Annotated in this window: 45 protein-coding genes (2 of these 45 running past the window's edge); 17 read left to right on the top strand and 28 right to left on the bottom strand. The window is 48.3% G+C overall.

Annotated elements, in window-relative coordinates:
• The 6 genes from aroB to T497_RS0103940 form a co-directional block, all read left to right on the top strand.
• Nucleotides 1–741: the 3' portion of a 3-dehydroquinate synthase gene (gene aroB / locus T497_RS0103965; protein WP_028514498.1), read on the top strand. It extends 300 nt beyond the left edge of the window; 741 of the gene's 1,041 nt are visible here — the last part of the coding sequence; its start codon lies off the left edge, out of view; it ends in the stop codon at nt 739–741.
• 2 nt (nt 742–743) lie between these two features.
• On the top strand, nt 744–1,976 hold the full coding sequence (gene aroA, locus T497_RS0103960; protein WP_028514497.1) for a 3-phosphoshikimate 1-carboxyvinyltransferase: 1,233 nt from the start codon (nt 744–746) through the stop codon (nt 1,974–1,976).
• On the top strand, nt 1,957–3,036 hold the full coding sequence (aroC, locus tag T497_RS0103955) for a chorismate synthase (protein WP_028514496.1): 1,080 nt from the start codon (nt 1,957–1,959) through the stop codon (nt 3,034–3,036). The genes aroA and aroC overlap by 20 nt, the downstream gene beginning before the upstream one ends.
• 10 nt (nt 3,037–3,046) lie before the next feature.
• Complete coding sequence (locus T497_RS0103950) at nt 3,047–3,640, top strand: DUF4364 family protein (protein ID WP_028514495.1); 594 nt, start codon at nt 3,047–3,049, stop codon at nt 3,638–3,640.
• A 134-nt stretch (nt 3,641–3,774) separates the two neighbouring features.
• On the top strand, nt 3,775–4,251 hold the full coding sequence (locus T497_RS0103945; protein WP_028514494.1) for a GNAT family N-acetyltransferase: 477 nt from the start codon (nt 3,775–3,777) through the stop codon (nt 4,249–4,251).
• Nucleotides 4,252–4,324: 73 nt separating this feature from the next.
• Nucleotides 4,325–5,173: a patatin-like phospholipase family protein gene (locus T497_RS0103940; protein ID WP_028514493.1), complete on the top strand. Its 849-nt coding sequence runs from the start codon at nt 4,325–4,327 to the stop codon at nt 5,171–5,173.
• A gap of 151 nt (nt 5,174–5,324) precedes the next feature.
• Here the strand turns inward: T497_RS0103940 and T497_RS0103935 are convergent, their stop codons facing one another.
• Nucleotides 5,325–5,897: a biotin transporter BioY gene (locus T497_RS0103935; RefSeq protein WP_028514492.1), complete on the bottom strand. Its 573-nt coding sequence runs from the start codon at nt 5,895–5,897 to the stop codon at nt 5,325–5,327.
• Between the two features lie 174 nt (nt 5,898–6,071).
• Between T497_RS0103935 and T497_RS15740 the strand changes: the two genes are divergently transcribed.
• Nucleotides 6,072–8,459, top strand: a complete 2,388-nt coding sequence (locus T497_RS15740) for a cation-translocating P-type ATPase (protein WP_037324396.1) — start codon at nt 6,072–6,074, stop codon at nt 8,457–8,459.
• Between the two features lie 297 nt (nt 8,460–8,756).
• Here the strand turns inward: T497_RS15740 and T497_RS0103920 are convergent, their stop codons facing one another.
• Nucleotides 8,757–9,008, bottom strand: a complete 252-nt coding sequence (locus tag T497_RS0103920; RefSeq protein WP_028514490.1) for a heavy-metal-associated domain-containing protein — start codon at nt 9,006–9,008, stop codon at nt 8,757–8,759.
• A 195-nt stretch (nt 9,009–9,203) separates the two neighbouring features.
• Between T497_RS0103920 and T497_RS18905 the strand changes: the two genes are divergently transcribed.
• The gene (locus T497_RS18905; RefSeq protein WP_028514489.1) at nt 9,204–10,520 is read left to right on the top strand and encodes a peptidoglycan DD-metalloendopeptidase family protein; all 1,317 of its coding nucleotides are present in this window, start codon (nt 9,204–9,206) and stop codon (nt 10,518–10,520) included.
• 390 nt (nt 10,521–10,910) lie between these two features.
• Here T497_RS18905 and T497_RS0103910 read toward each other — a convergent pair whose 3' ends face one another.
• The gene (locus T497_RS0103910; protein WP_028514488.1) at nt 10,911–11,345 is read right to left on the bottom strand and encodes an acyl-CoA thioesterase; all 435 of its coding nucleotides are present in this window, start codon (nt 11,343–11,345) and stop codon (nt 10,911–10,913) included.
• Nucleotides 11,346–11,479: 134 nt separating this feature from the next.
• On the opposite strand from T497_RS0103910, the gene cls reads away from it, so the two are divergent.
• The gene (gene cls, locus T497_RS0103905; protein ID WP_028514487.1) at nt 11,480–13,012 is read left to right on the top strand and encodes a cardiolipin synthase; all 1,533 of its coding nucleotides are present in this window, start codon (nt 11,480–11,482) and stop codon (nt 13,010–13,012) included.
• A gap of 90 nt (nt 13,013–13,102) precedes the next feature.
• Here the strand turns inward: cls and T497_RS0103900 are convergent, their stop codons facing one another.
• The 9 genes from T497_RS0103900 to T497_RS0103860 form a co-directional block, all read right to left on the bottom strand.
• On the bottom strand, nt 13,103–13,654 hold the full coding sequence (locus T497_RS0103900; protein WP_028514486.1) for a GNAT family N-acetyltransferase: 552 nt from the start codon (nt 13,652–13,654) through the stop codon (nt 13,103–13,105).
• Nucleotides 13,626–15,599: a substrate-binding and GGDEF domain-containing protein gene (locus T497_RS15730; protein ID WP_051530511.1), complete on the bottom strand. Its 1,974-nt coding sequence runs from the start codon at nt 15,597–15,599 to the stop codon at nt 13,626–13,628. The genes T497_RS0103900 and T497_RS15730 overlap by 29 nt, the downstream gene beginning before the upstream one ends.
• A 572-nt stretch (nt 15,600–16,171) precedes the next feature.
• Complete coding sequence (locus T497_RS0103890; RefSeq protein WP_028514485.1) at nt 16,172–17,581, bottom strand: family 16 glycosylhydrolase; 1,410 nt, start codon at nt 17,579–17,581, stop codon at nt 16,172–16,174.
• A gap of 142 nt (nt 17,582–17,723) precedes the next feature.
• Nucleotides 17,724–18,182, bottom strand: a complete 459-nt coding sequence (locus T497_RS0103885) for a hypothetical protein (RefSeq protein WP_028514484.1) — start codon at nt 18,180–18,182, stop codon at nt 17,724–17,726.
• 90 nt (nt 18,183–18,272) lie between these two features.
• Nucleotides 18,273–19,754, bottom strand: a complete 1,482-nt coding sequence (locus T497_RS15725; RefSeq protein WP_051530510.1) for a glycoside hydrolase family 3 protein — start codon at nt 19,752–19,754, stop codon at nt 18,273–18,275.
• A 111-nt stretch (nt 19,755–19,865) separates the two neighbouring features.
• Complete coding sequence (locus tag T497_RS0103875; RefSeq protein ID WP_028514483.1) at nt 19,866–20,498, bottom strand: hypothetical protein; 633 nt, start codon at nt 20,496–20,498, stop codon at nt 19,866–19,868.
• 150 nt (nt 20,499–20,648) lie between these two features.
• Complete coding sequence (gene radA / locus T497_RS0103870) at nt 20,649–22,022, bottom strand: DNA repair protein RadA (protein ID WP_028514482.1); 1,374 nt, start codon at nt 22,020–22,022, stop codon at nt 20,649–20,651.
• 11 nt (nt 22,023–22,033) lie between these two features.
• The gene (locus T497_RS0103865; RefSeq protein ID WP_028514481.1) at nt 22,034–23,095 is read right to left on the bottom strand and encodes a hypothetical protein; all 1,062 of its coding nucleotides are present in this window, start codon (nt 23,093–23,095) and stop codon (nt 22,034–22,036) included.
• A gap of 129 nt (nt 23,096–23,224) precedes the next feature.
• Complete coding sequence (locus T497_RS0103860) at nt 23,225–23,584, bottom strand: hypothetical protein (protein WP_028514480.1); 360 nt, start codon at nt 23,582–23,584, stop codon at nt 23,225–23,227.
• A 219-nt stretch (nt 23,585–23,803) separates the two neighbouring features.
• Here T497_RS0103860 and T497_RS0103855 point away from each other — a divergent pair, with 219 nt between their 5' ends.
• Complete coding sequence (locus T497_RS0103855) at nt 23,804–27,172, top strand: glycoside hydrolase family 97 catalytic domain-containing protein (RefSeq protein ID WP_028514479.1); 3,369 nt, start codon at nt 23,804–23,806, stop codon at nt 27,170–27,172.
• 136 nt (nt 27,173–27,308) lie between these two features.
• On the opposite strand, the gene T497_RS0103850 is transcribed toward T497_RS0103855, so the two are convergent.
• Together T497_RS0103850 and T497_RS0103845 are read right to left on the bottom strand one after the other, a co-directional pair.
• Nucleotides 27,309–31,616: a glycoside hydrolase family 2 TIM barrel-domain containing protein gene (locus T497_RS0103850; protein WP_028514478.1), complete on the bottom strand. Its 4,308-nt coding sequence runs from the start codon at nt 31,614–31,616 to the stop codon at nt 27,309–27,311.
• A gap of 218 nt (nt 31,617–31,834) precedes the next feature.
• Nucleotides 31,835–32,530: a GTP pyrophosphokinase gene (locus T497_RS0103845; protein ID WP_028514477.1), complete on the bottom strand. Its 696-nt coding sequence runs from the start codon at nt 32,528–32,530 to the stop codon at nt 31,835–31,837.
• A gap of 141 nt (nt 32,531–32,671) precedes the next feature.
• Here T497_RS0103845 and T497_RS0103840 point away from each other — a divergent pair, with 141 nt between their 5' ends.
• Together T497_RS0103840 and T497_RS0103835 are read left to right on the top strand one after the other, a co-directional pair.
• Entirely contained in the window at nt 32,672–33,301 is a 630-nt protein-coding gene (locus T497_RS0103840) for a GyrI-like domain-containing protein (RefSeq protein WP_028514476.1), read from the top strand.
• 125 nt (nt 33,302–33,426) lie between these two features.
• The gene (locus tag T497_RS0103835) at nt 33,427–34,155 is read left to right on the top strand and encodes a MerR family transcriptional regulator (protein ID WP_028514475.1); all 729 of its coding nucleotides are present in this window, start codon (nt 33,427–33,429) and stop codon (nt 34,153–34,155) included.
• A gap of 124 nt (nt 34,156–34,279) precedes the next feature.
• On the opposite strand, the gene ligA is transcribed toward T497_RS0103835, so the two are convergent.
• Nucleotides 34,280–36,238, bottom strand: coding sequence for an NAD-dependent DNA ligase LigA (gene ligA, locus T497_RS0103830; protein WP_028514474.1), 1,959 nt, complete (start codon nt 36,236–36,238; stop codon nt 34,280–34,282).
• A gap of 463 nt (nt 36,239–36,701) precedes the next feature.
• Between ligA and T497_RS0103825 the strand changes: the two genes are divergently transcribed.
• The 3 genes from T497_RS0103825 to T497_RS0103815 are packed head-to-tail and all read left to right on the top strand — an operon-like array spanning nt 36,702 to nt 39,011.
• Nucleotides 36,702–37,514, top strand: coding sequence for a TrmH family RNA methyltransferase (locus T497_RS0103825; protein WP_028514473.1), 813 nt, complete (start codon nt 36,702–36,704; stop codon nt 37,512–37,514).
• 29 nt (nt 37,515–37,543) lie between these two features.
• On the top strand, nt 37,544–38,017 hold the full coding sequence (locus T497_RS0103820) for an LURP-one-related/scramblase family protein (RefSeq protein WP_028514472.1): 474 nt from the start codon (nt 37,544–37,546) through the stop codon (nt 38,015–38,017).
• A 13-nt stretch (nt 38,018–38,030) separates the two neighbouring features.
• On the top strand, nt 38,031–39,011 hold the full coding sequence (locus T497_RS0103815; RefSeq protein WP_028514471.1) for a Gfo/Idh/MocA family protein: 981 nt from the start codon (nt 38,031–38,033) through the stop codon (nt 39,009–39,011).
• A gap of 311 nt (nt 39,012–39,322) precedes the next feature.
• Here the strand turns inward: T497_RS0103815 and T497_RS15720 are convergent, their stop codons facing one another.
• Entirely contained in the window at nt 39,323–42,109 is a 2,787-nt protein-coding gene (locus T497_RS15720; RefSeq protein ID WP_242839967.1) for a cellulose 1,4-beta-cellobiosidase, read from the bottom strand.
• Between the two features lie 351 nt (nt 42,110–42,460).
• Between T497_RS15720 and T497_RS0103805 the strand changes: the two genes are divergently transcribed.
• Together T497_RS0103805 and T497_RS17320 are read left to right on the top strand one after the other, a co-directional pair.
• On the top strand, nt 42,461–42,961 hold the full coding sequence (locus tag T497_RS0103805; protein ID WP_028514470.1) for an RNA polymerase sigma factor: 501 nt from the start codon (nt 42,461–42,463) through the stop codon (nt 42,959–42,961).
• Entirely contained in the window at nt 42,958–43,773 is an 816-nt protein-coding gene (locus T497_RS17320) for a zf-HC2 domain-containing protein (RefSeq protein WP_051530509.1), read from the top strand. The genes T497_RS0103805 and T497_RS17320 overlap by 4 nt, the downstream gene beginning before the upstream one ends.
• A 33-nt stretch (nt 43,774–43,806) precedes the next feature.
• Here the strand turns inward: T497_RS17320 and T497_RS0103795 are convergent, their stop codons facing one another.
• From T497_RS0103795 to T497_RS0103740, 12 genes are all read right to left on the bottom strand, one after another.
• A complete protein-coding gene (locus T497_RS0103795) occupies nt 43,807–44,796 on the bottom strand; it encodes a GGDEF domain-containing protein (protein WP_028514469.1) in 990 nt (329 codons plus the stop codon).
• Between the two features lie 231 nt (nt 44,797–45,027).
• On the bottom strand, nt 45,028–45,681 hold the full coding sequence (locus tag T497_RS0103790; RefSeq protein WP_028514468.1) for a CpXC domain-containing protein: 654 nt from the start codon (nt 45,679–45,681) through the stop codon (nt 45,028–45,030).
• Between the two features lie 39 nt (nt 45,682–45,720).
• On the bottom strand, nt 45,721–46,002 hold the full coding sequence (locus T497_RS0103785) for a DUF4298 domain-containing protein (RefSeq protein WP_028514467.1): 282 nt from the start codon (nt 46,000–46,002) through the stop codon (nt 45,721–45,723).
• Between the two features lie 18 nt (nt 46,003–46,020).
• On the bottom strand, nt 46,021–47,151 hold the full coding sequence (locus tag T497_RS0103780) for an acyltransferase family protein (RefSeq protein WP_028514466.1): 1,131 nt from the start codon (nt 47,149–47,151) through the stop codon (nt 46,021–46,023).
• Nucleotides 47,152–47,191: 40 nt separating this feature from the next.
• The gene (locus tag T497_RS0103775; protein ID WP_028514465.1) at nt 47,192–47,809 is read right to left on the bottom strand and encodes a nitroreductase family protein; all 618 of its coding nucleotides are present in this window, start codon (nt 47,807–47,809) and stop codon (nt 47,192–47,194) included.
• A gap of 50 nt (nt 47,810–47,859) precedes the next feature.
• Nucleotides 47,860–48,348, bottom strand: a complete 489-nt coding sequence (locus T497_RS0103770) for a CDP-alcohol phosphatidyltransferase family protein (RefSeq protein WP_028514464.1) — start codon at nt 48,346–48,348, stop codon at nt 47,860–47,862.
• A 1-nt stretch (nt 48,349) separates the two neighbouring features.
• Nucleotides 48,350–49,705 (bottom strand): 23S rRNA (uracil(1939)-C(5))-methyltransferase RlmD, encoded by a 1,356-nt coding sequence (gene rlmD, locus T497_RS0103765; RefSeq protein WP_028514463.1) that lies wholly within the window; start codon nt 49,703–49,705, stop codon nt 48,350–48,352.
• Nucleotides 49,669–51,147, bottom strand: coding sequence for a coproporphyrinogen dehydrogenase HemZ (gene hemZ / locus T497_RS0103760; RefSeq protein WP_028514462.1), 1,479 nt, complete (start codon nt 51,145–51,147; stop codon nt 49,669–49,671). The genes rlmD and hemZ overlap by 37 nt, the downstream gene beginning before the upstream one ends.
• Nucleotides 51,134–51,778 carry an MBL fold metallo-hydrolase gene (locus T497_RS0103755; RefSeq protein WP_028514461.1) on the bottom strand — a complete coding sequence of 215 codons (645 nt, stop codon included), beginning with the start codon at nt 51,776–51,778 and terminating at the stop codon, nt 51,134–51,136. The genes hemZ and T497_RS0103755 overlap by 14 nt, the downstream gene beginning before the upstream one ends.
• Before the next feature lie 11 nt (nt 51,779–51,789).
• Entirely contained in the window at nt 51,790–54,087 is a 2,298-nt protein-coding gene (locus tag T497_RS0103750; RefSeq protein ID WP_196243010.1) for a RelA/SpoT family protein, read from the bottom strand.
• 26 nt (nt 54,088–54,113) lie between these two features.
• The gene (gene recJ / locus T497_RS0103745; RefSeq protein ID WP_037324394.1) at nt 54,114–56,138 is read right to left on the bottom strand and encodes a single-stranded-DNA-specific exonuclease RecJ; all 2,025 of its coding nucleotides are present in this window, start codon (nt 56,136–56,138) and stop codon (nt 54,114–54,116) included.
• 241 nt (nt 56,139–56,379) lie between these two features.
• Nucleotides 56,380–57,671 carry the 3' portion of a substrate-binding and GGDEF domain-containing protein gene (locus T497_RS0103740; protein WP_080693286.1) on the bottom strand. Its footprint extends 631 nt past the window's final position, so only the last 1,292 of its 1,923 coding nucleotides appear in the window; the start codon falls outside the window, past its right edge; its stop codon occupies nt 56,380–56,382.

Raw genomic sequence — 57,671 nt, 5'->3', positions numbered from 1 at the left:
GCTCTCGGCGGCGGAGTTGTAGGCGATATCACAGGCTTTGCGGCTGCTTCTTATCTCCGCGGAGTCGATTTCGTACAGATACCCACTACTCTCCTTGCACAGGTGGATTCGTCTGTTGGCGGCAAGACAGCTATTGATATAAAGGGCGGCAAGAACCTTGTGGGGGCTTTCAAGCAGCCTGCTCTGGTCATCTGCGACAGCGACACCCTGAAAACTCTCCCCGAGGAGGTCCTTTCCGAGGGCATGGGCGAGTGCATAAAGTATGGCATGATACGCGACGAGAAGCTCTTTGAGCTCATGGAGTCCCATGATATTGCCACAGTTGACGATATCATGGACGAAATGGTATACAAGTGCGTGGATATCAAGCGTCAGGTAGTTGAAAACGACGAGTTTGACAGGGGAGAGCGCATGATCCTCAACTTCGGTCATACTCTCGGTCACGCATTGGAGGGCTGGCATAAATATACGGGGATATCTCACGGCGCAGGAGTTGCCGCAGGTATGTGCATGATAACGGACAAGCTTGCACCTCAGCTTTCTGACAGGCTCAAGAAGTGCTGTGCTGCATATAAGCTCCCCACAGGCAGCGATATCCCTATGAGCGAGCTTCTGCCATTCTGCTCAAAGGACAAGAAAAACGAGAAAAAGGACATAAATTACATAATCTGCAAGGAGATCGGCAAGTGCGAGATAGTTAAGGTGCCTTTCACCGAATTCTGCCGACTTATGGAGGGCTGAGCATGGATATAAGGATAAGCCCGTCAAAGCTTCGCGGCGACCTCAGCGTGCCTGCCTCAAAAAGCTGCGCTCACCGCTCCATTATCTGCGCCGCTTTAGCTGAGGGAGTTTCACACCTCAGCGGCGTTACAATGTCAAAGGACATCGAGGCTACAATAGGCGCAATGACGGCTCTCGGAGCTGAATTTACCGTGAACGGCGGCGATATCACCGTAAAGGGAGCAGGCGGCAGAAAGGCTAATGACTGCGTTATCGACTGCAACGAGAGCGGCTCTACTCTGCGCTTCATAATCCCCATAGCTGCGGCTCTTGGCACCAATACGGAGTTTCGCGGCAGAGGAAGACTGCCACAGCGACCTATCGACATATTTATCCGTGAGCTGGGCAAAAACGGTGTTAGCTTCGGTTATCAGAATACTATGCCCTTTACCGTTTCGGGCGGACTTAAAAGCGGCAGGTTCGAGATAGAGGGAGATGTTTCCTCACAGTTCATCACGGGACTTCTCTTTGCACTTCCGCTTCTTGACGGAGATTCGGACATAGTTCTCACATCTCACCTTGAATCCCGTCCATACGTTGATATAACCATTGATACTCTGCGAAGATTCGGCGTTTCCGTTACCGAGACAGATGAGGGCTTCCGCGTAAAGGGCGGTCAGAGATACATCGCAAGAGACGAGCATATCGAGGGCGATTATTCTCAGGCGGCGTTCTTCTGTGTGGCAAATGCTCTCGGCTCTGAGGTAGAGCTCCATAATCTTGTGGAAAACAGCGTTCAGGGCGACAAGAAAATCCTTGAAATTATCAGCGATATGTGTTATAATGGCAATATCGGACACTACAGAGCCGACTGCTCGGATATTCCCGACCTTGTACCAATTCTGGCAGTTCTGGGAGCCTTCGGCAGCGGCGATTCGGTAATATATAATGCAAAACGACTTAAAATTAAGGAAAGTGACCGTCTGCAAACAACAGCTGCTCTGCTGAATAACCTCGGCGGCAGTGTTGATATAACAGACGACGGACTTATTATCCATCCCACAGGAGCTATGCACGGCGGTACTGTTGACAGCTTCGGCGACCACAGGATAGTCATGGCAGCTGCAATCGCGGCTACCGCTATTGACGGCGAGGTAGTAATAAAGGGCGCTGAGGCGGCGGAAAAGTCCTATCCTGCTTTCTTTGACGACTACAGAAAACTCGGAGGTAAGGCAAATGTCATCATTCTGGAATAATAGGATATCTGTGTCCATGTTCGGCGAAGCTCACGGACCTGCTATAGGCGTTACTGTGGATAATCTCCCCTCGGGAGAGTATATCGACGCCGAGGAGCTCGCTCGTTTCATGGCAAGAAGATATCTTGGCGGCAGCGTACCTGCTGTAAATTCCATGCCCCACATCATGTCGGGCATATTCAAGGACCGTACTACAGGTACTCCGCTGTGCGCTTTTCTCCAGAATCCCGATACATCTGCGCCTCAGCACGATAACCTCGACAGCCTTGCCCGTCCGGGACACGCCGACTATACGGGCACTATGCGCTACAGAGGCTTCAACGACGTCCGTGACGGCGGACATTTTTCCGACAGACTTACAGCTCCGCTGTGCTTTGCGGGAGCTGTCTGCGCCCAGATACTTGAAAGGCGCGGAATATACACAGGAGCTCATATACTCCAGATACACAATATCAAGGACAACCCCTTTGACCCCGTGAATATCACACGTGACGGCGTTCTCAGCGTCAGAGAAAAGGAGTTTCCCGTTATCAATGACCGCAAGGGCTGGGCTATGATAGAGGATATCAACAAGGCTCACGAGGGCGGAGAGTCCCTCGGCGGCGTCATCGAGTGTGCGGCTGTCAATGTTCCTGCGGGTATAGGTTCTCCTATATTCGACGGACTTGAAAACAACATCGCTCAGCTGGTATTCGGTATACCCAATGTCCGCGGACTTGAGTTCGGAGCAGGCTTCCTTTCCGCAAAAATGGTGGGCAGCCAGAACAACGACGAATTCTATGTCAACGACCACGGTCACGTTCTCACAAAGACCAACAACCACGGCGGCATACTTGGCGGTATATCCTCGGGAATGCCTATAACTCTCAGAGTCGCCTTCAAGCCTTCGGAGTACGTTGCAGGTCAGCAGGCGGCTGTGAATTACCGCAATATGGCCAGCGAGACCGTTGAGAGCGTAAAGCATATCCCGTGCAATGTGCCCTCGGCAGTACCCTGCGTAGAAGCGGCAGTGAATATAGCGCTTCTCTCGCATATGCTGGACTATCCAAATTTCTGTTAAGGTGACGTTTATGCAGGACGAAAACATCATGAAAATGGCAGAGCGTGCCGATACCGAGATAAAGGATATCCCCACGCTGAATATACTGCTGTGCTATCTGCTATATAAAATAGACCGTCCCGTCAGTCCCGACCAGCTCTATGACATAGCTATCGGAACGGGGATAATCAATTATTTCTACTATCAGGACTCTATCGGCTATCTGCTGAAAAACGGGCTCATAGTTCTTGAAAAGGACGAAAATGATACTGAGAAGTACGTTCTCCAGCCCAAGGGCAGGGAGTGCGCAAAGCAGCTGAAAAACTACGCTCCAAAGTCCTACAGGGACAAGCTGGTGCTTGCGGCGCTTCGCTATTTTGCCCGTATCAAGTACGAAAAGGAGCTGAAGATAGAGTACGAGCCTGTAGGCAACGGCTACTACGTCCGTGTAAGGTGTATCGACAATACCTTTGACCTTATGGACCTGAGACTGTATGCTCCCGATATGACACAGGCGAAGCTCATAGGCGAGAAGATACTTCTCAATCCTGCGGGCTTTTACGGAAAGGTCATCGAGGTGGCTCTTTCAAATGAGGAGCAGCCCTACGACCTCAGCGACAATTGACAACATAAGGAGCTGTTTTCCGCAGCTCCTTTCTAATTAGTTTTTAGTGATTAGTTATTAGTGTATAGTTTGGCTGCTATTTTTCTAATCACTAAGCACTGATTACTAATAACTGGTAAAAAAGGGAGAAAGAGATGAAATACAGCATCAGACCTGTTCGTGAAAGCGAATATCCTCTCCTTGAAGATTTCCTCTTTGAGGCGATATTCATTCCAGAGGGAGCAGCTCCGCCGTCCCGTGAGATAATAAAGCAGCCCGAGTTACAGGTCTATGTTGAGAATTTCGGCAAAAAGCAGGGAGATTTAGCTCTTTGCGCAGTTTCGGGCGAAAAAATAGTCGGAGCTGTATGGGGCAGGATAATGAATGATTACGGTCATATTGACGACGAAACGCCGTCGCTTGCCATATCTCTGTACAAGGACTACAGGGGACATGGCATAGGTACGGCGCTTATGAGGGCTGTTATCGAAGAATACAGAAAAAATGGCTATAAAAGGCTGTCTTTGGCAGTTCAAAAGGCGAATCACGCCGTGAAGCTATACGAAAAAGTGGGTTTTAAAATAGTTTCGGAAAACGATGAAGAATATATCATGATAGTGAATAGTGATTAGTGTTATAGTTTGGCTGTTTTTTCTGATCACTAAGCACTAATCGCTAACAACTTGTAAAAAAAGGGAGAAAGAGATGAAATACGGACTTGTACTTGAGGGCGGCGCCATGCGCGGACTTTTTACCGCAGGCGTTATTGACGTCTTCATGGAAAACGGGATAACATTTGACGCGGCTGTGGGAGTCTCCGCAGGAGCGGCTTTCGGCTGCAACTATAAATCGGGACAGATACGCCGTGCTATCCGCTATAATACGCGATTCTGCAAGGACAAGCGCTATTGCAGCGTGAACTCTCTCATAAAGACGGGAGATATGTTCGGCGGCGAGTTCTGCTACCACACTGTTCCCGACAAGCTGGACTTAGTGGACGTTGAGACCTTCAACAACTCGCCTATGGACTTCTGGGTGGTTTGCACCGACATCACCACAGGCAAGGCAGTCTATCACAAGAGCGGACACATCAGCTACGACGAGCTTGAATGGTTCCGCGCCTCGGCTTCAATGCCGCTGGCAGCCCGTATAGTTGAGGTGGGCGGCTACAGAATGCTTGACGGCGGCATTGCCGACTCTATACCGCTGAAATTCATGGAGAGCCGCGGCTGTGAGCGTAACGTTGTGGTGCTTACTCAGCCCCGTGACTATGTCAAGAAGCCGGCAGGCGCTCAGAAGCTCATAAAGCTGAGATACCGCAAGTATCCCGAGCTTATTAAGTCCATACAGAACCGCCACAAGATGTACAACGGTGAGCTGAAATATATCCGCTCCGCCGAGGAAGCAGGCAGGGCATTTGTCATAGCTCCGCCCGAGGCACTTCCCATAGGACATATCGAGCACGATCCTGAGGTAATGCTGGAGGTCTACCGCATAGGCAGACGTATCGCCAACGAAAATCTTGAAGCGGTGAAAGAATTCCTTATTAGTTGAGAGTTCAGAGTTGAGAGTTGACAGTTGCGGTGTCGCCTGCGGCGACATTATTTAAATCATGTGAACGAAGCAAACTCATAAACTCTCAACTCTCCACTTTCAACTCTTAACTGAAAAAAGCCATAAGAAGCATTGCTTCTTATGGCTTTTTTTACAGATTCAGCTGTTTTTTCACGCGGCTTGATATCACCGCTGCAAGCACAAGCTTGATAATGTCGAATGGCACGAATGGTATTACGCAGAGCTTCAGAGCCTTGTAGAAGCTCATGGTGTTTTCGCCCTTTGAATAGCCGAAAACGAACCATATCGTTCCGAACAGATAACATACAGCAAGTCCTGCTGTAAGAAGTCCGATGCTTACGGGGAGCTTGCTGCCGAAAAGCTTGGTGCCAGCCCAGTAAAGCAGAGCCATGAGAATAAATCCCAGTATATAGCCGCCTGTAGGTCCCGTAAGAGCTGCGAGACCGCCCTTGAAGCCTGTAAATACGGGGAGTCCGATAGCTCCGAGGAGGATATACACCGCGATAGAGAATGAGCCGTTTCGTCCGCCCAGCAGGCTCAGTGCGCAGAAAACGCCGAAGGTCTGCAAGGTAACGGGGATAGCACCTATTGGTATGGATATCCACGAGCAGACCGCCATAACAGCGGCAAACATGGCGATGAGCACAATGTCCTTTGTTGAGAATTTGTTTGTGTTTTTCTTTAATACAGCTTGATTTTCCATGATGAAAAACTCCTTTTGTCTGATATGAGTACATTATAGCACAGTTTATTTCAATTGTCAACCCTCTGAGCTTAATTTGGTTGACATTTATTTTTCTTCTAAGCCATTGAAATTATTATGGAAGTGTGATATACTTAATATAATAGTATTTTGGCGAGGAGTTAAAAGGACGTAATGAATAAAACCAGTGAATTCCGAGATGTTATTGATATAAAAAGAATAAAAGCCGACTATGATACGGGACTTACCTCTGCGCAGGTCCAGCAGAGAGTTTCCGAGGGCATGGACAACAAGCCTGTTGAAGCTCCCTCGAAAACAGTCAAGGAGATACTTGCGGACAATATCTTCACATACTTCAACCTTATTTTCGTGATATTATCCGTGCTTCTGATAATCGTAGGCTCATACCGAGACCTGACGTTCATGCCTATCATCATAGCAAATGCCCTGACGGGTATCATTCAGGAGCTTCGTTCAAAGTCTGTACTGGACAAGATATCTGTGCTGAACGCTCCCGTAACTACGGTAGTCCGTGACGGCGAGGTAAAGACAGTTCCCTCAAAAGACCTTGTTCTTGACGATATCGTTATCTTCAAGGCAGGAAATCAGATAAGCGCCGACGCAATAATAGTTGACGGAAACGTATCGGTCAACGAGTCGCTCCTTACTGGTGAATCCGACGAGATAAGCAAAAAGGCAGGGGACACCCTCATGTCGGGAAGCTATATCGTATCGGGTTCATGCCGCGCAAGACTTGAAAAGGTGGGCAGGGATTCCTATATCTCAAAGCTTACCATACAGGCTAAGAAGTCCAAGAAGGGCGAGCAGTCCGAGATGATACGCTCCCTGAACAGGATAGTAAAGTTTGCAGGCTTTGCGATTATCCCTATAGGAAGTCTGCTTTTCTACCAGTCATATTATATAAACCACGACTCTATCAAGGAGAGCGTTCAGTCAATGGTTGCCGCTGTTATAGGCATGATACCTGAGGGACTCTTCCTCCTTGCCAGCGTTGCCCTTGTAATCAGTACAATGCGCCTTGCATTGGGCAAAGTACTGGTTCACGACATGAAATGTATCGAGACTCTTGCACGAGTTGACGTGCTCTGCGTGGACAAGACAGGTACTATCACCGAAAACACCATGAACGTTTCTGCTGTTGTTCCTGCATCCGACCAGTATGACGAGGACGTTGTCGAGGGACTTATCAGCGACTTTGCGGCGGCTCAGGACTCCGACAACGAGACCATGGCGGCTATAAAGAGCCATTTCCACAGACCTGCTGGAAGATATGCAGTTTCTTCCACAGGCTTCTCCTCTGAGTTCAAATACAGCAGTGTCACATTCGAGCGCGATTCCTATGTTATAGGCGCTCCCGAATTTGTCATGAAGGACAGGATAAGGGAGCACAGAGAGCTTCTTGAATCCTACAGCCGCAAGGGCTACAGAGTTCTTGCTTTTGTTAAGTACAAGGGCATTCCCGACGGAAAGGCGCTGAAAGCCGATGTTGAGCCTGTGTGCTTCGTGGTAATGTCAAATCCTATCAGAAAGAACGCTCCCGAGACATTCAGATACTTTGCCGAGCAGGGCGTTGAGATAAAGGTAATTTCGGGAGACAATCCCGTTACCGTATCTGAAGTCGCAAAGCAGGCAGGCATTAAGAATGCAGGGGAATACGTTGACGCCACAACTCTTACAACCGACGCGGCTATCAAGAACGCTGTAACGCGCTATACTGTATTCGGACGAGTTACTCCCGAGCAGAAGCGCAAATTTGTCCGCGCACTGAAAAAGGCAGGCAAGACAGTCGCTATGACAGGCGATGGCGTAAACGACGTCCTCGCACTGAAAGACGCAGACTGCTCCGTGGCTATGGCTTCGGGAAGCGACGTTGCGGCACAGGCGGCACAGCTTGTTCTCCTTGAATCCGACTTCTCGAAAATGCCTGACGTAGTTGCCGAGGGACGCAAGGTCGTAAACAACCTTGAGCGCTCGGGAAGCCTCTTTATCGTAAAGAACATCTTCTCGCTGATAATCTCGGTGCTGTTCATATGCTTCGGACTGGCTTATCCGCTGAAGCCCTCGCAGATATCCCTTATCAGTATGTTCACTATCGGACTTCCTGCGTTTGTGCTTTCACTTATGCCAAACCGCGACATTATCCGCGGAAGATTCATCATGAATATCCTGCTGAAGGCTCTGCCTGCGGCTCTGACAGACGTGCTTGTGGTCTGCGCTATGGTATACTTCGGAAACATCTTCAACGTAGCGCCTACGGATATAGCCACGGCTTCGACCATACTCATGAGCATGGTCGGCATGATGATAGTATTCCAGATATGCAAGCCTATGGATATGTACAAGATGTGGATGTGGATAGGCTGTGCGGTGGGACTTGTCTGCTGTATGATTTTCGTCAGCGACCTGTTTGCCATTACATCAATGTCAAACCGCTGCATACTTCTCTGCGTGAACTTTTCTATCATCGCAGAGCCCTGTCTGAGATATCTAACTCTCATAACCAAAAAGGTGCAGGATTTCTTTATCAAGGACGAAGAATAAATAAAAACTCCCCGAAAGTGAATTTATAGCTTTCGGGGTTTTTCATGATAATATGAAAGGGATTCCAAAGGGACTGTGTTCCTTTGGTCAGGTCAAGGGCTGACAGCCCTTGCGGGGGGCGGGGCAGCGCCCCGAAAAAACGAAGGCGCACCGCAAGGGTGAATTTCAAAAACAGTCCGGTGGACTGTTTTTGAAAGAGGGTGACTCCCCACAGGGTGGGGAGATGTCGCAACGCGACAGAGGGGACGGACCCGATTAGGGGGACCTGCAAGAGAGGGCGTCCCTTAATTGCAATAATTATTTGAATCCGAAAAGCTTCTTTTTCACATAGGGCTCGGAGGTTATATCAAGCACCTTGTAGCCGTCTTTTTCGATGACTTCTTTCAGTGCGGCTTTGTCAAGCTCGTTTTCCGAGATGACCTCGGTAATGCCCTTGCTGTGTGAGGAAGAGACCTTTTTAGGCGAAACTGCGCCGCGGATAGCGTCGTTTACGTGTGATTCGCACATATTGCACATCATGCCGTCTATCTTAATAATTGTTTTTATCATGGTATCATGCTCCTTTATGTTAGTAGTGTCTTACGTATATATTTTACTCTATTTTTTAGTCAATGTCAATAGAAATCCGCAAAAAGTATGTGCAACCTGATTTGTGATTATGCACCACAGCGGATTGACTTTTTTATAAAAATGTGGTAAAATAGTTCTTGTCAGTTTGATCTTTCTTTGGGAGGAGAAAAAACAATGATAACGAAAACAAAGAGAGCTGCGGCGGTAATTGCAGCTTTATTTATGATATTAACTATACTTATGATATATCCGTTCGGACTTTCGGCTCACGCTGCCGCATATGCGGTATGGCCCACGGAGCCGAAGTTCAAGAACATAACCACATACTTCGACGCGGCAAGAAACACCAATGACGTTTCTGGCTATCATAACGGTATCGACATCGAAGCAGACGGCGGAAGCAATATTTACGCGGCTGTAGGCGGAAAGGTAGTTGCTGCGGAGTGGATGGACGCTTACGGCTACACCGTAATAATCCAGCACCCCGACCTCGGTGTGTATACCTTCTATGCTCACGCTTCACAGATGCTGACCAGTGCAGGCGCGCAGGTAAAGCAGGGCGACGTTATCGGAAAGGTCGGAAGTACAGGAAATTCCTCGGGAAATCATCTCCACTTCGGTATCTGCGATTCCTTACAGGCTGGCTGGCCTGCACGTACATATTACGATCCGATGAGCTATTTCGTTTATTCGGACAACAGCGGCAGCGGAAATACTCCTGCTGAGTCGCCTAAGACCGACTGCGGCTGCTCTGAGGAATACGCAGGCGAGTACACCACAAAGGGCGTAGTTACATACCTCAACATGAGAGCCGACCATAACACATCTTCCGCTGTTATAGGCGAGATACCTGCCGGTGCGGAGTTCAGGGTAACAAGGGGCAACGGCGAGTGGGCTCACGTTGAGTACAACGGCAAGAGCGGCTTTGCTTCAATGGCTTACATGGAGAAAAAAGCTGACCTCAAATCCGAGATAAAGATCGAAAACGTTACAGCTCCCGAGGGAAACCTCGATAAGGGCAAGACATTTTCAATAAAGGGAAATATCACTTCAAATCTGGTAATCACCAAGGTTTACGGCGGAGTTTATTTCCGAAGCGGCGAGGCTACAAGCCAGTGTGCAGAGGCAGCTCCAAATACGATAAAGTATGACCTTTCCTCATATTTTGATAAGAACATTGCGTTCAACGCTCTTAATGACGGCGAGTACACCTACAAGATAGTTGCCGAGGACAAGAGCGGTGCAAGCGTTGAGCTGGTAAAGACTGACTTTACTATCGGCAGCAGTGCTCCAAAGGAAGTTCTGGGAGACCTCAATTCCGACGGCAAGTTGAATGTGACGGATATAGTTGCTCTCCAGAGCTATATACTTGGCAAGAACAAGGAGTTCACCAAGGAACAGTACCTTGCTTCTGATATGAATAAGGACGGTGCTGTGGATATATTCGATCTTACAGCACTGAAAAAGGCAGTAGTCAAGGCAACAGCATAAAAAACAGCCATAAAGCTAAGAGGAGGTGTGATAAAGAAACTTTATCACACCTCCTAAAATAATAAATAAGAAAGAATAATGAATAAAGAATAATAAAAGTGTCCGCTTTAGGCTGCTCCCCTTAACGGAAAAAGCGGGCTACCGAGCCGTAAAGTAACGGCTCATATTTGGTAACCTGCGATTCCGCCAAAGGGGGCTCCCCTTTGCGGACAGATTTTAATCAATTGCCGACAGGCAATACATCTATTCTTATTTATTATTTCTTCTCTATTCTTTGTTATTTTAGAAACAGTCATAAAGAAGTATTACTTCTTTATGACTGTTTCGCTTAAGCTTTATGGCTGTTTTTAGTGAATAGCGTAATATCCCCTGACAATAATATTGAAAGGATCAGAAGTCGTATTCGTAGTTAAGATACTGAGCGATAGTTGCGTAAAGCTCAGGGTGAGAATGCTTTGTACGCAGGGGCTTCATGTTCATATCAGTGAAGCAGTGTGTGGAGCTTCCCTCTGCACATATCTCGCCGCTTCTGCGGCTCACTACCTTGTATACAAGGTGTATGGTAGCGCCGTTGAACTTATCCATTTTCATGTACACCGCAAAGGGCTCGTCAAAGACAAGAGGACGCTTGAAGCTGGAATCAAGGGCAAGGCATGGCATGAGTATGCCCATTCCTTCGATCTTTTCAAAAGGCAGACCTGCTTCTGTGAGATAGTGCATACGAGCCTCCTCGAAAATGCGGATATAGTTTGAGTGGTGTACTATTGCCATTTTATCGGTCTCGTAGTAAAAAACTTTTCTTTCGTATGGTCTGAGTTTGTTCAAAAAAAGACTTCCTTTCGTGTTGAAACTATGATATAAGCGCTGAAATAACCGTAAGCGGAAGTTTTCAGCCGCGAATATTGCATTTTATTTTATTTATGATATAATAATATTATAATATTTTTCTGAGGTGTAACATGAAGCTTAAAAAACTTCTCGGCAGTATACTCAGCTCAAATGCGGCATTCGTGATACTGCTTTTATTGCAGATAGGCTTCCTTTTGCTTGCCGTAGCGAGCCTTGGAGAGCATTTTGTATTCTTCTATATCGCGCTTATTGCACTGGATATATTTCTTGTCATATATATCACCAACAAGAACGAGCCCATATCCTACCGTGTGGCATGGGTAGTTCTCATAAGCGTATTTCCGCTTCTTGGCGGAGTTTCCTATATCTACATCAAGCTTTCACAGCAGTTCCCGAAATCCATAGATATGCGCAATCAGAAGCAGACTCGTGAGCTTCTTGTGCAGGATAAAAACGTCATGGCGGAGCTTGAAGCGAACTGTCCCGATTCCGTGAATCTGGCAAGATACGTTGCGGACTACGGTATGTATCCCGTTTACCGAAGTACCTGCGCGGAGTATTTCAGCCTTGGCGAAGCGCAGTTCTCAAAGCTGGTTGAGGAGCTTGAAAAGGCTGAGCGATTCATTTTCCTTGAATTTTTCATCATAACCGAGGGCTATATGTTCGACGTTATGTCGGAGCTCCTGATACGCAAAGCAAAGGCAGGAGTTGACGTCCGTCTGATGTATGACGGCATAGGCACTGGTATGCTGAATTCCGTAAAGCCTTTCCGAAAGCTTTCCGATAACGGCGTGAAATGCAAGGTTTTCAATCCGTTCCGCCCTATGATATCTTCGGTACAGAACAACCGCGACCACCGCAAGATTGTCATAATCGACGGACATACGGCGTTTAACGGCGGTACTAATCTTGCCGACGAGTATATCAACCGTAAGGAGCGCTTCGGACACTGGAAGGATACCGCAATAATGATACGCGGACAAGCCGTTTGGAATTACACGGTGATGTTTCTCCAGCTCTGGTCGAAATCCGAAAGCAGTGAGATACGCAGATTCGAGCCCGTTATAAATGCAGACCTTGCTTCTGACATAGGCGACGGCTTCATACAGCCATTCTCCGATTCTCCCCTTGACGAGGAGCCCGTAGGAAAGCGAGTTTACCTTGAGCTTATCAACAACGCGCGGAGTTATGTCTGCATAACCACGCCCTATCTGATACTGGACGAGGAAATGACCAATGCACTTGGCTTTGCGGCTAAAAAGGGAGTTGACGTGCGTATCATCACGCCCCATATACCCGACAAGTGGTATGTTCACATGATAGCGTGGAACAATTACAGCCGACTTGTGAATACGGGCGTAAAGATATACGAATACACCCCCGGCTTTATCCACGCCAAGACCTGTGTAGCCGACGGCACATCGGCGGTTGTGGGAACTATAAACTTCGATTACCGAAGCTTCTACCTGCATTTCGAGTGCGGTTCGGTGCTTTACAACAGCTCCGTTATCGGAGATATTGTAGCTGATTTTGAACGCACGGCGGCAGTTTCCGAGCAGATAACAGCAGAAGCCTGCACAAAACGTCCCGTACACAAAAAAATAGCGGGAGCAATACTGAATATATTTGCTCCCTTGCTGTGATGTGTATGTTGGTGTGAAGTATGGTGCGGAATAGTAGTAAGATAAAAGAGTAGCATTGAAAGGACAGCTTAAAGCTGTCCTTTTGTTATTTCAGAAGTAATCCTCGGCGAGGATACTGTATATGCATACATCGGTTATGCCCGACTGTATGCGCTCATAGCTTCTAAGGGTTCCCTCATAGGTGAGACCGCATTTTTCGAGAACACGTCCCGAAGCCTTGTTTCTGGTATCGTATTTGGCTTCTATCCTGTTGGCTTTGACCTCCTCGAAGAAGAACTGTATCACAGCGGCGACAGCCTCCGTAACATAGCCCATGCCCCAGTAGCCTGAGCCGATACAGTAGCCTATCTCAACGGTATCGGTGTCGTTGTTTACATCAGCGGCAGAGACAGTTCCGATAGGGAAGCCAACTTCTTTGGGCTCGATCACCCAGTGATACCATTGGGGATCGTTGTATTTGTTTATCCATGTAAGCCCCAGCTCCTTCATCTGTGTCAGGGAGCGATGATGCTTCCAGCGCAGATACTGGGTTACTTTAGGATCGCTTGTCCAGACGGAGAAAGCAGTCTCCGTATCTCTTTCCTCAAAGCGCCTGAGGATAAGTCTTTCGGTCTCAAGCCTGATCGTTCCCAGATGATTCATATTGTATCTCCTCTTCACTTTCTTCGTGTCTGAGGTAGCGTGAAGTGCGCTTGCGCTTCTTGTTTGCGTACATTATCTCATCAGCCTGAGTGATAAGGTTGAAAAGCGTTACATTATCCTGTATTTCGCTGACGATAGTACCTATACTTGCCGCTATGGTGTATGGCTTTTTCACAATGGTGTTTATGTTTTTCAGCTGAGCCTCAAAAACGGTCTCCAGAGCCATAATGTCCTCTTCGCAGGCGTTCTCGCCAAGGATAATGAACTCATCGCCGCCGAATCGTGCGCATATCCTGCCGCCCTTGCAGCAGTCGGATATAACGCTTGAAAGGCGCTGAAGTGCGAAGTCGCCCTCGTTATGACCGTAGCAGTCGTTGATGTGTTTAAGACCGTCCATATCTATAAATGAGATAAGAAGCTTCTGCTTTGACGCCTTTGTGCGGTTGAACATAGGATCGGCGTTTCTGATAAAGCCGTTTCTGTTGTAGACATTGCAGAGCGGATCAATGACATAGAGCTTGTCCAGTTCCTTGACCATGCTCTTCAGGTGTACCAGCTTGCGGATATTCTCGATAGAATTGCTGATAGTGAGCATGAGTGCGTGACACAGCAGGCTCTTTGTGGGGAACTTGCTGTTTGTGAAGATATAGTATCCCAGACAGCGCTCGCCGAAATGAAGCGGTACGAAGAAGCTTACGTTGCCGCCGTTTTTCAGTGGTGCAGGGTACATATCGGCACTGTCAAACATACTTACGGGATCGTTGATGTTGTTCTCCAGTACCAGAGGAGCCAGCATTTTCGGAGTATAGCCGTGTATCTGATAGGACGAGGTATCGGTTGGATCGATATTGAGTCCGTTTGACACCACCTGATCCCAGTTTGAGCACAGACACAGGCAGAATCTGTCGAATTTTATCTCGTTGATTATCTTTGACACGGTATGTATAGTCGAAGCAGAATCCTGAGTATCAGCAAGCTCCGTAGTCATGCGGTTGAGCAGGGAAACGTCCCTGCGGCAGCTGTTCAGCAGCTTGTATGCGGAAACTCTGTATTCCGAGATATCTGTCTCCTCAACGGATACGCAGCCGCAGCTCTCCGAGAATACGGGAGAAGCGTTGAGCACGGTATTCTTGGGGTATTCTCTGCCGATTATAAGACCTATGAGTATCTCACAGGCTTTGAAGCCTGCGTCGTCAAGAGGACGGGATACAGTGGTCAGGGCAGGGAGGTGATGACGGGCGTTGTAGGTGTTGTCAAAGCCCGTAACGATGATATCATCGGGTATCTTGTAGCCGAAGTTGCCAAGCTCCTCAACAGCAGCAAGAGCCATAGCGTCGTTGGCGCAGATTATAGCCTGCGGACGCTGCAAGCCCGAGCTCATGAAGGAGACAACAGCATTTTTTCCGTCGGCAGCTCTGAATTCTCCCACGAAAACGCGCTCGTATTCATAGGGAATGGAATACTCGGCGATAGTCTCACGGAATGCTCTCATTCTCTCGGCAGCCTCGGGGTTTTCCATAGGACCTGAGATATAGTTGATACGCTTGACGTTGTGCTTTTCGATAACGTGTCTTACTATAGCCTGCATAGCAGAGTAGTTATCTATGCTGATGTTATAGAATTCGGGGTGTTCATCGCAGTCAAGGATAGTAACAGGCAGACCAGTGCTCTTGACCTTTGCGATTATCTTTTCCTTATCGACAGGGGAGCTTATGGTATTTGTCATAAGTATAACGCCGTCAAATTTGCTGTAATTTATAAGTGAGTAGATGTTGTATTCGCCCACATCGAATTTGCTGTTGGCAAGGACTCCGCCAAATGCGCAGAAGCATGAAATATTTGCATTATTCATTTTTGCGCAGTGTCTTATGCCGTCGATGACTCCGTTCTGGTATTCCTCGTCGATACCAGCGACGATAACGGCAATTTCAATCGGTTTATCCATATGAAACTCCTTTGCTTTAGCTTAGATGTATGTGGCATTAAATATATATATTATTATAACATATTTTGGAATGAAATACAAGTCAATTTGTGGAAAAAGCTGTCAATTTTTAGGTGAGAGCAATTCATAAGATATTAAAATTATTAAAAACCAATTTTAACGTAACAACTTGCCGAGCCCATGAACGGGATTCCAAAGGGACTTTGTTCCTTTGGTCAGGTCAAGGGCTGACAGCCCTTGTGGGGTGTGGGGCAAAGCCCCGCAGTTACGAAGACGCTCCTAACAGGAGCGAGTACCCTCTGTCAGCTACGCTGACATCTCCTGTACCACAGGGAGTAACCGCAAAGGGTGAATCAAAAAACAGTCCGGTGGACTGTTTTTTGAGAGGGTGACTCCCTACAGTGTAGGGAGATGTCCAAAGGACAGAGGGTGCCGGACACGATTAGTGTCGCCCTGCAAGAGAGGGCGTTCCCTAAATGGGACGTCGAGGACGCCGTCCCCTACAAACATAAATGATGATTTATAGCATTGACCGTATAAAAACAAGCCCCGAATCGCTTCGGGGCTGTTTATTATGCAATTTCTTCTACTCTTACATTGCTGATGTAAACTGTAGCTGTTGAGCCGCGCTTACCCATATTGAACTCAAGACGTCCGTTATTGTCGTCCTTTTCCTTCATCTCGAAATCATAGGTGAAGCTCTGCTTTTCTGTGGTAAGTGTCAGCTTTGTATCCTGTAAGTAGCGTATCCAGCCTGCTGACGGAGCAGAAACGCATACTACGATGTCGCGCTCCTCGTCAGCGTAAGCGTCGAATGTCACGCGATACTTCTTGCCCTTTATCATTGGGAGATCCGGCTGTACAAGCTGTACGGAGTATTCCTCTGTACCCTCTGCCTGAGAGGTTATCACTATCATGTTGTCCTTTATCTCAGCTGAGCCCTCGCCGCCGTTGAACAGCAGGAACTTCCAGTTTACGTCGTCTGTAAGGTCCTCAGCCTCGGAGAAGTCACCGTTGAAGATGAAGTTTCCGTCTTCGAGAGCCTCGCGGAACTTCTTCTCGGGCTTCTTAACGTTCATATTGTACTCAGGCTTCTGGTAAACTCTTACGTAGTCGATCTCGAACTCTGCCTTGTCGAAATCTGTTGTAGCGTCGGGATTGCCGGGCCATGTGCCGCCGACTGCAAGGTTCATCTGAACGAAGAAAGGCTGATCGAACGGAGCTGGGTATGGCTTCTCGTCCTCGCCCTGAACGGCTGTGAACCAGTCGTTTGCTGTATTGTAGAGATTGCCGTCGATATACCAGCGTATCTCGCCCGGCTCCCACTCTACAGAATACTCATGGAAGCTGTCAGCGTAGGTCTGACCTGTAAGTCCCCATGTGCCCTGTATCTCGCCGTGGGGCTCGCCGAAATGGAGAGTACCGTAGGCTGTGCTTACATCGTTGCCGAGTACCTCCATGATGTCAATCTCGCCGCACTTAGGCCACTGACCGTAGTAGCTCTCCTCCTTGGGCATCATCCAGATAGCAGGCCATAAGCCCTGTCCCTCTGGCACCTTAGCGCTTACGACTACCTTGCCGTAGGAGAAATCAGTCTTGTTCTGACCTGTTACCTTACCTGATGTATAGTAGTCCTTGCCGTTCTTTTCGGACTTGATAGCCTTGATGACCAGCTTGCCGTCGCGGAGGAATACGTTATCTGTAGATGTTGTGTACTCCTGTAATTCCTCGTTAGTCCAGCCCGGTTCGTGGGGCTCGTAGTTCCACTTGCTCTCGTCAAGAGCACTGCCGCTGAACTCGTCGTTCCAAAGCAGGTTGTAGCCCTCTATCTCGGGAACGTCAACAGCTTCTGTAGCTGCCTCGGTTGGCTTTGCGGTCTCGGGAGCTGTGTCCGAACCTGAGCTGTTCTTGTCGCCGCAGCTTACAGCGCAGCCAAGCATTGCAAGTGCAGCAGCGAAGGATAAATACTTGTTTATTTTCATTTTCATGTCCTCCTTGAAAATAGGATTTCTCTTTCTTGTGGTATTATTATAACTTTTTATATGGAAAAATTATAGCAAAATGGACTGATTTATAGTAAACTTATGATGTAACCACAGCTTTAGAAGGACATGGTATGATTTATCAGCCGAAGCCGTAATTACATATTATCCAGTCGGAAGTGCCCTTTGTGCGGGCAAGCATCCAGCTCCAGTCTGTATAGGTGTAGTCGCGCTGCCATGCTGACTTTTCATTCTGGAATATTTCCAGCTTATTTACATAGAAATCCGACATAAGCACGATGTATTCTTCGTTTTCGTTCTGTGAGTCACGGGATTCCAGCTTTGTTTCCGCGTCTCCTGCATAGCGCAGCTCCAACAGGTCGCAGGTCTCAAATTCGGGGAAGAAGTCCTTGACGCATTCAACCGCGTCACTGTAGTCCTGTTCGGTGAACATCTCCGAGGATATAGGCTTTACGACAGCCTTGTCCACAGTGCCTGCGGGATAGGGCTTATTGTACTGCCGTGCCCAGAATCCGACGAATAATGCGGCTGAAAGTGTTAAAACTCCTGCTGATGTGATGATGATACTGCGTTTTTTCATAGTTGTGCTCCTTTCTGCGTAAAGCTTTAGCTTTGAATAAAGTATAGCACAGCAGAATGACAGCACAGTGACTTTTATATTACAGATACGTCACTTTTTCAGCAGACCGAGCCTGTTCTTTCTCATGAGTATCCTCATAACGCTCTCGTCTATACGTGATTCGGGTATCTCGCCGCTTTCAACAGCTCTGCATACCTCGTCTATGGCAGCTCTGTAGTCAACGGGCATGAGTATGATATCCATGCCTGCCTTTATGGAAAGCTTTGCGGCTTCTCCCGAGGTGTAGACTTTTGAGATAGTATTCATCTGCTGAGCGTCTGTTATGGCGATACCGTCAAAGCCCAGCTCGCCGCGGAGCATTTCCGTTACTGCCTTGTAGGAAAGGTCACAGGGCAGCTCGTCACCGAAGCTGGTAACGGACTGATGTCCCACCATGATAAAATCAGTACCGCTGTCTATGCCCTTTTTAAAGGGGACGAACTCCGTATTTCGGAGCTGTTCAAGTGTCCTGTCTATGATTACCGTGGAGTTTGTATGAGTATTGCCGTTTTCAGCGCCAAGTCCGGGAAAATGCTTGAGGGTAGCGCTTACGCCGTTATCCTGCAAGCCCTTTGAGATGCCGCTGACCATATTTGCAACTACATTGGCGTCGCTGCTGAAAATGCGGTCGCCAAGCTCGTTGCCGCTGTCGATATTAACGTCTGCAACAGGAGCAAAGTCCACATTGAAGCCGAGACTGCTCAGGTCTTTGGCGAGAGTTGCTCCGATATCATAGGCGGTCTTGTAGTTGTTTTCTTTGCCGTACTGCTCCATAGGCTTGAAGGCTGTAGTGCCCAGATTCTGAGCGCATCTTGCCACCTTTCCGCCCTCCTCGTCAACGCCGATGAAAAGTCCGACGCCGCAGGCTTCACGGGAGAAGCCCTGAGTATTGCTTATCATTGTCTTTATCTGGTTTCGGGAGCTGAGATTCTGAGAGAAGTAAATGATACCGCCAACGGGATAGTCGTTCATGGCGTTTTTAGTGCCGTTTCCAACCTCTGTCATGGGAGAAATTCCCGTTATAGCCTCGGGAGTGACCATGAACATCTGGCAGACCTTCTGTTTCAGCGTCATATTTTTCAGCACATCTTTTGGAGTTGCCTTAGCAGTCGTCGTTGTTGTGATATGCTTTGTGGTGGTAGTACAGGCAGTTGTGCGCTTTGAAGTATGTACATAAGCCGCAGTTGTAACTGTGGGCTGATAGTCCTCATTGCCTGATTCGGAGTTGTTTTCCTGCGGCTGTTCATCTGCGCCGCTGTTATTGCTGTTTTCTGTATTATTAACAGTCTGAGCCGCAGTCTGAGGCTCCTCAGTCGTGGGAGCGGCTGTAGCCGCCTCAGTTACCGTTACGGGCTCTGTTTCGGGAGCCTTGGGAGCGTCAGTAAGCTCGGTCAGTGGCTCGGTAGCCACCTCCTGAGAAGAAGTGATGTCTGTGTTGTCTGTTTTGCTGTCCTTTTGTTCGACAGTGCCGCCGCAGCCTGAGAGAAAAAGGCTCAGACCGAGAAGCACCGCGGTTATTTTTCTGTATTTCAAGGAAATGTCCTCCTGTGGATATTGTATATTAATATCTTACCATATCCGACAAAAAATGTCAATATAAAACAAAGCTGTCAAGTGCGAGCTTGACAGCTTTAGTTTCATTATTTAACCGTTGTATTGGTTGTGTAAATCGTTTACCGCTTCTGCAAAAATAGTTCTGGATTTCTTTTGAGGATTATTATTACGGTTCTTATAATCTAAATAAATCTCACGAAGCTTAGGCTTTAATCCGTGCTTTTTTATCCATTTAAGCTTTTCATCTATGTAATAATCATTATCTCGGAGTTGCCAATTAATTGTGGTACGATAGAATTTATCCATTTTTATATATTGTTGTTGACCGTCGTTAAAATGGTGAACTATTGCAAAATCGCAGCTATGTTCAATCCTCCGATTGTCTCTGTCAATAGCCTTAATAGTAATAGCACTTGTAGAAGCTTCAATTTTTGAATAACCAAATTTACCCATATGTTTGCGAATTGCTTCAAATATGATATTATGTATTTCATAAGGTTTGTATTTTTCATTGGGAACGTTTGGTTCAATATTATAATCAAAATCGAAGCCGATATTTCTGTCAGGTTCCCATGTTATCATATTTCTGCTTGAACTTCCGACGGGATCAAAACGGAAAGTGAAATACGGTTTTACTTCGTCTTGAACTAAGTGGAGTAGCTCAATGATTTCCTTTTTCAGTGGTTCTGCCACTTTTTGTGGTACATACTCATAATTATGCATATAAAACACTCCTTAATAAAATATGCCCCATGCCACCGTTTGAAAGCTTCAAACCTTTATATAATATCACATATTAATTGTTTTGTCAATATAAAAGAGTAAAAAAAGCTCATAAACCTCGGTATTGCCGAGATTTATGAGCCGGAATCCTTATTTTATAGCCGCAAATGCCTGTTTTAACGTGCTTGCGGCGATTATTTCTATGTCGTAGTCCTTTGCGTTGATAGCGGACATACACTGCTTGGGTATAACGCAGGTCTTGAAGCCCATGCGCTCTGCCTCACGGATACGGTGGGAGATATGGGATACGGAGCGTATCTCGCCGCCCAGACCTATCTCGCCGAAAGCCACGAGCTGCTCGTCTATCTGCTTGTCCATGATTCCCGAATACAGCGCCATAGCCACAGGCAGGTCGCCTGCGGGCTCGTCAAGACGGAATCCGCCGACGATATTCAGGTACACGTCAAGGCTGCCCATGAATATCCCCAGTCTCTTTTCGAGGACTGCGATAATGATATTGAGCCTGTTGAAATCAAAGCCCGTTACCATACGTCTTGGTGCGGAGTAGCTGGTCTTTGCCGCCAGTGCCTGCACCTCTGCAAGTATCGGTCTGCTGCCCTCCATAACACAGGCAACACAGGTGCCCGATACGTTATGGGGACGTCCCTCAAGGAGCATCTGCGACGGGTTGTCCACCTCGCGGAGTCCCTTGTCTATCATCTCGAATACGCCTATCTCATTTGTAGAGCCGAAACGGTTCTTTACAGCGCGGAGTATGCGGTAGCTCTGGTGGCGCTCGCCCTCAAAGTAGAGCACAGCGTCCACGATATGCTCCATTACCTTAGGACCTGCGATAGCGCCGTCCTTGTTGACATGACCGACGATGATGATAGGTATCTCCTGATTTTTCGCGGTATGCATGAACAGATTGGTACATTCGCGGACCTGAGTGATACTGCCTGCGCTTGAAGCGATACGGCTTATGGTCATGGTCTGTATGGAGTCGATAATAGCGATATCGGGAGCGCTGGAAGCTATGGTCTGTGCGACAGCTTCGGCGTCGGTAGCTGTGAGTATATAGAGGTTTTCCGTGTCAACGCCGAGGCGCTGTGCGCGGAGCTTTATCTGCCTTGCGGATTCCTCTCCCGAAACGTAGAGGACTGAGTGCTCCTCGCCGAGAAACTGGCATATCTGGAGCAGGAGAGTACTTTTTCCGATACCGGGTTCGCCGCCGAGAAGAACAAGAGAGCCTTTCACAAGACCTCCGCCGAGGACTCTGTTCAGCTCTCCGACACCTGTATCATAGCGGACGTCGCTGTCTGCGCCGATGTCCTCGAGCTCGAGGATATTGTCCGAAAGGTCGGGAGCAGAGCCTGACGAAGCGGAGCTCCTGACGCCGACGGGAGCTTCAGCAAGCTCCTCCTCGAAGCTGTTCCATGCGCCGCAGGACGGGCATTTTCCGTTCCATTTAGTGCTTTCGTAGCCGCACTGATTACAGGTATAAACATATTTTGATTTAGCCATTTTTTACCTCATCAAAGAAAGGCTTTTGCAACGCTGTCCTTTGTAAGCAGATTCTTTCTGCCGCATTTCATATTGCTCTCGGAAGGAGCAAAGCCGTTTATATCAGTGCCTGCCATAGACCAGCACTTCATCTCGCCGTAAAAGTCGGTAGCGTAGAATACCTTTGATGTCATATCGTAGTGTATGCCGCCGTCGGTATCGCAGGTGCAGTCTATCTCCTTGACGTCGTTAGTGTCGAAATAGAATATCCTTTCCTGAGAATCGTTGAGGATACCTGTTGATACCACAAGCTCCGGATTGCCGTTCATATCGAGGTCGACAAGCTCAAATGCGGCGTCTTTAAGGTCGGCATTTTCAAATATAGCCGAAAGTCTGTCACGGTAAGCCTGTTTCTGCTCGTCTCTGAGGACAGTGTTCCATGTTTCGCTGTAGTATATCGCGTATTTTATAGCGTCGTCGCCGAAAGTATATTTTCTGCCTGTTTTAAAGGCTGTAGCCTCCTTGTAGGGCTGGAGAGCCTCTTCAAATTTGGCAAGGGTAACGTCGTCGCCGTTTATCTGATACTTGATGACAGCTCCCGAAGAAGCGCTTTCAGTGTTGTTGTAGAAGCTTACAGCAGTCTGGAAGGAGCCCTCCTGTAAAGTCTGGTATTCTCCGACAACGAAGCCTTCGCCGTTGTAGGAATAGCCTACAGCACCTGCCTCGGGGAGATAGTCGAACTGTCCGTAGGAGCCTATATCTGCGATCTTATCAGCAACAGTGCCTGTCATGGTATAGATTATGCACTGAGCGTTTACGTCCTCCGAGGGGGAGATTATAAGCTCGGGAGTTCCGTCGCCTGTAAGGTCGGTAAGGTCAAACATAGAGCTTTTTGAATACTGCTCTGAGTTCTTGAAGGAGTTGAGCAGTGTCTCGTAGTCCTTCTGCCATTTCATCTCTACTTCCTCGGGCTTCATATTGGTATCAAGCAGTGTGAGGGGGAGACTTTCGACCTTTTTTGTCTCGGAACAGCCTGCGCAGGCGGCTAAAACAGCACCAGCCATGATAATGCTTATCTTTTTATTTATTGTCACTTTTGTTGCCTCCATTGAAAATCATATACATATATTATTCTATCACTTTTGACGAAATGTGTCAATAAATTATAATATACGCCAAAATAAAAAATTCCCTGCAAAAAGCTTTGTTTTTCGTTGAAAAATTCACGGCTGGAAAGTGAGCTCCCAGTAATACTTCCTTTTGCACTGTGGAAAGTCGCTGAGTACACCGTGCTCGGGATCGTAGAATGTGCCTCCGCAGTACAGCGACCAGTGCCAGCACCGCGGAGTTTCCAGACTGAGCAGACACAGGGGAGGGAGCTCCTCCCTGCGCTCTGCCTGCTTTCGCACGTCGGATATCTTAACACCGTGTTCACGGAATGTGCGCTTCATTTCTTTAAGGTCGGTCTCGCGGTCATTTCCGAGATACTCGCATATATATTCGGGCGTTTTTCCCAGTACCATAGCCAGAACAGCCTGTCCGCACTGTAAGTCCGTAGGCTCGTGAATGTAAGTAATTTCCACATTATCACCTCTCAGATATTTTATCACATATGGATTATGATGTAAAGATGTTATTTATGGTAAAATGTCCACCTTTTATTTAAATATAGGGTTGATATTTTGTTGAAAATGCGCTATAATGTGCGTAGGGGACTAAAATTATCACTAAGAAGCTCGACAATATATGGAATATGCACATAAGGATATGCATATGGGCTTCAAAGTAAAGGAGGAATACTTATGAGGGAAAACTTGATCAAACGAGCAGTTGGTACTGCGGCGGCGCTCTGTGTTATGGCGCAGTCTTTTTCGGGGATAGTTCCGAAGCAGTTCACTGTGGACGCAGCGGTAAGCTACTACAATGCCAAGGTGGCAAATCAGGGCAGCGGTGAGGGAACAGCCGTTATCAAGGGCTCTGACGCATCGGTAGTTTACGACAGTGAGCTCAGGTCAAATGTGCTTGACCTTCACGGAAGCGGCTTCGGAAGCGGCTGGTTACAGCTGCCTGCCATGTTTGAAAAGGGCTGTGACAAGGGCTTCAGCTTTTCGCTGAAATTCAAGCTGGACAGCGGAGCAGGGAACTACACAAGACTGTATCAGTTCTCGCCCGTGCCATTCGGCGCAGGAGCTGCTCCGAGCTATTCGTCGCCTGATATCTCCGTTGACTTAAAGGATAAAAAGGCATACAGAACAAGCGTTTTCGTCGGCAAGGGAACTACTACCGAGAACGACGAGAAGCACCGTGCTATCTTCGATATCGAGACTGCTCCCGACAGTGGAAAGTGGCATGAGCTTACGGCGGTGTATTCGCCCGAAAGCGCAGAGTTCTATATGGACGGCAAGCTTCTCAGCAAGGGCGAGAGCGACACTCTTTCCGCTACAATGAACAGCCTGTTCAGCGAGGGCGCACTTCCCTCATATACATACAATTCCATAGGACATTCAGTCTACTCGGACGATGATATCATGGCCTGCGTTGACGACGTAATGATGTACGATTATGCGCTTACAGCGGCTCAGGCGGCAAAGCTGCCCGATGATCCGCAGTATCGCTACACATTCGAGCCCGATACCATTACCGAGGGCGAGGCTGTTCCCGACGAGGAGACTGCAACAGCCCGTGACGGCACGGCGCTCACAAGCATACCCGAGTACGAGACTGTATCACCTGACGGTACTCTCGTCACAAAGTTCTGGAAGGACGCTCGGGGCAGCTATTATTACTCCGTAAGAAAGCAGAGCCACGGCACATGGGGCAATGTTATCGAGCCCTCAAAGCTTGGTATCGTTACCACTACCGAGGACTTGTCGTCGGGCTTCTCGCAGACAGCTCCTGCGGCTGTTTCTGTTGAACACGACGAGACCTACAATATGCCATACGGCAAGCACACAAAGATTCGTGACAACTACAAGGAGATATCCTTCCCACTGAAAAAGGGCAATTCCACGCTGACAGTCTACTTCCGCGTATATGACGACGGTATGGGCTTCAGATATGCTCTCGACCACGGCGCAACAATAAAGGAGGAGACCAGTCAGGTCATCTTCCCAAGCAAAAGCAAGTTCTGGGGCAACTGGCCTAATGCCACTTATGAGTGGGACATGGTGGAGCTGCCGAGAGACCGTGCAAACGAGACCAATGCCACTTATTCCTGTCCGTATACAGGCGTTATCAACGATAAGTACTGGGTAACTGTAACAGAGGCAAGCGTTTTCAACGAGGACAATCCATACTGTGCAGGCTCTCTCCAGTTTATCGGCAATTATCACAGTCTCCGCTTCAAGGGCGGCGTCAAGGTAAGCGGCATATCAATGGGCAGCGCTTTCCATACTCCGTGGAGAGCAGTTGTCATCGGTGACAGTCTTGACCAGATGTCATCAAGCGACCTTGTACTCAACCTTAATCCGCCCTCGGTCATCGAGGATACGAGCTGGATAAAACCGGGCAAAACAGCATGGTCATGGTGGAGCAGCGGCGGCGATTCGCCTGTTGAATACCACACTCAGAAGGACTACATCGACTTCGCAGCAGACAACGGCTGGGACTTCGTGTGCCTCGACTTCGGCTGGGCGCTCTGGGACGACAGCGAAGCAAAGGTCAAGGAGCTTTGCGACTATGCTTCAAAGAAAGGCATAGGCATTTACCTCTGGTACGGCGTAAACAATAAGGGACACTCAGGCTACAAGGACAGCAAGGGCAATCCTGCATATCCTTATTACTCGCTGCTTGACGAGGCTACTATAGTCCGCGAGTTCAAGCGCATAAGAGGTCTGGGCGTCAGCGGCGTAAAGGTAGACTACTACGAGAGCGACACTCAGGAGACCATGAAGCAGATGAACCTCTGCGCAAAGATAGCTGCCGAGAATCACCTCATGGTGCTTTTCCACGGCTGTACAATACCTCGCGGCGAGAGCAGAACTTATCCCAATATAGTTTCATTCGAGGCTGTAAACGGAACCGAGTATTACAAGTGGTTCGAGGCTCCCGCGCTGGCTAACAGAGTATCATATACATTCACAAGAAACGTTGTGGGCTCGGCGGATTTCACACCTACAGGCATACCGATATACGGCATAAAGGCAACAGCAGGCTTTGCTCTTGCAGACGTTGTAACTATCGAGTCGGGCATACAGCACTTCGCACATTCCGTATACACCTATCAGGGCAACAAGGCTCTGCCATTCCTCAATGACGTTCCCGTTGCTTGGGACGACATGAAGGTTCTGGACGGCTATCCCATGCAGTTTAATGTTACCGCAAGAAGAAGCGGCAGCAGTTGGTATGTGGGAGCTTCCACTATCTCTGCAAGAAAGGTCAGCGTAAAGCTTTCCGAGTTCATCGACGACGACGGAACATATACAGCTTATATCTTCGGCGACAACAAGGACGGAAGCGAGATAGAGTTCAGGATAATCGAAGACCTTACCAAGGACCATGTTATAGAGGAGAATCTCCTTGCAAACGGCGGCTTTGCTATGAAGATAACAAAGAGCGGCATGAAGCTTACAACACCTTACAGCAATTTCAAGTTCTATGAGGCTGAAAAGGCTAAGATCACAGGCAAGGCTTCCATTACATCAGGCAAGCAGGGCAAGTACAGCTCAGGCAGCGCCTATGTAGGCTATATCGGCGGCGGAGCTGATAATGCAGTTACATTCGAGAATGTCAATGTTGACAAGGCAGGGGAGTACACTCTCCGTATCTACTATGTATCAGGCGAGAGAAGAAGTCTCAGCGTGGACGTTAACGGCACAAACGCAGGCAGACTGGACGGTCTGTACGCCAACAGGAACGACTGGTCTGGCATTGCAGCGGCGGATACAAAGGTGACGCTTAAAGCAGGCAATAACACTATCAAGCTTTACAACGCAAGCGGAAACGGTCCGTCGATAGACCGTATCGCAGTGGCTATCCCGTTTGAGGAGGTCATCGGCGACCTGAATCAGGACGGAGCTTTCAACGTGGCTGACCTTGTGCTCATGCAGAAGTATATCCTCGGTGTTGAGACTTTCAACAAGGAGCAGGCTAAGATAGCTGATATGAACGGCGACGGTAATATTGATCCGTTTGACCTTGTAAGCTACCGTAAAGCGATAATTAAGAAATAAGAAATAAGAGCTAAGAACTAAGATTTAGGGGGCGATTTTACATCGCCCCCATTTTTTTATCAGCCCATTAAAGCTTAAATGAGTACCGATCATAAAAAAAGAGCCATGACAAGTCGTCATGGCTCTGTCTGTTTAATTATGACTCCGGTTTCAGTGAAGTTACCTTGCCAAGCAGGAATTCCTGTATGCGGAGAGCGTCGTTTGCGGTGATACCCTTTGCGGAGGTGTCAACGTCGCCGTTGAGCTGTCCCTGCTCTGTGATGTGTTTCTCGTCTGAGCCGTCAAGTCCGAACTTGTTGGGATTTGCAAGGCTCTGCATGATGAGGACTACGTCTGACATATCTACCTCGCCGTCGCAGTTTGCGTCGCCGTATTCTGCGTCGGGAACAGGATCAGGATCGTCGTTTGAAGCCTCTGCCATGTTGTCGAAGTCGATCCAGAGCTGAACGTACTCACTGTCGGGAGCGTATTTAGGTGAATTTGTGTTCTGTGAAGCAAGCTCTGAAGCGTCCAGCGCCTTGCTGTAAACTCTCATTTCATAGAACTGAGCCTGTGAGCTTCTTCCTGTCTGTGGACAAGCGCCGATAGTAAGGTTATAGGCTGACTTTTCAACGCCTGATGTTGTACCTGCTGCCTTTTCGCCGAGCATCTTGCCGTCTGCATATACGCGGAGCATATTGTTTGCAGCGTCATATACACCTGCTACCTGATGCTTTTTGCCTAACCAGTCAGAAGGAAGTGAAGCACTTACTGAATGCCAGCCTCCTCCTGCATAGATGAAGAAGTAGAGCTGAGAAGGATCTGCTCTGAGGCCGAAGGAGTAGTCGCCCTTGCTTGCGAACATATTGAAGTCAGGCGAGCCTGTGGGAACTATGTTAGCTTCTACAGTGAAGGAATTTTTGCCTTCAAATGTTGAATCAAGCTTGCTGTTGTGAGGGATAGTAACTGAACCTGTTACGTAGCTGTCGCCGCCGCTGTCCTTGCCAAGCTTGGCTGAAGCAGTAACGGGAACTGTAAGAGCGTTGCTGCTCTTGTCCTGAATAACTGCGCCGTCTGAGCGGAGCTTAGCTGCGAGTGTGGTCATATCCTTGCCTGTGCTTGATGAATCTACAGGGATAATGGTGTATTTCCAGCTGTAAGGTCTGCCTGAGGGAAGTCTGTACTGTTCAAGAGTACCCTGACCGCAGGTAGCGCTTCCTGTACCCATTGAGCCGTAGTCAACGCTGAGGATAGTCTCGCTTCTTGGCTTCAGCTTGTATGGGTGGTCGGCATTCTGGAGATCCTCGGGCATGAAGTGGAGAGCGCTTGCCTCTACTTTTCCGTCAGCGGCAATGAGAAGGCTTGAACCCTTGCTCTCGTTCTGAACGGCTATCCACTTGACGTCTGTGAGGTTTCCGCAGTCGTCAGCCTTGAGGTAAGGATAGAACATTTCTGAAACTGTGGATTCCCATACGCCCTGTCTGCCGTTGGTCTTACGGTCGTTGAATGTCTCGACAGGACCGTTTCCGTACCAGCTGAGCTTCTCTGCGCCTGCTGGGAGCTTCATAAACGAGCCCACGCGGATAAAGTTGCCCAGTCCCTTGTTTATTGCGTTTACGTTGAACTCAACGTCAACTGTGCCGTTGCAGTGGATAGTGTATGTGATGTCAACTGTAGTGCCGCCTGCATTCGGAAGTGAAAGGTGTGAGATTATCTGCTTCTCGCCGCCGTCTAAGTCCTTGACGTCGATAGCGTTGCACTTTGCGCCCTTCATGGCGTCGCGCCACTTTTTGTCGTATAAGCCGTTAGCGCCCCAGCCTGTGTCGTTTTCAACATTGCCGCGCCAGAAGTTGGGAGTCGGTCCCTCGTCGATGAGGGCGTCGCCCTTGTATGCATAGGTCTTCATAAGACCTGTTGACTTGTCGATGATGAAGTTGAAGTCCTTGCCTGTAGGAACATAGCCGCTTGGAGTATCAACAATAGTTACAGGCTCGCTGCCCTTGTCAAATCTTGCAGTTGAGCCGCTGCCCTGAAGTGCTATCTGTCCGTAGGATATCTCAGTGCCCTCGGGAACGAGCTCAGTGCCGTTCTTTGTAGCAACTGAGATCTCGATGAAGAATTCATCGCCTGCCAGATATTTCTTTGGAAGTGAATACGGAACGCTGATAGTACCTCTTGTGAGAGGAGCAACATCGGGATTTTCTACCTTGCCGCTCTGTATCTCAATACCGTTCTGGAGCAGCTTCCACGTAACATCGAAGTTGCTGAGATTCACGAAGTTGTTTTCGTTATATACGCCGACTTGTTTCTTTTCCAGCTGTGAAGCATCAGCAGAGAACCAGAAATTCTGATACTGGTACTTTACTTCGGCAAGCTCAGGCTGAGGAGTTCTGTCGGGGCTGATGAGTCCGTTCTCGCAGAAGCTTCCGTCATTTGGACGGTCGCCCCAGTCTCCGCCATAGCCGTAGTAATTACCCTTAGCCTCGTCCTTGTAAAGGTTAGCCTGTGCGTAGGACTCCGAGTAATAGTCCCAGCCGCCGTTAGGTACCTTGACAGCTCTTGACTGGTCAACCCAGTCCCAGATGAATCCGCCCATCATATTGTCGGATTTTCTGATATTGTCCCAGTACTCCTTGAGAGCGCCCACGGAGTTGCCCATAGCATGGTCATACTCGCACATAACGTAGGGCATCTTGCCCTGACCTGCATTGTAGGCTATATTGCCCGAGCCCGGATACATATTGCTCTTCATGTCAACGCCCATTGCATTGTCCTGACCTTCACTGTGTACAGGACGGGTGTAGTCGTTCTTCTTGAAGTACCATATCATATCGCGGAACATACCGCCTGCGTCGCTTGCGTTGCCTGTATAGCCCATTTCGTTTCCGATAGACCATGCAACGATAGAAGGATTGTTTTTCAGACGCTTGAAGGCTGTTTCTGTTCTGTCCATAGCCAGCTCATAGAACAGAGCCTTTGTATTGTTGTTCTTGCCGTCCTGAAGGGCATGGCACTCCATATTTGTCTCGCCCATAACATACATACCGTACTTGTTGCAGAGCCAGTAGAGGTAAGAATCGTTGCTGTAGTGTGATGTTCTTATAGCGTTGATGTTGTTCTTTTTCATGATAGAAACATCTTCGCGTATCGTATCCTGCGGAACAGCTTTTCCGTAGAAGGGATCGGTATCATGGCGGTTTACGCCTTTAAGGAGCAGGCGCTTGCCGTTTATGGTGATAGGCTGCCACTGCTTTGTGGTCAGTCTGTATGAGCCGTCGACCTCTGCACGGGTGAAGTTTATCTCGCGGAAGCCCAGCTGTGATGAGAGTATCTCCTGTACGTTTCCGCTTCCGTCGGTGAGCTTAAGAACGAGAGCGTAGATATTTGGAGTCTCAGCTGACCAGAGCTTTGGTGAGTTGACTGAGGTCTTGATAGTGCAGGTGCTCTTGCCGCCGCCGTTGAGGTTGTCTATTTTTGTGGAGGCGCCGCTGAGGATATTGTTTCCTTCCTCATCGTAAGCCTCGGCAGTAACGCTCCAGCCGTTCTTGGCATTGCCTGAGCGGTTCAGTATATCCAGAGAGATCTCAAGGTTTGCATTGGTGAAGCTGTTGTCAAGGTCTGTTTTTACGTTATAGTCCCTTATCTGCATTTCGGGAGCACTTACGAGGAAAACGTCACGGAAGATACCGCCGTCGTAGATCATATCCTGATCCTCGAACCATGTTCCGTCACAGAACTTGTGTACCTCGACTGCAAGAGTGTTCTCGCCGTCGGTGAGAGCGTCTGTGATGTCAAATCTGTGAGGGCTGAATGTGTCCTCGCTGTAGCCGATAGCCTTGCCGTTGACGTATACATAGTAAGCGGACTCAACGCCGTCGAATTCGAGGTAAATGCGTCTGCCTGAAGCCTTCATTTTACTGTCAACAGTGAACTTTTTGCGGTACAGTCCAACAGGGTTATAGTTTGTGGGAGCCTGCGGTGCAGGAACGTAGCTGTCGTATTTTGACTGCCACGGCTGACCGACATTGGTGTAGATAGAGAAGTCAAAGCCAAGACGAGTCCAGCTTCTCGGGAGCTGCACCGTTTTCCACCCTTGCGCGGATGACGGCTGATAATTGGGATTGAAGCAGCCTGCATTGATGTGATTCTGAGCCTGCTGAGAGTTCTGAACGACTACCAGATCCCAGTTTTCGTTCTTTCCTGTGAGCATCTGAAGATATTCTGACTGTTCACGTGCATTGTAGTCCCAGACTGCATTTACAGCGGATTCGGTGTCCTGGAATGGTACGGGATTGCAGGAAGCGGCTTCGCGGTTTATTGCGAAAACGTCCTCTGCGCCGTTTTTTCCGGTCCACTCATTGCCTGAAAATTTTACATCTGCGGCTGTGACTGCTGAGGGAACGATAGTTCCCATGGACATAGCTGCTGTCATAATGGCAACAACTGCTGAAACGAAACGTTTCATAAGTAATTCCTCCTTATTTATTTTAATATTCCCCTGAAGTATGTAATTAATCTATAATTATCAACTGTTGATACATACTTATTATGTTTAATATACCACAAATGTGAACAAATTTCAACTGTTTTTTTACGGAATATGTCGAAAAAATATATGTTTGTGATTTTTTGTGCAGAATATTACCAAAAAGCCCCTTCTCAGTGCAAGAGAAGAGGCTTTTTTCAGTCATGTTCGATTATATTCTTGATAGCCTGCATACGGATATCCCACTGTGCGCTCTGGTCAGCACATTTTTTCAGGTCGTCCGTCAGCATATCCAGCTTATACTGGGGCAGGTCTTTCTTATAGCGGAGCTTGTGCTCCAGACTTGCCCAGAAGTCCATTGCGATAGTTCGGAGCTGTACCTCGGCTTTCACGAGGCGCTTCTCGTTTTCGAGGAAGATAGGCACCTCAACGATAAGGTGAAGACTTCTGTAGCCGTTGGGCTTGGGGTTCTCTATGTAGTCCTTTTTCTTGATGAGGAAGATGTCGTCCTGCTGCAAAAAGCAGTCTGCAAGGCGGTAGATGTCCTGCACGAATGAACAGACTACACGTATGCCTGCGATATCGGAAATGGTGCTCTCAATAGCTTCAAGGTTGCGCGGTATGTTGTGTGATATTATCTTGCGGTAGATACTGCCGTAGCTCTTTATACGTGACTGTATGAACTCTATGGGGTTGCTCTCGCCGTTTATTGAGAACTGCTCGTTGAGTACGCGGAACTTGGTCTCTATCTCCATTATTGCGCACTTGTAATACGTGAAGAACTGCTGCATGGGGATAAGGTTGTTTTCTACCGAGCGGAGGAACTCCGACTCTGTCATATCGCTGTCCGCAAGCTTGCGCAGGGACAGTGCGGCGTTATTGTTTATGTTCATGGAAATCTCCTGTTTTTCAATATTACTTGTATTATAGCATTTATATCACGAAAGGTCAATCGCTTTCACGAAGTTTCATTTGTTTGACACAGAATTGGTACTGTGATATACTGATATCATATTTATGAAAGGAGCACGGTCATGGCATTTGATTACAAAAAAGAGTACAAGGAATACTACTTACCAAAGAACAAACCACAGATAGTGGACATTCCGATTATGAACTTCATTGCCGTCCGCGGAAAGGGCGATCCCAACGAGGAGGGCGGCGAGTATAAGCAGGCTCTGGAGCTTCTCTACGGCATTGCCTATACTATCAAGATGAGCAAAAAGACCGACTACCGTATCGAGGGCTATTTTGACTATGTTGTGCCGCCGCTGGAGGGCTTCTGGGAGCAGGAAGGCAAAGTCGGTATCGACTATAGCCGCAAGAGCGACCTGAAATGGACAGCTATGATAAGAGTGCCCGATTTTGTTACAAAAGCCGACTTTGACTGGGCTGTGGCACAGGCGGCGGAGAAGAAAAAACTTGACTTCTCAAAGGTGGAGTTCATTACCGTGGAGGAGGGGCTCTGCGTTCAGTGTATGCACATGGGCTCATACGACGACGAGCCTGCAACTGTTGCCCTTATGGACAGCTACGCGGAGTCCATGGGTTATGATATTGACATAACTCATCAGCGTCAGCACCATGAGATATACCTTTCAGACCCGAGAAAAACAGCTCCCGAAAAGCTGAAAACGGTTATACGGCACCCTGTTAAAAAATGATAATAATGTAATGATGCACAAATCGTTTCTGCGATTTTTGTAACTTCCTACAAAGATGAAAAATGCTATTGACTCTCACGTTACGTCATGGTCTATACTGAAATCACACGAGAGGAGTGGTAAACATGATGACGGTCAAGCAGGTCAGCGAGCTTACGGGAGTGAGTATACGCACTCTCCGATATTACGATGAGATAGGGCTTCTGCCCCCTGCGTCACATACCGAGGGCGGCTACAGGCTGTATGACGATACGGCGCTGGAACGGCTCCAGCAGATATTGCTTTTTCGCGAACTGGAGTTTCCGCTCAAAGATATAGTGCGCATAGTGAGCAGTCCCGATTTCGACCGCAAAAAGGCTCTGGAGCAGCAGATAGAGCTCCTTGAACTGAAAAAACAGCACCTTGAGAACCTCATCAGCTTCGCTCGCGGAATAAAATTATTAGGAGTGAGAGCAGTGAATTTTTCAGCATTTGACACATCAAAGCTTGATGAATACGCAAAAAGAGCAAAGGAACAGTGGGGGAATACTCCCGAATACAAAGAGCTCAAGGAAAAGGAGAGCAAGCGGACTCCCGAGGAGGAGCAGCAGCTCATGGAGCGCTTTATGTCGCTGTTTGCGGAGTTCGGAGAGCTAAAGGGTGGCAGTCCCGAAAGCGAAGAGGCGCAGGCTATGGTGAAGAAGCTTCAGAGCTTCATAACCGAGCACCTTTATAACTGCACGGATAAGATACTTGCAGGACTTGGGAAGATGTACGCAGGCGGCGGAGAGATATCCGAGAATATCGACAAGGTCGGCGGCAGGGGAACTGCGGATTTCGCAGCGGCGGCTATCGAAGTATACTGCGGTAAATAAGCAGGGGCGGATATTATCCGCCCGTGATAAACAAATAAAAAACGGAGCATAATTGCTCCGTTTTTTCATGTGTAAGTGCGGCGTTTTGCCGTTTTAATTCGGGCGAGCGGAACTCGTCCCTGAATTATATATTTCCAACCATTGCCTGAAATTCTTCCTCGGTAATAATCGGAATACCGAGCTCCTTGGCAGTCTTGTTTTTTGCGGAATTGGAGGTATTATCGTTATTGATAAGGTAATCTGTCTTTGAAGACACAGAGCCTGCCGCCTTTCCGCCGTTCTGCTCGATAAAGGCTTTAAGCTCGTTGCGGTTCTTCCAGATATGCACAGAACCCGTGATAACAAAGGTCTTGCCTGCAATTGCGGACTCGCTGTTTACTGCGGCGGCTTCTTCAATGTGGAGCTCTGCAAGCAGTGCATGATACTCCGCAAGATTCTTCTCGTCGGCAAAGAATTTCACATAATCATTGGCGAGGATTTCACCTATGCCGTCGATAGCTGTGAGCTCAGGAACAGTCAGATGTTCAAGCTCATCGGCTGTGGGATACTGAGCGCAGATAAGACGTGAAGCCTGTCTGCCGATATTGGGTATGCCCATTGCGTAGAGCACGCGGCTCAGCTCGGTATTACGTGAAGCTTCAACTGCGTCGGCAAGCTTCTGGTAGGACTTCTCGCCGAAGCCCTCAAGCACGACAATTTTGAACTTGTGGTCGTCAAGGTGGTAGAAATCGCGGAACTCGCGGACAAAGCCCTCGGAAACAAGAGTTTCTATGGTAGCCGTTGACATTCCGACTATGTTCATGGCATCACGCTGTACGAAATGCTCGAATTTGCCGATATGCTTGGCTGCACAAGCTTTATTCGTGCAGACAAGAGTTTCAACGTCCTCGTCGGAGGTGCGTATCTCAGTGGGCTCACCGCATACAGGACAGACCGCAGGTATTTCAAGATTTCCCGAAGCTGTCTTGTTCTCCAGAACCTGTGGGATTATCATATTCGCCTTGAAAATTGTCAGCGTATCGCCAATGCCGAGACGAAGCTGCTTCACTATGCTGAGATTGTGGACAGAAGCTCTTGAAACAGTCGTTCCCTCCAGCTCCACGGGATCAAAAATGGCAACAGGATTGAGAAGTCCCGTGCGGCTTGCGGACCACTCTACCTCGCGGAGAGTAGTGTCGGCTGTCTCGTCGCGCCACTTGAACGCGATACCGTTTCGCGGTGCGTGAGAGGTCTCGCCGAGACTGATACCGTATGCCACGTCGTCGTACATGAGCACCAGTCCGTCCGAGGGGAATTCGTTATCGGCGATAGCTTTCTCGAAGTCAGCAACAGCTCCCTCAACGGTATCAGAGGTGACAGTTATGCCGTAAACCCGCTGAAAGCCCTGCTGCTCCAGCCAGTCAAGACGGGCAGAGAATGAGTTCTCCTCATAGCCCTCGGCGGAGACCAGATTGAAAGCAAAGAAGTTGATATTTCTCTCGGCAGTAACCCGTGAGTCCAGATTGCGGACAGTTCCAACGCAGAGATTTCGGGGATTCTTGTACTTTGAGCCGTCGTCGATCTCCGCATTTACGCGCTCGAAATCCTTGTATTTCATCAGTGATTCGCCGCGGACAACAAGACGTCCCGTGAACGGGATACGTGCAGGTATGCCCTTTATGTGACGGGCATTCTGAGTGATATCCTCGCCTATTTCACCGTTTCCGCGTGTTACAGCCTGAACCAGCTCGCCGCCCTCATAGGTCAGGACAAGGGTGAGTCCGTCCAGTTTCCAGCTTAGAAATCCCTTGTGCTCGCCAAGCCAGCTTTTAAGCTCCTCAACGCTCTTTGTCTTGTCAAGGGAGAGCATTTTTGAGGGGTGTTTTATCTTTTTCAGTCCCGATGAGACCTCGAAGCCCACCTGCTGAGTACGGCTGCCGCTGAGGATAACGCCCGTCTTTTTTTCCAGAGCGGCCAGCTCGTCGTAGAGGTCATCGTACTGCTTATCGGACATTATCTCCACGCCTGTGTTATAGTAGGCGTCCGCTGCCTTTGCAAGAAGCTCATTGAGCTCTTTCATTCTGTTTATATCATTTGTAGCCATGGTAAAAACTCCTTGATAAAATGTAATCTTATTATACCACATATCAATTAAAAAAGCCATAGAAAAAGATAAAAAGAGTTATGACTGCGGATATTGACGAAATCAGGGGAAACTGATATAATTATAGTAATTAGTAGGGGACGCCTTCTCTTACAAGGCGACACTAATCGTGTCCGGCACCCTCTGTCAGCTTTGCTGACATCTCCCTGCACAGCAGGGAGTCACCCTCTTGAAAAACAGTCCACCGGACTGTTTTTAAATTCACCCCTTGCGAGGCGCCTTCGTATCTCGGGGCGCTGCCCCGAACCCTGCAAGGGCTGTCCCCCTAATCGGGTCCGTCCCCTCTGTCGCGTTGCGACATCTCCCCACCCTGTGGGGAGTCACCCTTGACCTGACCAAAGGAACACAGTCCCTTTGGAATCTCTTTCATGGGTTCATCAAATTATTAAAAGAAAGGCATAATATGTCAGATATCATCGAAATAAACAATAACAGCACCGATGTGCTGCAAATATTCGCGCTGCTTTCCGAGCCCCAGCTGCTCCACTATTTCGAGCCCGAGCCCGGACTGTTCATAGCGGAAAGTCCCAAGGTAATTGAACGGGCTCTCAATTCAGGCTATGAGCCATATGCGCTTCTTATGGAGCGCCGCGACGTTGACGGACAGATGAAAGAGCTTATACCGCGCTGCGGCGAAGCTCCCGTATATATCGCAGATTACGACGAGATAACCAAAGTCACAGGCTTCAAGCTTATCCGCGGAGCCCTCTGTGCTTTCAGGCGAAAACGACCTGCGGATATTGCAGAGCTCTGCAAAAACGCTCGGCGTATCGCAGTTCTGGAAAACGTTGTAAATCCCACCAATATCGGAGCTATCTTCCGCTCCGCGGCGGCTCTCAATATGGACGCCGTACTGCTGACGCCTGCCTGCTCTGATCCGCTGTACAGGCGTTCTTCCCGCGTTAGTATGGGAACGGTTTTCCAGATACCGTGGGGTTATCTTTCAAGCAATGACGACTACCCACAGCAGCTCCGTGAAATGGGGTTCACCACGGCTGCTATGGCTCTCAGCGACAACTCGGTAAGCATTGACGCACCCGAGCTCACAAGCATAGACAAGCTGGCGATAGTTCTCGGTACTGAGGGCGAGGGACTTGCTGACAAGACCATTGCGGACTGCGACTATACAGTGAAGATACCCATGACTCATGGAGTGGATTCCCTGAACGTCGCCGCCGCAAGCGCAGTTGCATTCTGGCAGCTGGGCAGACAGTAACAGATATATAATGATATGGGGGTTTTTATATGAAACTGTATTTTAAGCAAAGGGTATTCTCATTCAAACAGCGCACGGATATTTTCGACGAATTCGGAAACGTGATTTTCGTTGCTGAGGGCGAGATATTCTCTCTCGGACGCAGAATGCACATCTACGATATGAATCGCTGTGAAGTAGGCTTCGTACAGCAGAGACTTCTGCATCTTATGCCGCGTTTCTCGGTTTACATCAACGGTCAGTACATGGCTGACGTAGTAAAGGAGTTCACTCTGTTCAGTCAGAATTACCGCGTCGAGGGACTGGGCTGGCATATAGACGGAGACATCTTCGCTCACGACTACAGGATAACCTGCGGCGGAAAGTACATTGTTTCTATCCACAAGCACTGGATGACATGGGGCGACAGCTTTGAAATAGACATAGCATACGAACAGGATACAGTCATGGCGCTGGGAGTAATAATCGCTATCGACTGCGTTATCGACCAATCACAAAACTGAAAGGAGCTCTATCATGGAAAAATTCAAATGGGGAGTCATCGGCACAGGCAAGATAGCTCACACATTCGCAATAGCCCTTAAACACTGCGAAAAGGCACAACTCTGCGGCGTGGCTTCAAGAACTGAGGACAAGGCAAAAAAATTCGCCGAGGAGTTCGGCTTTGAGAAATACTACGGGAGCTATGCTGATTTCGCCGCAAACAGCGACGCTGAGATAGTCTACATCGCAACTCCAATGGCTTCACACTTTGCAGACGCTAAGCTCTGCATAGAGAGCGGCAAGAACGTACTCTGTGAAAAATCCCTTACTATCAATGCGGCACAGACCGGGGAGCTTCTTGCGCTTGCTAAGGCAAAGGGCGTTTTCTTCATGGAGGCTATGTGGATGAAATGCCGTCCCGTTTACCGCAAGATGAAAGAATGGATAGCTTCGGGACTTATCGGAGACATAGAGTACATAAAGGCTGATTTCAGCAACTTTATCCCCTATGACGAGAACGACAGGCTTTTCCGCGCAGACTGCGGCGGAGGCTGTCTCCTTGACCTCGGCATATATCCGCTCACTCTTGCACATGACCTGCTGGGTATGCCCGACGAGATAATAAGCTCCGCCCACATGATGAACGGCTTTGATATGAGTAATTCTATCATGCTACGCTACAAAAGCGGCGCTTTCGTATCCGCAGACAACGGCTTTGAGATACAGCTCCGCAACAACGCAATTATATCGGGAAGCAAGGGCTTCATCACTCTCGGCAACTGGTTCCACTGCACCGATGAGGGAGTTCTCTATGACCGCCGCGGAAACGAGGTCGAGCGCTTCGTGTACAAGGACGAGATAAATGGCTATGAGTACGAGGTTGACGAGGTACATCGCTGTCTTGAAGCAGGGATTCTTGAAAGTACGCTTGTCCCAAACAGCGATACTATTGAGGTCATGAAGATAATGGACGAATGCAGAAAACAGTGGGGAATGAAATTCCCCAATGAATAAAACAAGCCCGAAATCCTAACCATGATACTTATACAGAAATTTTATGCTTATTATTGAGAGAACCCCTTTTGAAAAAGGGGCTTCTCTCAAACTCTCTCCCTAAAACTTTCGTTTTGTTTTTTCGCAGATAGGGCGCTCCTGTATTTTGCAGGATTTTTTTATTTACGAAGCGCCCTATCTGTGAAAAAACCAGATAAAAGTCTTTGGAAAGGGGGATGGGGGAAACGCTTTCCTCAGAAAGGTTTCCCCCATAATTAACTATAAGTTTCTATATAAGTATTGCGGTTAAGAATTCCGAGCTTTTTTATTACTCAGTTATTCGGTTCAAGGCTTGCTATCTTTTTCAGGAGATACTCCTGTATGCGGAGCGCGTCGCCTGCTGTTACGCCGTTGCCGTGGTCGGCAACGTCTGCGTTTGCAAGTCCCTGAGCGGTTATAGCCTTCTCGTCAGAGCCGCCTAAAGCGTACTTATTAGGATTTGCAAGGCTCTGCATTATGAGAACTACGTCGGACATATCAACTTCGTCGTCGCAGTTGGCGTCGCCGTATTTCTTTACTGTAACATCGCCGTTTGTGGTAGTTGTGGTTATCGGCTCTGTAACAGTTGTAGTTGATGTTGTTGTGGTAGTTGTAGTAGTCTCAGTTGTTGTAGTCGTGCTCTCTGTTGTAGTTGTTGTGGTCGTAGTAGTCGTTGTAGTGGTTGTAGTTGTGGTAGTAGTTGTAACTACCTCGGGAGCCTTGACAAAAGCAGTGTAATTGATAACGTTTCCTGTCATGCCGTTGGTTCCGAGAACTACCTTCTGACCAGCCTCGAATTCCTTCTTGTATACCGAGAAGATCACTTCATTGCTTGATTTAGCTGTAAGAGCTGTCTTTGTGTAGCTGCTGAGCCATGAGGGAACGAGGTTAGCCTCCTCCTCACGGGTATCGACGAGAACGTATACCTCGCACTTGTCCGCTGTTGTGAACTCAGCAAGGTCAGCGTCTGTATTCTTGGAGTTGCAGGCTGTCATGATGTACTCGCAGTTTTCAAGCTCGGAAGGCAGAGATGTATATGTAAAGTCTCTGTCGCCGTAGATAGGACCGCCTGTCTTGTTGGACTCCATAAGCTTCCATGAACCCGAGTTAGCGTTGTCCTTAACAAGGAAGTTCTTCACCAGCTTGCCGTTTACAGGCTCGGGAGGAGTATTGTTCAGCTTAACGTTAGGTCTTGCAGGAAGCTGCGCCTCTGTGCCCAGATAGAAGCTGGGGTGAGGAGGCTGATTGTATGAGGACTGCTGACAGCCGCACTGCATACGGTACTGCATATCGTGCATGAGAGTTGTAAGTCTGTACTTAGTCTCAGTATTTGTGCACCATACGCGGAGCTTTGAGTTATCCTCAGTCCTGAGAACAAGCTCCTCGCGCCAGTCACCGAAAAGGTCAGCTGTGAGACACGGTACAGCCTTTGTGCTGTTGTTTGAAGCACAGCCTGTAGCTGTAAATATTGCAGGATAGTTGTTTATTGCCGCACCGTCTGTAATAGTGATATTGTCAAGAAGCTCACGCTCCAGATCGCCGTCCCAGTAGATGAGGAAGTTTGTGGAAGGCCATTTGTTGCCTATCTGCTTGCCTGAAACGTCAAATACTGCATTGGCAGGTCTTGAACCCCAGAACTCTGCACCGCTGTTGCCAGCAACGATATTGTCCGCGCAGCAGCGTCCTGTATCCTTATCACCGTCATAGTGCCAGATGATATTTCCGTTTCTGCCGTCAACGAGAGAAATGCCGTACTTTCCGTCCTCGTGACAGATAAATACTTCCTGTCCCTCATGGTTGGGGTCGAGGTCACCGATATGCATAGCATCGCCGTGCATCTGTCTTGTTGACCAGAGAAGCTTTCCGTTGTCATCGATACAGCAAGCGCCCATGCAGACCTCCTGTCTGCCGTCGTTGTCGAAGTCAGCAACCATTACGTTGTGGTTTCCGCAGCCGTAAGCAGGGTCATTCTTATTGAATCCCGTATCGAATACCCACTTCTTTACGAGCTTGCCGTTCTTAACATCAACTGCCGAAAGTGAAAGTCTTGTATAATATCCTCTGCCGTAAATAGCCGATGGGTGAACTCCGTCAAGATAAGCTATAGCGCAGTTGTAGCGCTCGCAGCGGTTTCCGTAGTTATCGCCCCATGTAGACTTGGCAGTATTGCTTGTAGCATCACCTCTCGGTACAGGAAAATCGATAGTATCGAGAGCTGCACCTGTTGCGCCCTCAAAAAGCGTCATATACTCAGGACCTGTAAGGATAGTACCTGAGCTGTTTACATAATTGGCATTTGCATTGCCTATTACCTTGCCCTTGCCGTCAACAGTACCGTCGCAGGTCTTGGTGATGAGCTCTGCCTTGCCGTCACAGTCAAAGTCTGCAACAGCCATTTGTGTATAATGCTGACCTGCACGGATATTCTTGCCCATGTCTATACGCCAGAGCTTCTTTCCGGTGAGGGTGTAGCAGTCGATATAGACGTTGCCTGTAAAGCCCTGAATACCCTTATCGGGATTGTGCGTCTGGGAGTTATCCTTTGAGTTTGAAGGATCCCACTTTACAAATATCTCATACTGACCGTCACCGTCAACGTCGCCTGCACAGCAGTCATTGGGCGAATAGGTGTAGGCTTCACCGTTGATAGTTCCGCCTCTCGGAACATCAAGAGGTATATCGAAGTAATTGCTGCCCGATGTGAAGCGGCAGTCCTCGGAATTGACCACATTGCCGTTCACGAGAGTGTCAACACGGTACTTTGAGCTTGAATTGCCGCTTGCGTCCCAGTAGTTGGTAGCTTCGCCCGCCTTGCTCGTATATATGAGCTGGTCATCGCGGAAGAGCTGGAACTCCGCATCGTCCTTGTCATTGGCATTGAAGCGCCAGCTGATGAACATACCGTTGCCCGACTTGACAGCGTAGATTCCGCGGTCGAGGTACTCCATGATAGCCGTACCGTTGCCGCCGTTTCCGTAAGCGGCGTCAGCTATGAGAGAGGTGCTCATGCTGAGGCTTGAGCTTGCAGCAACTGCGAGAGAGGCAGCAGTTGCCGCGATTTTTTTAAGCTTTAGGTTCATTATTAATTCCCCCTGTGTATTTTTTCACGATTTTGGGACAGAAGTCCCCTATCCATATTATTATACATGATTATTCATAATTTGGCAATGATTTATTGTATCTTTTTACTACTTTTTTGTCTATATTTGCGACAGCTGTGTAAAATAATGCAGTAAAATTTAATATTTCATGACATAATATGTCACCTTGGATTGTAGGGGACGGCGTATATTCTGACGGGAGCTCCGAAAACGGACACCACAGTTATGCATTACGAATTATGAGTTGAAACTCGGAAAAAATGTCCGCTTTTTTTGAAATTCCTGTAATAAAATCAAAATTCATTCGTCTATATAAGTGAAGGAGGTGAGATGATGAAGCAGGAACTGCATGAGATATACGAAAAATACAGCTCAGACCTTTATGCCTTTATCCTGCGAATGTGCCGCAGCGAGCAGCTTGCCAAGGACATTTTGCAGGACACCATGCTGAAAGCCATGACAAGCGCCGACAGCTTCAAGGGGGACTGCTCCGTAAAGACGTGGCTGTACACTATTGCAAGAAATATCTGGTACGACCAGCTGAAAAAGGCTGAGAACCGCAATCAGCCGCTGGACAGTATTCCCGAGCCTGCGGCACAGGAGAGTATCGAAGCCTGCTTTGCGGACAAGGATACAGCCATACGCATACATCATCTTCTTCACGAGCTTGACGAGCCCTATCGTGAGGTCTTTACCCTGCGCGTTTTTGCGGAGCTCAGATTCGCCGATATAGCCAAGGTTTTCGGCAGGACTGAGAACTGGGCAGGAGTGACCTATTATCGGGCAAAGCAGAAGCTCATTGAACTGTTGAAAAGGGAGGGACTTTTATGAAAAACACCATAGACTGCAATGTCATAGTCGATCTTTTGCCGCTGTACAAAGAGGAAATTTGCAGCGAGGAGACAAAAATACTTGTCGAGGAGCACCTTGCGGAGTGCGCGGACTGCCGCCGACTCAGCGAGCAGGTGACTATTCCCGAAGTCGGGAAAAAAGAAGCTCCCACTGAGACCGAGACCTTTAAAAAAGTAGGGAAGAAGCTGAAAAATAGCCGCTTTACCAAGTTTTTGTCAGTGCTTATGTGTATATGCATAGTTCTGTTTGCCGGAGTCAACGCCGCGTGGTATATTCTTAAATACCGCCCCATGAAGAAGCTGTGCGAGGGCATGGAAAAGATAGCACCTTATGATGACGGCAGCAAGGACTTGCCAAGAGTAAATAAGGTGACAGTATATTCATCTGAGGACGATAAATACCGGTATTTAGTGGGTATGCCCCATTATCTGAATTTTAGTATGGGATATATGCTTGTTGCTCCAAAGGGTGCTGTATCGGTAGACAGTAACGGAATGCGCGGCATAGACAGCAGGTCGGAAGAACCGATCCTTTGTATGTCTTTCTGCCATAATCTTTCGCCTTCTGACCGTGTCGAGGTCACTGCTTCGTTTGATGAGACATATGACGGACAGAAAACAAAGGGAATGTTTATATTCTTTACTGATTATGACTTCAAAGCACTTAAAGAAGCGCAGTATCTTGATCCCGAGGATACCGCAAAGCTTAGAGATTTTATCGAAAAACACAGAGACGAGCTCAATGATATGAAAAAAGCCGCTCAGAATAAATGGGGAGACTACCTTAAATAAAAACAGCGCCCGAGATCATTCTCGGGCGTTTTGTTATATGTGCGGTTCGATATTCATAAGCCTGGGATCAGCCGCTTTCATGCGAGCCTTGTCCTCGTACATCATAGCGTCTACTTCGCGGAAAACATTGTCGAAATCCATGCCCTTCTTGTACTCGCCGAAGCCTATGGCGATACTGTAGCCTTTTTTGTGTACAGCCTCTTTCAGCTTATTTGTGGTGAGCTCCACATCTGAATAGGTAGCGTGCGGGTAGAGTATCTCGAACTCGTCGCCTCCCATTCGGTAGAATCGGCACTTCATTGGAAGAACTTCAAATGCACTGTCGGATACCGAAAGTATAGCCCTGTCGCCTGCGTCGTGTCCCTCAGTGTCGTTTATCCTTTTCAGACCGTTGAGGTCCATGGATATCACGAACATCTGGTGCTTTTTCATATTCTCTACGTCCTTGTAGAAGGAGTGTCGGTTGAAGGCTCCCGTAAGAGCGTCACGGGTGAGAGTCTCCGTAGTAAAGAAAATGTAGTAAAACAGGCAGGAGAGAACCGCCATGCCGCTTATGAGGAACTTGAAATGGAACACTGCATTCATTATGGTAGCTATTACGATCGCCACCGAAAGGAGGAATATAAAATAGCTCTCATTCTTGAAGCCAAGTCTGAACTTGTTTATCGAAGCCACAAGAAGCAGTGCGATATAGATAAAGCTCAGCAGATAGGGAACAAGGGCGAATTTTCCCATATACCTGTTGCCTGTTTCGTCAAAGGCGAATATACAGCCGTTGAATATACTGATAATACAAAGCAGAACATTGAATATCGCTAAACATAGCACTGCTGTACGGGCTTTTTTCTTGATGACGTTGGTCAGGAAGATAAACGGCAGCATTACAGGTCCGCTGATAGAGTAACCTATGGCTGAGAAAATCTTCATAAGCATGATATTTTTGCCTGTTCCCATGAAAAGATATACCATGATATTGCAGATTATCATAACCATTGCGATGATAACGCCTATAAGAAAAGCCATTTTGCGCTTTGCAGTCAGCGCTGAGTTTTAAAACAGAAAAATAAGGAGCGTAATGCCTGCGACCACAATAAGATAGCTGTTCTGGATAATCTCTTTGATCATAGGCATCACGCTCCTTCATATAATGATAAGTTATAATTATTGTAACATATAAATTATATAAAATCAAGAGCTTTTAACAAAAATCCGAATTATCATAATATAATTTTGTGCAAATGCACAATTAACGGCTTACATCTGCTTTTCGATAGTTGCCAGAGCCCAGTCAGAATTTATGAGCACCTCTTTGTCATCAGCAAGAGCCGCCTTGAAGGTCTTGGCGATATGCTCATAGTTTCCGCTGCTGAACTCAGCACGTCCCCACTGGTCTCCCTCTATCTTGATAGCGAAGTTGGTTGTGCCGTCCTTTTCTCTGTTAAGGAAGATCTGCTCTATCTTCTTGCTTGGATCGGCTTTCTGGAGCTCCGCCAGAAGAAACAGCTTCTGGAGCTCTATCACCTTGTCGTCGTAGCCGTGGTCAAGGATAAGGAGCTTCTCGCGGAAGCTGTTCATATCCGTAACAACACGCTTGCGGCAGCCCTTTTCAAGCTTTATGCCCTCGTCGTAAGGATCGTGGGTGAGAGTTTTCATGAAGTTTATTGCCATGAGCGGAGCGTCGGGGATATAGTGGATAAGCATCTTATCCTCGGGCTGATGATAGTATGTAGGGTAGAAAACTATGCAGTCATTGCCGCACTTCGGGCACTTCCACATAAAAAGCTGACCGCTTCTGATAAGCTCTTTGAGCTCGGGATCGTCTGAGGTATTTATGTTCTCCCAGACCTTGAAATCGCCCTCGGTCTGGCACTCGGGGCACTTTATGATCTCATTGTGATTTTTTGACATAGTGATTCCTCTTTTCTTTATGATTTGTAATAGATAAGCTTACTCGTCAGCCTCGCTGAGCAGGTCATACAAGCCGTCCTCAGAGAGAACGCCCCGTTTCAGCTCCTTGGGAAGAAGTCCTGCTTCGTCGGCTGCAAAGTCCTGTTTCCATGTGTCGCTGGTGTAGTACTTTTCAAGCTCTGTAAGAGCCTTTTTCTTCTGAGATGTGCCGTTTTTCAGCTTTTCCGCAGTATCCATGAGCTTTTCATAATAGGTGATACGCTTTATCTGCTCGCTGAAAGCGGTTTCAGATGATTTTTTTGATAAAAGCTTTCTTTTCATGGTATTGCTCCTTTTACATTATTTCTGCTCAGCAGGCTTTTTGAAAAGACCGCATACAGGCTTTTTTATGAATTTGTTATACAGCATTACAAGACCAACGGGACCTAATGTTCCTGCAAGGAAGTAAACCAGTTTGAACTGCGAAACGTACTCCCAGCGGTACCAGTTTGAGTCCTGAAATGCCTCAACATCAAAATAGGGGAGCCCTGCTACCTTGTTGATACCAAAGAGTATGCAGTTGAGGATATTGAAGCATACAACATGGAGACTCATTATATAGAAAGTGTTTTCAGAAATGGCATTGACTATTTTGCTGTTGTAGAAAGGCTTGCCGATGAGGTCGACTACCTCCAGCCAGAACAGCATACCAACGATTGCCGAAATCATAGGAGTTACAGCATAAGGGCTTGTAAAGCCTGTAAGAGTTGCCATGCTGTCGAAAGCAAGATCGTATTCCTGCGGCATGAAGAATACTCTTATCATGTTGATAGTGAGCATTGAAAAAAGCAGCAGCAGGGGATTGATCTTCTGTATCTTTTCCTCCAGACCTTCGCGGTAGAGAACGCCCATTTCCATGAACGGCAGGAAGAACAGCACCTTCAGCGGCAGAAGCAGATAATCAGGTACCTCATGATCCTTTGCGTACCATACTACTGCAATGTTGAGGATAATAAACGGAATGACCATTATCTTGCTGTTCCAGTGGTTGGCAAACAGCTTCTTCATAAAGCCGTAAACTATCTGAACAGCAAATAACATAGGTGCGAACCACATGGGCAGTGCGATAGTGGTTATCTCACCGCTGGTAAAGATGTTCAGCATCGCCTTTGCTTTGTATTCCAGCATAAAAGGCTGCATGGCTTCGGTTTTTATGCACAGCATCAGCCATTCTGCAATAAGCGCCAGTATGGAAACTACTATGTACGGCAGCAGAAGTGTCTGGAATTTGCGCACCGTGTACTTCCACATATTGGTCTTTGTGTCTACTTTGTTGAAATAGCCCGATATAAGCACGAACATGGGCATGAAAAATGAATTGAAAGGGAAGAAGTTTGCGAAAATATTGAATGTTCCCCATGTGTGGGAATCTACTACCATGATAATTCCGATAGCGGACAGTATCATGAACTTTTTGTTTGACTTTGCCAAAAAAATCACTCCTAAATAATATCAGAATAAAATATGCTTTTCAGAATTTCTGCCAGTGAAGCTGCTTTCCCATATCGGGAACGAGCTGCTTTGTGCGCTTTGCGTTTTCAGCAGGTCTGCCGATACCGATAAAGCAGGGTATCATATATTCTTCGGGGAAGCCTGTTGCTTTCCTTGCGGCTTCTTCCTCATTGCCCCACGGTATCCTGAGATTGCAGCCGTAGCCCTCTGCCGTTGCAGCAAGCCACAGGTTCTCGATACTGCACCACACCGAAGCAAAGCAGTTCAGATGAGAAAGGTCGGCAGGGTGCAGGATATCGACTTTCTTCTTCATAAGCGGAATAATGACAGCAGCCGCGTTTATAAGCATACTGTACTGCTTCGGAACGGCGACCTGATAGGACTCCTTCTGAACAGGATCGGATATGAAGGTCATTTTGTCAACGTCCTTTACGGTGAGGTCTTTCGGAACTCCGCTGAGAACCTCAGCCATTAGGGATTTGTCCGTCACGACAATAAAGTGCCAGTCGCGGAAATGGTCGTTTGTGGGAGCCTTATATGCCGCTTCGATTATTCTTTTTATAGTTTCCTCGGGGATAGCTTCTTCGGCGAAATCCCGAATGCTGCTTCTTTTGTTTACTGCTTCATAGAAATCCATGTTTTTTTCTCCTGTGTGACATCAATGGTGATCGGTAGTGCGTGAGCATATTAAGAGGTATGGCGCAGAACGGAATTGCTTTCGTGCAGTGCTGCCACAGTTGTGATAACGCACAGAACTGCTGCGAACAGAGTGGTATCGATAAGGCTGAAACCAAGCGGAAAAAGGAATAATGCAGCTCCTGCGACCTTGTTTATAACAGAATGGACAGAGGTGAGCTTTTTTAGCCTGATATAGCTGATAAATACGTTGGCAAGCTTGATTAATGCAATGCCAATTATCCATAGATATATCCAGATCGGCATTTCTATCACAGGAAGAATTTTTATCATGCAAACTGCTGTGAATACAATATCTGCAATGGTATCAAGCTTCGCCCCGAATTCGCTGTCGGTACCTGTTTTTCTTGCTACAGCACCGTCGATCATATCGGAAAAGCCTGCTGAAATATACAGTGCATAAAAAGGTATCGAGAAAGTCGGGCATAGCAATAATGCAAAAGAGAAAATTATCCTAAAACCTGTTATCACATTTGCCATTTTATTTAGTTCTTGACAGCATAACCACGCATTCCACATGACCTGTTTTCGGGAAGAGGTCCACTCCGCAGACCTTATCTGCGCTGTAGCCGCGCTCCGAGAGCAGCTTTGCGTCTCTTGCGGCAGTAGCAGGGTTGCAGGATATCATCACTATCTTCCTCGGAGCAGCCTCCGCCATGACGTCGATAGTTTCGGGAGAGCAGCCCTTTCGCGGCGGATCCACAACGATTATATCGGGCTTGCAGCCCTGTTTGCGGAGCTTTCCGAAAACCTCCCCTGCGTCTCCGCAGTGGAACTCGGCATTGGCGATATTATTGCGGAGGGCGTTTTTCTTTGCGTTTTCAACGGCTTGTGGAACTATCTCCACGCCTACTATCTTTGCCGCCTGCTTAGCCATGGAGAGACCTATCGTACCTGCACCGCAGTACAGGTCAGCGATGACCTCGCTGCTGTCGGGAGATGCGTATTCGAGCGCCTTTCCGTAGAGCCTTTCAGCCTGCACGGTATTGACCTGATAAAATGACAGGGGAGATATCTCCACTGTGTTTCCGCACATAGTATCGGAGATAGTATCGCTGCCCCATAAAGTCAAGCATTCATCGCCGAGAATGACGTTGGTCTTTTTTGAGTTTATATTCATGACGATACTTTTTATATCGCCGAATTTTTCAGTGAGAGTCCTGCAAAGAGCGTTGAGCTGTCTCGATATATCCTTGCGCACGACAAGACACACCATTATCTCTCCCGAGTGAGCTCCTCTGCGGAGGTAGATATGGCGGATAATGCCTGTATTAGTTTCCTCGTTGTAGACCGACAGCTTCCTGTCGTTTATGTAGTCAAGGACAGTTTTTATTATCTCGCTGAAAACCTCGGGCTGCAAAGCGCAGTCCTCGACGGGTATCACCCTATGGCTTCGGGGAGCGAAAAATCCGCAGACAGCCCTGCCGTCCTGCACTGCAAGAGGGTACTGAGCCTTATTGCGGTAGCGCTCGGTGTTCTCAGCGCCGAGAAAGCTGTCAAACTGCGGAGAAAGTCCGCCTATGCGCTCAAAGGCGTCGCGGACGATATCGTTTTTGGTTCGGCATTCAGCCTCATAGGAGATGTGTCTCAGCAGACAGCCGCCGCACTTCTTGTACACTGGGCAGTTATCTTCAATACGGTCGGGAGAGGGCTTGATGAGCTTATCTATTATGCCGAAAGCATAGCTTTTCAGCACCTTCACTATCCTTACCTCACAGACGTCGCCTACAGCGGTCTCAGGTACGAAAACTGCCATGCCCTCAATGCGGCAGACGCCGCTGCCCTCTGAGGTCAGCCCTGTTATCTCGGCTGTATGGACTTGATTTTTTTCAAGCATTCCGTGATCTCCTCTTTTTTCTCCATGAGCTTGTCGAAGCTTTTTATGTACTCATATGGGAATTTGTAGTTATGTATGCGTTCTATCCTGTTGCCTGCATAGAGCAGCTTTGTTGAAGCGGCACAGCCTGCGCCGAGAATGGTCTGAGTTTCGTCCATGATGAAGATGTTGTAATAGCTCTCGAAGCCCTTTTTCGCATAGCCCATGTTTTCAAGGTTGTCCACTGTGTTCTTCTGACGGTACATATAGTAGGGCAGATAGCCGTGGGACATAAGTGTGGGTATGCTGTAGTCAACCATTTCAGCCGCAGGATTTGCGTTGTTTGCATTGCCCTGCGCAAATAGTGTAGCCGAGCGCTTTATGGTCAGGGTATGGACTGTTATGCTCTCGGGATCAAGCTCTATCATGCGGTCAATGGTATTGCGGAAGCTCTCCGCAGACTCCGTTGGCAGACCTGCTATAAGGTCGGTATTGATGTTTTTGAAGCCCACCTTACGGGCAAGCTCAAAGGCTTTTACAGCGTCCTCGCCCGAGTGCTTTCTGCCGATGACCTTCAGCACCTCGTCATTGAGAGTCTGAGGGTTTACGGAGATACGCTCCGCACCGAGCTCCTTGATAACGCGGAGCTTTTCCTCGGTGATAGTGTCGGGACGTCCAGCCTCAACGCTGTACTCGCGGACTTTTGTGAGGTCAAAGTTTTTCTCAACAGCCTCCATGATAGTGCGGAGCTCCTGTGCTGACACAGAAGTAGGAGTACCGCCGCCGAAGTAGATAGTGTCTATCTTGGTGTCGGTTTCCTTGACTATTTTACCAAGTATGGCGAGCTCTTTGCACAGCGCTTCGATGTACTGGGGCATGAGTTTTATAGCCGAGTCCATAGAATGTGACACGAATGAACAGTAGCTGCACCTTGTAGGGCAGAAAGGGATAGACACGTAGAGACTTGCGGCAGTACCGTCTATCTTATCCAGTATTGGCAGCTGGTTTATCGCCGTATCATAGGCGAGCTGGAGCTTCTTGTCCTGTATCTCGTACTTGTCTTTAAGTCGGCGGAATATCTCGTCCTTGGGGACGTTCTCACGTATGAGCTCCACTACCTTTTTCACGGGGCGTATGCCGGTCATAAGTCCCCATGGCGGAACTATTCCCGTCTTATCGGAGAGGATATGGAACAGTATCCTGCAAAGCTCATGCTCCTTATTCTGGGACTGGTCAGCAACAGCTTCACGTATCTCGGGAGCTTCTCCATTGAGCTTTACCTCAACGCGGAGCCTGTCACCGTCCATCTCGGCTATGACGTACTCGTCGCCGACGGCTTCTTCACGGGAAGTACCGAAGCTGTACCTTGCTGTGCTGAAAAAGAGCTTCATAGTTGCTTCCACTTCGTATTTAAAAGAATTGCCGATGAGTATTATCGGCATTTTAGTCTCATTGTTCGTCATTTTTGCCTCTGAATGGTCTCATATAGGGGTTGGATTCACGCTCATAATCGAGAGTTGTGCTCTCGTTGTGACCTGGGTAGACCTTGTAGTCTCCCACAAGATTGTACAGCTTGTTCAGGGAGTAGGTCATGGCTGCGGAGGAGCTGTCGGGGAAGTCAGTCCTGCCGACGGAGCAGCAGAAAATGGTATCGCCGGAGAAGATGACATCGCCGCAGATGTAGCACACGCTGCCCTGTGAATGTCCGGGGGTATGTAGCACACGGAATGTGCATTCGCCGTCGTTTATGAAGCAGTCGCCGTAAACGCAGGTCCAGTCTGTAATGGGAGTGAACGTGAAGAACGACATATTTGAAGCCAGCGAATCTGTGGCGCTGGTGAGCATATGAGCGTCCAGCTCGTGAATGTATATTTCAGCGCCCGTAGCCTTGTGTACCTCCTCAGCGCCGCCGATGTGGTCGAAGTGACCGTGGGTGAGGAGTATCTTTGTAAGGCGGAGCTTCTTCATTTTGAGAAACTCCAGAAGCAGACGGCTGTCGCCGCCGATATCCACTGCCACACAGCGTCCGGGGGCAGTCTCGATTATATAGCAGTTTGAACGGAGAGGTCCAAGCTGTAAATGATGAATTTTCATGTGTTTACTCCTTAAATAGCGGCTCTCTCAACGGAGATGACGCCCTTTATCTTTCTGAGCTTCTCAAAGAGGTTCTTGAGCTGCTCGGTGCTGGAAATAACGATAGTACCCTCAAAGAGAGCGTTGCCGTTTTTGAGGACTCTCGAAGCGGAATGAACGATAGGCACTCTTGCTTCAAGGAGAACTGCGGATATATCGTATACAAGACCAACACGGTCTGTAGCTGTTACCTCAAAGCTGGTCTGGAGCTGTGTATCGCTGTTGTCGGTCCACTGGATATCAACCCAGCGGTCGAGCTCCTCGGGATTGTTTCTGGCAAGAGCCGCCTTGTAGTTGGTACAGTTTGTGGTGTGGACGGAAACTCCGTAGCCGCGTGTGATAAAGCCTATGATGTCGTCACCTGGGAGAGGATTGCAGCACTGGGCGAACTTTATGAGCATATCGTCTATCTGGTCGAGGATAATACTGCTCCTGCCGTTTGGCTTTGGCTTTATGAGCGGGATTACAGAGGGCTCGTCCTCCTTTTCGTAGAGCTTCTCGTACTTGTCTTTAAGGCGGGGTATCATCTTTGAGAGGAGTATACCGCCGTAGCCTATGGAAGCGTAGAAGTCGTCAAGAGTCTCGCAGTTATGGCGCTTGAAGTCGTCCTGCAGGAACTCTGTGTACTGTTCCTCCTTGAGGTTTATCCTGTGGCGCTTGAATTCGCGCTCCAGCTGAGCCTTACCCTCGACGATGTTCTCCTCGCGGCGCTCTTTCTTGAACCATGAGCGTATCTTTGAGCGAGCCTCGTTGGTCTGGACTATATTCAGCCATGCACGGTTAGGTCCCTTTTCGGGGTCCTTGCTGGTTATTATCTCGCATATCTGTCCTGTCTGGAGCTTATAATCAAGAGGCACTATCCTGCCGTCTACCTTGGCGCCTACGGTTTTGTGACCTATCTCAGTATGGATACGGTAGGCGAAGTCGATAACAGTTGAGTTTATAGGCAGGCTTACGGACATACCCTTTGGAGTCATGACAACTATATCCTCGGGGTCAAGGTCTGTCTTGATTATGCGGACAATTTCCTCAACGTCGTCGGAGGTCTGCTGTGCCTCGATGACCTGACGCACCCATGCAAGACGCTGTTCCATTTTGTCCTTGCCCTGTATGCCCTCCTTGTACTTCCAGTGAGCGGCGATACCGTATTCAGCGGTCTCGTGCATATCCCATGTTCGTATCTGCACCTCAAAGGGGATACCTTCCTTACCGAGAACAGTTGTGTGGAGAGACTGGTACATATTATTCTTCGGGGTGGAGATGTAGTCCTTGAAGCGGTTGGGCAGGGGCTTGAACATATCGTGGATAAGACCGAGAACGTTGTAGCACTCGGCGATAGTGGTAACTATGATACGGACTGCATATTTATCGTATATTTCGTCGATATCCTTGTGCCCGATGAATATTTTGCGGTATATGCTGTAAATGCTCTTTACACGTCCGTCTATCTGAGGGGGCTGTGTAAATTCCTCGGACTTGAATCGCTGAGCGATACGGCTCTTGATTATCTCGATGAAGGCTTCACGCTCTTCCTTTTTGTTTTCGAGAATGCTCTCGATCTCGGAATAAGCATAGGGATCGAGATAGTGGAATGCGAGGTCCTGAAGCTCCTCCTTCATGGCTCTGATACCGAGACGGTGAGCTATAGGTGCGTAGATGTTCATTGTTTCGAGAGCTGTATTGCGCTGTTTTTCAAGCGGACGGTATTTCAGTGTACGCATATTGTGGAGACGGTCACTGAGCTTGATTATCATTACGCGGATATCCTGAGACATGGCAAGGAGTATCTTTCTGATATTCTCAGCCTGCTGTTCCTCTTTTGTGGAAGTAGGAATTTTGCTCAGCTTTGTAACGCCGTCCACCAGCAGTGCAACGTCCTGACCGAAGCGCTTTTTCAGGTCGTCAAGAGTTGCGTCGGTGTCCTCGACTACATCGTGGAGCAGGGCGGCGCAGATAGTATCCGTGTCCATGCCGAGCTCTAAGAGAGTATAGGCAACTGCAAGAGGGTGGGTGATATAGGGCTGCCCCGAGGAGCGGACCTGTCCCTCGTGAGCCTTTGCGGCAAACTCGTAAGCCGAGATTATCTTGCTCAGGTCATACTGTTTGTCGTCGGTAAGTATCTTCTGAATTATCTTCTCAATAGTGAAATTATCGTTGAAATCAGGGATATCGCTGAGAAGCTCCTTTGGATCCTCGGGGAGAGCTGACTCGGGTATTGGCACTTCCACCTCGTGATGCATGAGATTTGATACATTCATGTTGTCGGGCATATCTATTCTCCTTTATCTATGGCAGTTCAGCCGAGCCTGCTTCTGAGAGACACAAGCACGGGAGCTGAATCAAGGTCGGCTTTCTGAGTGACCTTGACTCTTTTTATCTTTGATTCAGCGCTTGACACCGTAACGAGCCCCAGCTGTCTGAGAGCTTCTGCGGCGGCGCAGAATTTGCAGTAATTTATGTTGGGATCATTGAGCCTTATGTACAGGGTATCCGTACATATGCCCTGATCGGGTATGGACTTGTATATCTTCACAACGTCGTCCCTTTTGGGGTACATATGAGAGTAGTAGTTCTTTGGGAGCTCCTCGCCGCGGAGAAAGGCTTCAAAGGCTGACAGCGCCGCGAAGTATTTGCTCTGCTCAAATCCGTGGGGACGGATATCGCTGACGATGATATTGGGCGATATGTTTCCGCGGAACTCGTTTACTCCGAGGGTGACTATCATGTCGCAGACGTCGCCCTTTGAAACTATGAGCTCCTCGGGAGACTTCCTGAATACAAGCGCCTCCGCTTGTGTGAAGCCAACTTTTATTCTTAGTTTTGAGTGGGCGCCGTCAGACAGGGGGATTATATCCAGAATCTGCGCGTTTTCAATATAGTAGAGGGGCTTTTCGTTGTCTGTGCCGAAGGGCTCCAGCAGGTCAAGTCCCTGTATGTTCTGTATGTTCAGCTCCTGAGGAGTCAGGGGAGCGTCGGCTTTCAGCTCTGAAACAGGCATGGTCCTGTGATTTTCAAGGGCGTACTTTTCAAGAAGCTCTCTGAACTTGTCCGCCATGCCGCTTTTTATGGTGAAGCCCCCTGCGGCAGGGTGTCCGCCGAACTTTTCAAGCACCTCGGAGCAGGCGGTCAGTGCGCCGAATACCGAAAACTCTCCGAATGAACGTGCCGATCCGCGGAGCTCGCCCTCGCTTTCCGAAGCTATGAAGCAGGGTTTGCCGAAGTGTTCCACTATACGTGAGGCAACAATGCCGATAACGCCGTGGTGCCAGTCCTTGCCGCACAGGAAGATTACTCTTCCGCGAATGAGGTCGGGCTTTTCATCTATCATTGCAAATATATCCGAAACAATGGCATTTTCAGCGTCCTTGCGCATATTGTTCAGCTTGTCCAGCTCTCGGGCGGCTGTGAGGGCTTCGTCATAGTCCTCGCAGAGAAAAAGCTCTGCCGCTGTTTTCGGAGAGCCGAAGCGTCCTGCGGCGTTTATCCGCGGAGCTATGCCAAAGCCGATAGACTGGGTGTTCACGGGCTTATCCGCAAGACCGCATACCTCTTTGAGAGCCATAAGTGAAGGCCTATCGGTATTGCTTATGAGCTCCATACCGTAGGAAACAAGGAAACGGTTCTCGCCTGTAAGGCTTACTATATCGGCAACTGTAGCGATAGCGGCAAGGTCGCCGAACTGCTCCAGCGCCATGGTGTAGTCGCCGCCGTCAAGAGCGGCAACCAGTTTCAGTGCCAGTCCTGCGCCGCACATATTCTTGAATGTGGAGAAGCAGTCGTGACGGTGGGGATCAACTATAGCCTCAGCCTTGGGGAGCTGTTCACCCTGCTGGTGGTGGTCGGTGATGACGAGCTTCATGCCCATGGCGTAGATGTACTCAGCCTCGGGGATAGCCGATATTCCGTTGTCTACGGTGACTATAAGGGTGACTCCGTCGTCGGATATCTTATCAACGGCTTTCATGTTGAGACCGTAGCCCTCGGAGCGCTCGGGGATATAATAAGTAACGTCCGCCCCCGCTTCTGCAAGATAGGAATACAGAATGACTGTAGACATTACGCCGTCGCAGTCATAATCGCCGTAGATACAGATACGCTCGCCGTTTTCAATGGCTGAGTTTATGGTATCCGCAGCCTCCTGCATATCCTTTATGAGAAAGGGATCGGACAATTCGTCCGTATTCAGGCTCTCCACTACTGATTCGGGAGAGGAATAGCCCTTTGCTGCCAGTGCGGAAGCCGCAAGTGAGGTAACTCCGCAGCTCAGCATAAGAGCAGAGACCGTTTTTTTGTCGGGAACGCCGACGGTCCATTTTTTCATACAATGACTCCTAAAGATATATTTAGATTATTATACCACAAATGGGAGCTTTTTTCAATAGGAGAGTGTCAAAAAAATCAAGTATCAAGATTTTAGAGCTAAGAACTAAGAATGTAGGGACGCACAGTGTGCGCCCGAAAACATGAAAATGCGAAAAAACGGGCGAACGCTGTTCGCCCCTGCACCAAAAATTACGGATCATGCATGAAAAAACCGCAGCAAATGCTGCGGTTTTGAAAACTTATGCGTAGCGGCGGGGCTTCTTTTGGCGCTTGACGTTGTACATCTGCTGGTCGGCTGCCGTTACGAAGCGGAAGATATCCTCTCCCTTTTGAGGAGTGGCGATGACATAGCCTGTACTTGCGCTGAGGATAAACGGATTGAAGCCTGCGCCGTTGACCTTGCTGATATTCTCCTGTATGGTGTTTGTGAGATTTTGCGCCATTTCTTCGGTATAATCAGCGCCGAATACTATGAACTCGTCGCCGCCGAATCGGCAGAATATCTCGCCGTTCTGACAGGAGTCCACAAGCACGTCAGCAATACTGCAAATAGCCTTGTCGCCTGTGCTGTGACCGTAGGTGTCATTTATGACTTTCAGTCCGTCAAGGTCGATGAACATGAGCATTATATCGCGGTGCTTTTCCATGCAGTCGTTATAGATATCCTCAGTTGCCTGCATGAAGCCGTTACGGTTGAATATGCCCGAGAACGTATCCATGGTATACAGGCTTCCGAGGCGTTTTACTGCGTATTCAAGGCACATGAGCTTTCTGATGTTCTCAAGTGAGTTTGAGATGTTTATGCAGAAGGTCTCAAACATGATGTTCTGAAGGGGCAGGCGAGTACTCCTGATAGCCATGTAGCCGAGACAGCGTTCGCCGAAATGCAGAGGATTTATGAAGTAAAGCTTGCCGTCTTTGCCGCCTTCTGCAACGGGCGGCAGGATGTCCTGAGAGCGTATGCGGCAGCATTCGTGGAATTCGCCGTTATTGTACGCTATGGGGACTATCACATAGTCCGTATATGCCACGGGGACAGCCCTGCGTCTCATATGTCTGCTTGTTGAGCGGTCAACGTCGGTCTCGGAATCCCAGTTCTCGCATAGACAGAAGTAAAACTCGTCAGGGTGTATCTCAACGGTGATACGCTTCAGGGAAGCGATATAATCGTCGAAATTGCTGCAGGCAAGAAGCTGTGTGGACATTCTGTTCAGCACGGACATATAGGTCTGTATGCTCTCAAAGTTGGAGAAATTCATGTAATTGAGCTCTTTAAGCTTGCTGACGTCCGAAACAGCGTTGTGTCCGCAGCCGCAGCTCTCCGTGAACATTGCGGACATATTGAGGATAATATCCCTTTCCTGAACAATGCCGTTGAAGTGGTTGTACAGCATTTTGCAGGCAAGCTCTCCTGACAGCTCAAGAGGTCTCGCAACTGAGGTGAGCTCCATTTGGTAATTATGGCTGTTGTAGGTGTTGTCAAAGCCTGTGACTGCCACGTCCTCGGGGACTCTCAGTCCGTGGGACATAA

The sequence above is a fragment of the Ruminococcus flavefaciens MA2007 genome (assembly GCF_000621845.1).
Classification (GTDB): Bacteria; Bacillota; Clostridia; order Oscillospirales; family Ruminococcaceae; genus Ruminococcus; species Ruminococcus flavefaciens_E.
This window is presented reverse-complemented; position numbering and strand designations above follow the sequence as displayed.

Excerpts from the sequence above, each read along its gene's own strand:
- aroA (WP_028514497.1), top strand. The coding sequence starts at position 744 with ATGGATATAAGGATAAGCCCGTCAAAGCTTCGCGGCGACCTCAGCGTG.
- aroC (WP_028514496.1), top strand. The coding sequence starts at position 1,957 with ATGTCATCATTCTGGAATAATAGGATATCTGTGTCCATGTTCGGCGAA.
- T497_RS0103950 (WP_028514495.1), top strand. The coding sequence starts at position 3,047 with ATGCAGGACGAAAACATCATGAAAATGGCAGAGCGTGCCGATACCGAG.
- T497_RS0103945 (WP_028514494.1), top strand. The coding sequence starts at position 3,775 with ATGAAATACAGCATCAGACCTGTTCGTGAAAGCGAATATCCTCTCCTT.
- T497_RS0103940 (WP_028514493.1), top strand. The coding sequence starts at position 4,325 with ATGAAATACGGACTTGTACTTGAGGGCGGCGCCATGCGCGGACTTTTT.
- T497_RS0103935 (WP_028514492.1), bottom strand. The coding sequence starts at position 5,897 with ATGGAAAATCAAGCTGTATTAAAGAAAAACACAAACAAATTCTCAACA.
- T497_RS15740 (WP_037324396.1), top strand. The coding sequence starts at position 6,072 with ATGAATAAAACCAGTGAATTCCGAGATGTTATTGATATAAAAAGAATA.
- T497_RS0103920 (WP_028514490.1), bottom strand. The coding sequence starts at position 9,008 with ATGATAAAAACAATTATTAAGATAGACGGCATGATGTGCAATATGTGC.
- T497_RS18905 (WP_028514489.1), top strand. The coding sequence starts at position 9,204 with ATGATAACGAAAACAAAGAGAGCTGCGGCGGTAATTGCAGCTTTATTT.
- cls (WP_028514487.1), top strand. The coding sequence starts at position 11,480 with ATGAAGCTTAAAAAACTTCTCGGCAGTATACTCAGCTCAAATGCGGCA.
- T497_RS0103900 (WP_028514486.1), bottom strand. The coding sequence starts at position 13,654 with ATGAATCATCTGGGAACGATCAGGCTTGAGACCGAAAGACTTATCCTC.
- T497_RS15730 (WP_051530511.1), bottom strand. The coding sequence starts at position 15,599 with ATGGATAAACCGATTGAAATTGCCGTTATCGTCGCTGGTATCGACGAG.
- T497_RS0103890 (WP_028514485.1), bottom strand. The coding sequence starts at position 17,581 with ATGAAAATAAACAAGTATTTATCCTTCGCTGCTGCACTTGCAATGCTT.
- T497_RS0103885 (WP_028514484.1), bottom strand. The coding sequence starts at position 18,182 with ATGAAAAAACGCAGTATCATCATCACATCAGCAGGAGTTTTAACACTT.
- T497_RS0103875 (WP_028514483.1), bottom strand. The coding sequence starts at position 20,498 with ATGCATAATTATGAGTATGTACCACAAAAAGTGGCAGAACCACTGAAA.
- radA (WP_028514482.1), bottom strand. The coding sequence starts at position 22,022 with ATGGCTAAATCAAAATATGTTTATACCTGTAATCAGTGCGGCTACGAA.
- T497_RS0103855 (WP_028514479.1), top strand. The coding sequence starts at position 23,804 with ATGAGGGAAAACTTGATCAAACGAGCAGTTGGTACTGCGGCGGCGCTC.
- T497_RS0103850 (WP_028514478.1), bottom strand. The coding sequence starts at position 31,616 with ATGAAACGTTTCGTTTCAGCAGTTGTTGCCATTATGACAGCAGCTATG.
- T497_RS0103845 (WP_028514477.1), bottom strand. The coding sequence starts at position 32,530 with ATGAACATAAACAATAACGCCGCACTGTCCCTGCGCAAGCTTGCGGAC.
- T497_RS0103840 (WP_028514476.1), top strand. The coding sequence starts at position 32,672 with ATGGCATTTGATTACAAAAAAGAGTACAAGGAATACTACTTACCAAAG.
- T497_RS0103835 (WP_028514475.1), top strand. The coding sequence starts at position 33,427 with ATGATGACGGTCAAGCAGGTCAGCGAGCTTACGGGAGTGAGTATACGC.
- ligA (WP_028514474.1), bottom strand. The coding sequence starts at position 36,238 with ATGGCTACAAATGATATAAACAGAATGAAAGAGCTCAATGAGCTTCTT.
- T497_RS0103825 (WP_028514473.1), top strand. The coding sequence starts at position 36,702 with ATGTCAGATATCATCGAAATAAACAATAACAGCACCGATGTGCTGCAA.
- T497_RS0103820 (WP_028514472.1), top strand. The coding sequence starts at position 37,544 with ATGAAACTGTATTTTAAGCAAAGGGTATTCTCATTCAAACAGCGCACG.
- T497_RS0103815 (WP_028514471.1), top strand. The coding sequence starts at position 38,031 with ATGGAAAAATTCAAATGGGGAGTCATCGGCACAGGCAAGATAGCTCAC.
- T497_RS15720 (WP_242839967.1), bottom strand. The coding sequence starts at position 42,109 with ATGAACCTAAAGCTTAAAAAAATCGCGGCAACTGCTGCCTCTCTCGCA.
- T497_RS0103805 (WP_028514470.1), top strand. The coding sequence starts at position 42,461 with ATGATGAAGCAGGAACTGCATGAGATATACGAAAAATACAGCTCAGAC.
- T497_RS17320 (WP_051530509.1), top strand. The coding sequence starts at position 42,958 with ATGAAAAACACCATAGACTGCAATGTCATAGTCGATCTTTTGCCGCTG.
- T497_RS0103795 (WP_028514469.1), bottom strand. The coding sequence starts at position 44,796 with ATGGCTTTTCTTATAGGCGTTATCATCGCAATGGTTATGATAATCTGC.
- T497_RS0103790 (WP_028514468.1), bottom strand. The coding sequence starts at position 45,681 with ATGTCAAAAAATCACAATGAGATCATAAAGTGCCCCGAGTGCCAGACC.
- T497_RS0103785 (WP_028514467.1), bottom strand. The coding sequence starts at position 46,002 with ATGAAAAGAAAGCTTTTATCAAAAAAATCATCTGAAACCGCTTTCAGC.
- T497_RS0103775 (WP_028514465.1), bottom strand. The coding sequence starts at position 47,809 with ATGGATTTCTATGAAGCAGTAAACAAAAGAAGCAGCATTCGGGATTTC.
- T497_RS0103770 (WP_028514464.1), bottom strand. The coding sequence starts at position 48,348 with ATGGCAAATGTGATAACAGGTTTTAGGATAATTTTCTCTTTTGCATTA.
- rlmD (WP_028514463.1), bottom strand. The coding sequence starts at position 49,705 with ATGCTTGAAAAAAATCAAGTCCATACAGCCGAGATAACAGGGCTGACC.
- hemZ (WP_028514462.1), bottom strand. The coding sequence starts at position 51,147 with ATGACGAACAATGAGACTAAAATGCCGATAATACTCATCGGCAATTCT.
- T497_RS0103755 (WP_028514461.1), bottom strand. The coding sequence starts at position 51,778 with ATGAAAATTCATCATTTACAGCTTGGACCTCTCCGTTCAAACTGCTAT.
- T497_RS0103750 (WP_196243010.1), bottom strand. The coding sequence starts at position 54,087 with ATGCCCGACAACATGAATGTATCAAATCTCATGCATCACGAGGTGGAA.
- recJ (WP_037324394.1), bottom strand. The coding sequence starts at position 56,138 with ATGAAAAAATGGACCGTCGGCGTTCCCGACAAAAAAACGGTCTCTGCT.